We start from the raw sequence: 57,671 nt of genomic DNA, 5'->3' as shown, positions 1-57,671 counted from the left end.
ATTAAATGCACATGCTCTGGCGCAATGCCGACAGCACCTTCCGGTTCCGGATGGCCTTTCTTGCCGATATAAATAACCTCATAACCGTCATCGACTTTCTCCTGAATGAGATCATGCGTCTTTGTCACATCAGGACAGGTAGCATCGACCGTAGTCAATCCTTTATCCCTAGCCATCTTGCGTACCTCAGGTGAAACTCCGTGAGCAGTGAATATAACGGTTCCACTGTCTACTTTATCGAGAATATCCAGACGATTATGACCGTCCAAGGTAATAATGCCATCGTCCTCAAACGAATTCGTAACATGACTATTATGAACAATCATGCCCAGTATATAAATCGGCCGGGGAAGATCGAGATTTTGCGCAGCCTGCCGTGCCATTACCATAGCATCGACTACTCCGTAACAATATCCCCGGGGAGAAATTTTAATGACTTCCATGACTTCACCAACTTTCTGCTTTCGTTGACTTCTGTAATAGGACACACTTTAAATTATACCCTATTCCAGCGGCGGAGCAAAGAGAAGCGGCAACCAGATCACAAAAGTAGTTCCTTCGCCTTGGCGTGTAACAACTTCCACAGACCCACCATGCTCGTCAATAATCCATTTAGCAATGGATAAACCAAGCCCAATTCCTTCTGTAATTCCACGTGATTCATCTGCACGATAGAAACGGTCGAAAATATATGGAACCTCATCTTTATCCATACCTATCCCCGTATCGGTGATCCGAATACCAACCTGATTCTGATAGAAAATCGTATCTAAACTTACCTCGCCAGAAGGCGTGTATTTAAAAGCATTATCAATAAAAATAAATAACATTTGTTGTAAATAATCCTTATTACCCACAACATATTTTCCATTTAAGACGGACATATCCCCTGTAACCCACTCCGCTTGACGAGGCAGGAAGGATGCCCTACGCGCGATCTCAGTCATCATTGGTTCCAGTGCCACCGGCTCTATCTCGAAGGTTCGCCCTGTATCAGCACGAGCGAGCGAGAGCATATCTGCTACAAGTCGGCTCATTCGCTTAGACTCGTCCGCGATATCCTTCACCGATTCCATCGAGAGCTGGCGAATTTCAGCCTCGCTCATCTTCCCTTGGCCCGGCTCCAGCTCCCATACTTTTTGCAGCAGATCGATATTCCCACGAATGGTTGTGAGTGGTGTCCGCAGCTCATGTGAAGCATCCGATACGAAACGACGCTGAGCCGCATACGAATCCTCAAGCTCTGTGTAGAATCCTTCCATACGCCCAAGCATGTTATTGACAGTCTCAATTAGACGACCTATTTCGTCCGGAGGTCCATCATATTCAATTCGGGAGCTTAGATCTGTCCCAGTCTGGATACCGTTTGCAGCTTCAATCACCTTTCCAATAGGACTCATCGCTTTACGGGCCAGGAATAAACCAAAGGTAAATGCCGCGATCAAGGTAGCAAAAGAACCGACAAGCAATATATTTTTCAAACGCTCCAAGAGCTTATTCTGCTCATTCACATAGGCAGCGACTTGTAATACAGCCACTGGATTATTATTATAATGTTCTAGTTCGATAGGCATCTCGTAGATCAAAAACTGATTGCCGTCCACAACAACATTACGAAATCCTTTTGCAATTTTATCTTTAGCAGGATAATCAAACCGTAGGCCAAAGTTAATCATATTGGTCGATTGTGACAAGCTTTTGCTGCCATAAGTATAAATTTGCGTATATAAATTGGAGTTTTCAGGACCGACTCCGCCAAGTTTCAGCTCACCATTATAGCGATCAACGCTAAATAAAAGTTTCGTTTGCTCAGATTGCACTTTCAGACGATCCTTCAAGTCCCCATACGTATTAAAATAGACAAAACCGTAAATTGCGGCTGATAAGGCCAGCAGCATAACGGCCAAAATCCCTGAATACCAAGCAGTCAGCCGCAATCTTATAGACATGTTAGTTGTCACCTCTTAGAATGTAACCGGCACCCCGGATCGTTTGAATGAGGCGTTTACCGCCATGCTCCTCCGTCTTTTGGCGTAGCATAGCTATGTATACCTCAAGTACATTAGATTCACCGCTGTAATCATAACCCCATATTTTATCCATGATCAGATCCCGCGAAAGCACCCGTTTCGGATTCTGCATAAAGAGATGTAGCAGCTCAAATTCCTTCGCTGTCAGCTCCAGTCTCTTGCCGGCGCGTGTCACTTCACGTGAATCCACATCCAAGGTAATATCCTCGTAAGTAACCGCTTGCTCACTGCCGCCATTTTGCTCACTCTTACGCCGTAGTAACGCTCGTACACGTGCAAGTAATTCTTCCAGCGCAAATGGTTTAACTAGATAATCGTCCGCACCCAGATCAAGCCCTTTCACACGATGCTCAATTTCATCCTTGGCCGTAAGCATTAGAACAGGCACATTACTGCCTCCTTCACGCAAACGACGACAGACTTCAAATCCGTCTACCTGTGGCATCATAACATCCAAAATCACCACATCCGGATCGCTGCTTAGGATTGCTCGTAAACCATCCGCTCCATTCACCGCTGTCTTTACATCGTAACCTTCAAAAGCTAACCCCCGGCGCAGCATGGAGATAATTTTTTCATCATCATCAATAATAAGAATATTCGGTCGCATCAAGCAGCCCCCATTGTTCATTTCTATTTATTTATATTGTAGCAGTCACACCATGTTTAGACAAAAAACGGAAGGGTTGCCCCTTCCGCGTTATTCACCGTCCGGTGTTATTGCTGCTGACTTTGCCCAGTAGTCGTATCAAAATCATTTTTGTTGCCGATTGTTACGGAAAGATCCATGTTTTTACCATCGCGCACCACATTCAGCGTTACTTTGTCACCGACTTTTAACGTTTGAATGAAAGCGATCAGATCTTGGTTTGTTGCATATTTTGTTCCATTTGCACCTGTAATGATATCGTAAGGGCGCAAGTCAGCGGCATACGCTGGCGATTTAAAGATAATGTCTGCAACTACAGAACCTTCTTTAATATCCGTGCCCATTTGCTTAGCTACTTCATCTGTAATCGTCATAAGCGTTGCACCAATGAATGGTACGGGTTCTTTTGGAATCGCTTGGTTCGCTTCGAGTTTATCTACGACTTCTTTAATCGTATTCACAGCGATAGCAAAACCTATACCTTGGGAATCTGTGCTAACAGCTACGTTCATACCAATTACCTGTCCATTCATATTGAGCAACGGACCACCGGAGTTACCAGGGTTGATAGAAGCATCCGTTTGCAGCAGGTTTTTGTAGTTGCGTGTTCCACTACCGTCTTCTTCGTTGATATCGATGCTGCGTCCTTTTGCACTAAGAACACCAGAGGTTACTGTATGGTCGAAGCCTTGCGGGTTACCGATAGCAACCACTTCTGAGCCTACTTTCAAGCTATCCGAATCTCCCAGAGCAACTGTAGGAAAATCAGTATCTCCTTCAATCTTCAGTACTGCCAAATCCAGATCTTTGCTAGAACCTAGCAATTTCGCTTCGTATGGTTTGGTCACGCCATCCACTGTAACTTGGATAACATCGGCATTTTCAATGACGTGCTGATTGGTCAAAATATATCCGGATTTCTCATAAATGAAGCCTGTTCCAATTCCATAAGGGATGAGCTGCGATGAAGAATTTGAACCTGACTTCGAGTCCTGCTCATTTTGTGAAGAACCACTTCCACCGTATTGATCCCCGAAGAAAAATTGAGAGAACGGATCACTCAAATTCGGACTGGATGAACTTCCATTACGTGAACCGGATTTCACTAGCGTCTCAATCTTGACTACTGCTGGTCCAACCGCATCAACTACGCCAGTCACATCACGAGATCCTTTCACCAATGATGTAGTGGTAGTATTAGGTGTAGTACTAGCACTCTCATTCGTCGTCTTCGCCGTTCCATTCGATCCTGAGCTTGCAATGGTTGTTGCATCCCCTGTGAACCAGTTGCCTCGATCTGCCATGAACATAGAACCTGAGAGAACGACCATACCCGCTAAGAAGGAAACAAATATAGTTTTCACTGAGCTTTTTGGCTTTTTATTAAACTGCCAGCCACCGCCACCTTCAGAACCACCTCCGCCGTTTCCTCCACGTCCACCGCCATTACCATCGAAGCCTGTACTGCGATATGAACTGTTATATGGGAGTTGTTTTACAGGCTGTGGAGGTGTAATCTCGACCCGCTCCGGCTCCATCCGGTTGTAATGCTGAGCACTTCCGTCTACGTTACTTTCATCTTTGTTCAATGATTTAAATGGTCCATAAGAATAGTAGTATGATGATCCGGATTCGGATGACTGATTATTATTGCTATTATGGTTATTATTGTCCCAATCCCGATCTGGTGCTGGTCCATTGTCTCGATTAAAGTTGTTTTTGTTATCGTCCATGTTTATTTACCTCCTGCATCCTGTCGCCTGACAAGGATTAATTTGTTTTCTTGTTTCTTATTTTGTACTTTAAACCTTAAGGTCACATTAAAAACAATTTAAGCGGAGATAAAAGATATAGGCAAATAGACGGGATTTGGTTCAAAAGGCGCACGCTGTTGGTCAGGACTGGGTTTCAGGCTACACCGCTGTTGAAATCATGTTCCTATGAATTGACCCTGCAAGTGGAACATGATTTCAAGGACGGACGTAAACTTTTCGCTCTGATACCCAATCCCTAGGCAGGTATGTAAAAAAGAAGCTCGGGCGCAGAAAACAACGCGGCCCGAACTTCCAACATACAACCTAGAACAAAACCCTAGAACGACGTCCATGAACGAAGTCCAAGAACAAGGAACAAACAACGATTATAATTAACCAAAAACCACAAGAAATCAAGATTTAAAGGGAAGTTTTCCCTATAACTTACTTTTAAGCCCCCATAAACTACTCCAAATCATCTTGAACAACAAACCTAACCCTGAGCCCAACCCTTCCGATGAGCATAAATAGCCAACTGGGTTCGATCATCTAGCTCGCATTTCATCAGTAGGTTACTGACATGCGTCTTCACTGTCTTGATGCTGATATGTAGTTCCTCGCCGATATCCTTATTGGTCTTGCCCTCAGCAATGAGCAGTAAGACCTCCTTCTCACGCTCCGTCAAGCCGGAGGAATCACCTTGCACTGTACGCTGGCGAATGCCACGTGTCAACGCTTGCGATACATCACCAGTCATAACTGGCATACCGCGAAATGCGCCTTGCAGTGCGTAGATCAGTTCCTCTGCCGATACGGTTTTGAGCACATAGCTGACTGCTCCAGCTTCTATAGCGTCCACGACGAGGTCATCCTCTAAGAAGCTGGTCAAGATAACGATTTTGAGACCAGAAAATTCCGATAGCACTGCACGAGTAGTCTCCACACCATTCATCACAGGCATCATCAGATCCATTAGCACGAGATCGGGTAAGCCTTCATGTCCGCCAGCACGCAGCATCTCCAGCGCTTCCTGTCCATTTGCTGCTTCTCCTATAACCTCAAACGTCGGCTCCAGCATCAGATATGTTTTAAGACCCATCCGCACCATATCATGATCATCCACGAGCAACACTCTTATGACGCTCATGCTCTATTCCTCCTCGTCCTCTGTATCTGTTCCTAATGCTCTTTTTTCCTCTAACTCAGAGTTCCCTTGCACAAACTTAGGGATATGTACGCGTATGGTCGTTCCCGCACCCTTTCGGCTGATAATCTCCACTTGTCCACCCAGTTTCTCCGCACGTTCGCGCATGGTGGTAAGACCGTATGATCCCTGTTTTTGCTGTATATGTTCAAAACCTTGACCGTCGTCGCTAATACTCAGCACAACCTGTCTTGACCCTTCACGCAGTGATAAACTGACCAGTCTAGCTTCAGCATGCTTGACAATATTCGCCATAGCCTCCTGGATAATCAAGAATAACTGATGTTCAATAGCCTCAGATAATTCTCCTTGCAGCTCAAGCTCCTTCATTCCTTTTAAGCCGTTCTGGCGGCAATAATCTGGGAACCATTTTTCCAGTGCTTCGAAGAGATTCCTGCCTTCCAGCTCCACCGGTCGCAACTGTGCAATAAGTGCTCTCATCTGCTTTTGTGCCATCTGTGACATTGCAATCAACTGATCCATTACCAATTGACCTTGAGCTTCATTAACCTTCAGCACTTTAGGCAGCGAAGAAGCCGACATATGGATGGCAAAAAGCTGTTGGCTCACCGTATCATGCAAATCCCGGGCCATACGTCTTCTTTCCTCCAACACCGCACTCTCCGCTGCCTGTTCCTTCTCAATAACTTCTTGTTCACCTAAACGCTGCAGAAGCTTCATCTTGTTCTCAACCGTATCCATCATGACATTAAATTCATGGTACACTCTCGCAAAAGACTGGTCATCACTCTCTGGCATACGTACGGACAGATTCCCTTTTGCCACCTGCAGCATATTTAGATCCAGATGATCAATCCGGCGCTGAATGCGCTGACCTGCCATATAGCCGATTACAACAGTGAACAACACGATCCCCAGACATAAGTACAGCCACATGCGATAATCCATTACTTCGATATACCCAAGGCAAGTGCCTGCATACATCAACCCCGCGCTTACGGCTCCAGTGAGCAAAAAGTAAAACAACAACAACCATTTGGTATTACTAAAGATTGTTCCCATCTAACCCACCGTTTTAACTTTAATGTCACCTATAAAAGCACTTACGTTAATGCGGACTTTTTTGCCCGCTTCTTTATAATAAGGCGTCTTGCATTGAACACTGCTCATAAATCCACTCCGAGACTGATCCAGAACTTCCATATCGCCGATAAATGAACTACTGTTCACTGAGATTCCAAGATCCATATCATTCGGAATGTACACCTTGATGTCGCCTATAAAAGCGGAGATATTAATCCTCGTCTCTCCATAAGCAATTTGCGCGTTCGTCAGATCCAGTACAGTATCACCTATAAACTGCGAGACATTTGTGTTCTTCAGTTGAAAGTGCTCGCGACCCATGTGAACATCCCCGATAAAAGCAGAGCGATTGGTTGACTCCTTGTTGTTACTCTCTGTCTTATGGAACTCCTCATGCCATTCCCCATGTCTTCTAGCGTGACGCTCGTGACGTTCCTGACGTCTGCGCTCATGACGCTCCTGTTTCTCCTGCCAACGTGATTCAGCGGTGGACTTAAAAGCTCCAGTTCCGTCCTCATCCTCTTCTTCATCTTTTTGCAGATTAATATTCCATTCTCGCCCACCAGAAGGTTTGCCGAATTTCTGCTCGAATTGTTCATCTAGCGTGGAATCCAGCGGTTTTGGCGGCTCCACATCTAGCGAGCTTTTTCCTGGAGGAAAGTAATCAGGTGGTGACGGTGGCGCAGGTGGCACTGGTGGTACTGAACCTCGTGGTTTAAAAATCACATAAAGACCGCCACCAATAAGCATGATTGGAATGAACATTTTGAAAAAATCCCCGGCTGAAATATCGAACCAGTCCAAATTTCGTCCAAGGAAGAATACTCCGATCGCCAGAAAGAAAAAACCGCCGATAGGTGAAGATCCACCTTTTTGATGTTCGTCTCCCGTACCCAGGAGTCGCTTCATCCCCATGAGGATCAAGATAACAGGCCAATAATTTGAGATTAAATACCCTAAGCTGAAATCGGTGTAACCCAACTGTCTAAGTAGAAACATGGCTCCAATCCCTATCAGGATCAAGCCGCCAAAAATCTGACTTGTGAACCTTCTTTTCATATTCCATTTCCCCTTTAAATTAGTGGAACGCTCTCTTCTTCAATCTTATAGCCTTAGTCTACAGGAAGTAAGCGCTCATAAACAGCGGCGAGAGAAGGAACTTCCACTCAGTCTCTAGACCGAGACGAATGGGTTAATATTCTATTTACTTCATTATATATGAAATATAAAAAAAAGACTGTCCCTCAGTTATAAACTGATTTGGGACAGTCTCTTTATTCAGCAGTCTTCTGCTTCAGTAGCGCATTATTGTTGCGGTTTCTGAGCTGGTTTAGAAGTATTTCCACTTTGCTTAGTTGTGCCGTCATTCTCAACAGCAAACTCAGCATTGTATTTTTCATTCGGTGTTTTGTAGTTTTCTTGAACTTTAGACTTTTTATTATTAGCCACGGAATTCACCTCCCTTATCCCTTATGCAGCATAGATAATGCTTACTAAGAGAACATCTCGGATGAGGCTATTGCTCTGCCCCAGTCCGTATTATGGCAAGGTGATGTCACTATTATGCATGACCAAGTGAAATTAAGTTCAATCCACCAAATTCATTGAAATATAACCGCTATATCTTAAATGGATTCTTCCAGCAGGGATTGTGGTACAGCATTGTAAGTCTCAATCGCCTGAGTAAGCTTCTTCAGCATCACTTCTGTACATGTACCGTTTCCTCGCTTAATGAGCTGAACTACAACTGATTTTTTGCCCCATTCCTTATACACCTGTTTCGTAGTAGCAAAATACAAATCAATCTTTCGCCCTTTAATGGCAGATCCTGTATCAGCGACGATGCCGTATCCATAACCAGGTATATAAAGTATACTCCCTAACGGGATTACCTTAGGGTCAGCAGCAATAGTCGAGACTGTGTTCTTATCTCTACGTACTTTAACACCTGAATAGGTAATTCCGTATTCGGGATGTTTAGATGTTTTACCTGTAGATTCATAACCCGCAGTATAACCCGTCGCCATCACTTTCATTGAAGTAATAATTTGGTCAGGAGCTGGCGCAGCTACGGGAATAGAATTCGGCGATTTTGAAGAGCCTGTACCCCCACTCCCTTTGGTAGTTGGAGCTTTAGTGCTCTGTGGTGACTTTGTAGCTACTGGTTTATTTTTTGTTGTCGCAGGAACGATCGGTACGCTGGAATATGGCTCGTTTGATAACAAGGTAGCACGGCCAGTGGTGAGAATAGCTTGTTGATCTTTGGTTCTCATTGAACCTGAGTTAGCCTGAGTATGTTGCAATTCGTTCGAAAGCGTTTTGCTAATATCTGTGTGCTGTAATGTGTCTTCTGTCCCATTGGCCACAACTGCTTGATGCTTGGATTCAGGAATGATACCTGCAGCAGTCAACAGTAGGACTATTGTGACGAAAAGACACCAAAACCTCTGAAATATGCCCATTTTGTTCATGTGATAAACCTCCCCCTTATTAGCGAAGGTTTCCCGATTCACAAAATTTTATACATAAGGATCAATTTTCGATCCTTACGGGCATATGACAGAGGTCGTTATTAGACGTAATTTTGGTGTTGATTATTACAAGTAATTAGGAGATTACACGGTCAGCAATTTCCTGAGCCAGCAGCTCAATAACTTCTTGAAGCGGCTTAGCTCCCATATCGCCTTCTCCACGCTTACGGATGGAAACTGTCTCGGCATTCATCTCATTCTCGCCAACTACGAACATGTATGGTAGCTTCTCCAGCTGAGCTTCACGGATCTTATAGCCAAGCTTCTCATTACGCAAATCTGCCTCAGCAGAGATACCACGGCGACGCAGCTTGTCTGTAACTTCCTTAGCATAATCGTCGAAGGCAGTCGAAACAGGAATAACTTTAACCTGCTGTGGAGACAGCCAAAGCGGCAGTGATCCTGCAAAGTTCTCTAACAAGAAAGCAACAAAGCGCTCCATAGTACCTAAAATACCGCGGTGTAGAACAACTGGACGGTGTTTCTGACCATCGTCACCGATATATTCCAATTCAAAGCGTTCAGGCAGCAAGAAGTCGATCTGTACAGTGGAGAGAGTTTCTTCTTTGCCTAGTACAGTCTTGATCTGCACATCCAGCTTAGGACCGTAGAAAGCAGCTTCGCCTTCTGCTTCGTAGAATGGCAGACCAGCTTCTTCTACAACTTCACGCAACATACGCTGTGCAGTTTCCCACATTTCGTCATTAGCGTAATATTTCTCAGTATCCTTAGGATCACGATAAGACAACCGGAAACGGTAGTCATTAATACCAAAGTCACTGTATACCTGTTTAATCAACTCGATTACACGAATGAACTCGCCTTTAATTTGATCCAGACGGCAGAAAATATGGGAGTCATTAAGAGTCATCGAACGCACACGGTGCAAGCCAGTCAATGCTCCTGACATTTCATAACGGTGCTGGATACCCAGTTCAGCAATACGGATCGGCAGATCACGATAGCTGTGCATGGAGCTCTTATAAATCATCATGTGATGCGGGCAGTTCATTGGGCGGAGAACAAATTCTTCATTATCAATAGTCATTTTAGGGAACATGTCCTCTTGATAGTGCTCCCAGTGTCCAGAAGTCTTATATAGTTCAACATTACCAAGAACCGGAGTATATACATGCTGGTATCCTAGACTTGCTTCCAGATCCACAATGTAACGCTCCAGAATACTGCGCAGTTTAGCACCCTTAGGTAGCCAGATCGGCAAGCCTTGGCCTACTAATTGATTAAATGTGAAGATTTCAAGCTCTTTACCCAGCTTACGGTGATCGCGTTTCTTGGCTTCTTCAAGCAGACGAAGATGCTCATCGAGCTGCGCTTTTTTAATCCAAGCTGTACCGTATACGCGTTGAAGCATTTTATTCTTGCTATCGCCGCGCCAGTAAGCACCAGCTACATTCATCAATTTAAAGACTTTGATCTTAGAAGTCGACGGTAAGTGTGGTCCACGGCACAAGTCGAAGAATTCGCCTTGTTCATAGATCGAAATCACACTATCTTCAGGCAATGCTTCAATTAGTTCAAGTTTGTAAGGATCGCCTAGCTCACCGAATATTTGGAGCGCTTCCTTACGGCTAACTTCCTTACGTACGATTGGAAGGTTCTCAGAGATAATGCGATCCATTTCCTTTTCAATCTTTAGCAGATCCTCAGGATTAAGCGGATGTTCCAAATCCATATCGTAGTAGAAGCCATCTTCGATAACAGGACCTACACCAAGCTTAACTTCCTTTGTTCCATATAAACGTCTTACAGCTTGCGCCATCAAGTGGGCAGTACTGTGACGCATAACTTCCAAGCCTTCAGGTGAATCCAAAGTTACGATTTCTATCAATGCGCCTTCCTCTAGCGGAGTGGACAGATCCACGACAATGCCATTCAATTTCCCTGCCACCGCATTCTTGCGAAGTCCACTACTAATAGAAGCCGCTACATCATCAATATTACTACCTTCTGCGTATTCCCGAACGGAGCCGTCCGGAAGTTTAATACTTACCATTTTAATTTCCTCCTTCATTTCCTTAAGCCAAACAACAATTTTAAATTTTTCGAAACGGAAATATCCACGCATACAAAAAACGCCCGTCCCGCAAAGGGACGAGCGATTGCACCCGTGGTTCCACCCAAATTCGATTCTCTCAATCTGCTCTTAAAGCAGAGTCGAGTCAGAATCCTTCGTAAGCATGGAATAACGACCATGAACCGGCGGTTCTTACTATCCCATTTCAGAGAATTCATAACCGCAGCTACAAAGGGGTAAATCGATAGTAGGATACCGGAGGAAATTACAGCCTATGTTCCCTCTCTCTGATACGGTCCAGAACAATCCATTCATATCTTTGTCAAAGCTGTTAACGTGAATTATGGAGTAATTATAAATCTGTCCTCTCTGACAGTCAAGTCTGTAGAGGGGGCAAAATTTTGTAAACCGCGGAAACAGTCACCTACACGGACAGTTCTGCAGCCAGGAAATAGCGCTAGAACTGTCCTTAACAGGTTACTCTTCTCGGCGTTTCCCAGGTAAGCGGCCTGCACGTTTCAAAGACTCACGCAGCAAGTATTCGATATGTCCGTTTACACTGCGAAATTCCTCTCCCGCCCAACGTTCCAACGCCTCATGCAGATCCGGATCGATCCGCAATGGAAAGCTTTTCTTGGCCGCCATGATGCACCGCCTTAATACAACGAGCCGGCGTTAATGACCGGACTCGCTCCGCGCTCCGACACGATCGCCACCATCAGATTATTAATCATGGCCGCTTTACGTTCTTCATCAAGCTCCACTACACCGCTCTCTTTAAGCTGTTTAATCGCCATATCGACCATGCCAACTGCACCTTCAACAATGATTTGACGAGCAGACAGAATGGCAGAAGCTTGCTGCCGCTGCAACATGGTGCTGGCGATTTCTGTTGAATAAGCTAAATGTGTAAGCCGGGCTTCAATGACTTCTACACCAGATAAGGACAAACGCTCTTGAAGCTCAGTCGCTAATTCTTTAGCAATTTCATCTGCATTGGCACGTAAGGACATCCCAGATTCATTGAAGTTATCATAAGGGTATTTGCTGGCTACATGACGCAGCGCCGTTTCACTCTGAATCTCTACGAAAGCCATGTATTTATCTACATCAAAGAGGGCTTTAGCGGAGTTAATCACCTTAAAGACGATAACTGCAGCAATTTCAATCGGATTACCTTCAACATCATTGACCTTGAGCTTCACACTGTTAAAGTTACGAACGCGTAGGGAAACCGTCTTACGTACGCTGAACGGAATAACTGCGAACAGTCCACTCGTTGCAATAGTCCCTACATATTTGCCGAAAAAGGTGACTACAACCGACTTATTAGGTTGTACAACCGTAATACTCGTACATAGTATTGCTGATACAACGAACAGAATGACCGGTACTGCAATATACTCCTGAACAGCACCATAGATTCCACCAGCCAAACAAACTGCAATTAATGCGATAACCCAAAATCCGCTGACAGGACGAAGCGTCTTCTCCTTCATAAAAAGCACCCCCATAAGATATTCTTTTGATATGATTATGATATCACTTTTGGATAATAATGTGTATACAAAAATGTAATAAAATAATGAATTTATGTTCACAGGTAAAATAAACCTTCGAAATCTTAACCATACAAAAAAACGCTTGCTGCTCAATCATCCACAAAACGGATTAACGAGCAACAAGCGCTGATTTAATTTATATATTAGTTCTGCATGATGAAATCATTATCAATCTTCGCATTAGCATCATCGAACACGCGCAGAATATCGTAGCGTGTATTCCGCTGTGCCGGGATTTTGCCTGCTTCGCGGATCAGCTGAGTAATCGATTCGATATTGACCTTGTAGGTCGCGCCCGCAGAAGATACTACATTTTCTTCAATCATTGTACTGCCGAAATCGTTGCAGCCATATTGAAGGGAAAGCTTGCCGACCTCTGGTCCCATTGTTACCCAAGAGGACTGGAAGTTCTTAATGTTGTCTAGAACAAGGCGACTAATGGCTACCGTCTTCAGATATTCTTCAGGCGTTTGTCTATCCAGCTTCAGGTTAGTATTGTCCGGTTGGAATGTCCAAGAGATAAAGGCCAAGAAACCCTCTGAATCATACTTGTTGGCAATACACTCGTCCTGAGCCTCACGCACACGAAGTAAGTGTAATGCCCGTTCTTCCATACTCTCACCAAGTCCAATGACCATCGTAGCTGTCGTATTCATACCGATCTTATGCGCTGTCTGCATTACGTCCATCCACTCGCGCCATGAGCCTTTAAGTCGGCTGATCTTGCGGCGTGTGCGATCATCGAGAATTTCCGCTCCCCCACCTGGTAGTGAATCCAAGCCAGCAGCATGGATTTCACGCACAACTTCCTCGAGCGATAATCCAGATACTTCTTTCATCTTCATAATCTCAGCAGGAGAGAAGGAATGCATTGTAATCTCAGGAAAACGTTGCTTAATTCCGCGAAGTATATCGGTATAATAGCTGAAAGGAAGATTTGGGTTCGTACCGCCTTGCATCAGTATTTCTGTACCATTTACAGCGATAGTCTCAGCGATTTTTTGGTAAATCGTCTCATCCGGCAATACATAACCCTCATCAGAGCCCGGTCTGCGATAAAATGCGCAGAAACGGCAGTAGACATCACATACATTCGTATAGTTAATATTACGACCAATTACAAACGTGGCCATCGGGTCTGGATGCCAGCGTTCCATTATGGTGTTTGCAGCTGCACCCATTTTCTCAATTTCGTTGCTCTCGAACAGCCGGATGGTATCTTCCAATTGGAGACGTTCACCCCGTAGGGCTTTGTCCAAAATAAGATCTATCGCACTCATCGTTCGCATCCTCCTTCTAAACCCTTAGGGGTATGGTAGAATCACAAAATTACAGGAAGAAAAAATGTTGTCTCTTTTTTCAAGGTGACAACCCTTTCTCATACAATTGAACAGTTCATTTCCTCATCGTATCACAATCTGAACAGCTTGAAAAATGCTTTTACATTCTTCGCAAATTCCTATCCAGAAGAAAAGCAGCATCGCACTAAGCGATACTGCTAGTTATACTCTATTTCTCCACTAACACTCGATTGAACATTTCTTCCTGTTACTTGGACTCAATTTCTGCCCTAGCGGCCTCTAGTGCTTGGCCAAGATCAGCAATCAAATCCTCTGCATGTTCAATACCGACGGAGAAGCGCAGCAAACGATCATCTACACCCACAGCATTTCGAATCTCCACAGGAATATCAGCATGTGTTTGTACAGCCGGATAAGTCATAAGTGACTCTACGCCGCCCAAGCTTTCTGCGAATGCAATAAGACGAATATGACGAAGAAGCGGCTCTACGTATCTGGCATCTTTTAATTTGAAAGAAAAAATACCGGTATTGCCTGAAGATTGACGATTCTGGATTTCATGTCCTGGATGATCAGGCAATCCTGGATGGAACACTTCCGCAATCGCTGGATGCTCTAATAAGTAGTGAGCGATCGCTAGTGCATTGCTTTCGTGACGCTCCATACGCAGCGCCAATGTCTTCAAGCCTCTCATCAACTGATAACTGTCTGTTGGTCCGAGCACGGCGCCAATAGAGTTATGTAGAATAGCTAATTCAGCTGATAATTCTACACCCTTGGATACAATCAGGCCTGCCAGTACATCATTATGACCACCCAAATACTTAGTAGCGCTATGAACTACAATATCCGCACCTAATTCTATAGGCCGTTGGAAGAATGGAGTCAGCAGCGTATTATCTACAATGCTAAGTAACCCATGGTGACGTGCCCAAGTGCATACGGCTTCAATATCCGTGATCATCATAAGTGGGTTCGTTGGCGTTTCAATAAATACAGCTTTCGTATTTGGACGACGCGAAGCTTCCAGTGCATCCAAATCATTCGTGTCTACATAAGAAGCAGTGATTCCAAACTTGGACATAATCCGTTCCAACAAACGATAGGTACCGCCGTAAAGATCCAGCGAAACGATCAGATGGTCGCCTTGAGCGAACAAGGTAAGCACCGTTTGTATCGCTGCCATCCCAGAGCTACAAGCAAATCCTGCATCTCCAGATTCCAGTTCCGCAGCTGCATTCTCAAGCACTGAACGGGTCGGACTTTTGGTGCGGCTATAATCAAACCCTGTGCTTTGACCGAGTTTTGGATGACGAAATGCCGTTGCATTATAAATTGGAAAATTAATTGCTCCTGTGGCAGGATCTTCTTGAGAACCTATTTGAGCCAGTCTACTTTCAATCCTAAGTTTGTCATCCATGATTAATGCCTCCTAATTTATATTGTAGCGCTATTATCAATAAACAATCGGGTCGATATCATAAGGCGTTTCTTGATATACATAGTAATTGAGCCAGTTAGAGAATAATAAATTGGCATGCGCACGCCACACTGCTGGAGGTGTACGTTCTGGATCATCTTTAGGGAAGTAATGTTTCGGCAAAGCCATCTCCATCCCTCTAGACACATCACGGTCATATTCCCATTTCAAGGATAGAGGATCATATTCGGAATGTCCGGTCACAAATATTTGTTTACCGTCGTTTGTAGCCACTAGATACATACCAGCTTCTTCGGATTCAGCCAGAATCTGCAGATCTGGGTTATTCTCAATATCTTCACGGGAGACATCGGTATGACGAGAGTGTGGTACATGGAATACCTCGTCAAAGCCGCGCAACAGTTTAATGTTATTTTGATTAATCGTATGAGAGAAGACGCCAAAACATTTCTCAGGCAATGCCACTTTACGAACACCAAAATGATGATATAAGCCTGCCTGTGCCGCCCAACAAATATGCATGGTTGAAGTCACATTGTCCTTGCTCCATTCAAAAATCTCTTTCAGTTCTTCCCAATACGATACTTCCTCGAACTCCATTTGTTCTACAGGAGCACCTGTAACGATTAAACCATCCAAACGGCGGTGGCTGATCTCGTCAAAGGTTTTGTAAAAGCTCTTCAAATGTTCAGCAGAAGTATTCTTGGAAATATGGGAACGCGGATGCAATAAAGTAACATCAACTTGTAGTGGCGAATTTCCAATTAAACGCAGCAATTGAGTCTCTGTCGTCTCTTTAGTCGGCATGAGGTTCAGAATAGCAATCCGTAGTGGACGGATATCCTGATGGAAAGCCTGACTTTCGTCCATCACAAAAATATTTTCTCCGGATAGTACTTCTTTCGCCGGTAAACTGTCGGGAATTTTAATTGGCATTGTCTTTCCACTCCTTAGCTGAATTTAGTTATTTTGCCGCACTGCGGCTTGCTGAACATAAAAAGACCTTCCTCGGAAATCGAGAAAGGTCATATCTACAGTCATATGTGCCTCTCTCATCTGCCAGAATGTTCCTGAAGACGATTAGACGTCTGCAGAAATTCCGCAAGAATTAGCACCGTGCGTTTACACGCCGGTTGCCGGGTTTCATAGGGCTAGTCCCTCCACCTGCTCTTGATAAGATTTAGCTGTATTCAATTAAATTACTTTAAAATTCACTTTAAATCATGAACCTCCTTTTCGTCAAGTCCATACAATGCTGAAGAAGCCTCAAAATCACAATAAATTTGCTTGAAAGAGGCATACTCCGTTGTTATACTAGACAAGTATTTCATACCTGAACGAAAAGAAGAGGTGAGAAGAAGGATGGAAGGCGACCCGAGCTCGCAAATATGTGTACAGAATGAGCAACCACACAGGATAATCATCAGCTTGCCGGCGGCGGGAGCAGTTCTTCTTCATGCCCTCGAAACGTCATTTGGCCCTATGTATTGATTGTACCGCCGGCCAAGCTGATTTTTTTCTCTGTGCTTAATTTAGCAGTCCCTAGTGAAGACCTGGGGATAGGAGGAGTGAAATCAGATGAAAATCCGGCTGGTAAATGCAGGGGTTTTTACACCTATTGATGAAATTGATGAAACACTAACACCCCCAACGGAAGGGTTCTATTGGATTGACGCCGATGTTGAGGATTTGGAGCTGCTTCAGCCCTTGTTCAACCTACATGATCTTGCTGTTGAGGATTGCCTTAGCGAAGAGGATCAGCGTCCAAAGATCGAAATATACGAAAGTCACTACTTTATAGTTGTAAATAGCATCCGCTTTGACGATGAAGAAATTTTTCTACGGGCGCTCAATGTATTCCTTGGAAGACATTACATCATCACTGTCACGAAACAAAAGATCAATGAACTACGAATCCTGAAGCCTATGCTCTGGGAGCAAGAAGTAAGTGAACCGGATATGTTCCTTTACTTGCTAATTGACCTTGTCGTTGATAACTATTTCTCCGTCGGCGACCGAATTGAAGCTCGGATTGAGAAGCTGGAAGAAGATATCCTCATGCATACCAAGAAGTCACATCTCAGTGAAATTATCGGTCTGCGAAGTGAAATTCTATGGTTGAAGAAAATGCTGGGGCCACAAAAAGAAGTGATCAATACCCTAAATAAAAAAGACCTCCGTCTGATCGATGATCAGCTGCAGAAATATTTTAGCGACATTTATGAAAATGCGGTTAAAATATCTGAAACCTTTGAGACGTATCGCGATCTCATGGGCAACTTACGAGAGGCATACCAATCCAGTATCGCCAACCGCGCGAATGAAATTATGAGAGTATTTACTGCGATTACAACAATATTCATGCCCCTGACCGTAATTACCGGAATCTACGGTATGAACTTTGATCATATGCCCGAGCTTCATACGAAATATGGCTATTATGGCGTTATAGGCGTTATGTTGACTTTAGGCTGTGGGATGCTCTATGTTTTCCGCAAGAAGGAATGGCTATGAAACGAACCGGACGAATAAGCAAGACGAAGGCCCTGTAACCGTAAGGTATAAGGAAGCCTTCGTCTTTTTGGTATGCGCAAATTTAAAAGCTGGTCGCCATGCCCACTTTATGCGTCTGCTCTCGACGGAAACGGATGCGTATCAATCGCAGACGCTCATAATAAATATCCAATCCTTCAGCAGCGGAAAAATCGTCACCATACACCTTATGTAACACCGGTTTTAGGAAAAGATCCCCGAGCTCCACATAGGCATTCCATATCGCATCCTGCTCATTCTGCGGCATATTGCCAAGCTCTACATGGATCAGCTTCTCGACGGAATAACCTTCTCTTTCTAGCTCCTCTACCGCTTCAATCAGTTCACGCCGGTTCACTCCACTATTCACCTTAAGCTGTTCCAAGCCCAACCCATTCTCGATCCCCTGTAGCAAAATCCTCCGCAAGCGCAGTCGTTCTAGCTGCTTCTTATATTTGACTTCTTTCTGTTTATAAAGCCAAGAGACGAAAGACTCCTCTTCAATTACTTCATGCACCCAATTTAGAGGGAAGGAATGCTCCCTTGCCACCGCAGTAGTTATAGCCAGCCAATCAGCCCCAAACTGCGCTATCTTGCCTTCTCCAACACCCGGAATTTGCATCAGTTCCTCTGGCGTATGCGGTAGAAATGTACTTAACAAGCGCAACAGACGATTACTGGCGAGAATATAGGGCGCCTTCCGTTCACTCGAAGCCTTACCACGGCGCCAAGCACATAACTCTTCATAAATGGCTTCATTCCCATAATGTTCGCTGTAATATTGAAGCTTCAGCTGCTCCTGATTACGCCCAGTAAGACTATCCTCCTCGTGGAATATCCCATCGATTAAGGGTCGATAGCCATCTCCCATCTTCACTGCTAGCTCATGCCTGTATACACAGAGCATCTCATTCCATGAACCACCTTCATACCACAAATTCTCAATGTAATTCTCCCCACCTGAAAAATCACGCCAGCCCAAACTCCAGATCCCCTCTTCCTCTCCAATCCACAGCTGGGCGTACACCTCTTGATCCACTCCAGATATTCTGGATAAACGGTTCATAAACACAATTTGCATATTCATCCCTACCTTTCTCAACATTACAGCAAGCACAATAACCTTCCGGGAAGAGCCTCCTTCGGAGCGAACAAATCCTTTCTCAATCCGACCCCGAACGCAAAAAAGCACCTCTCTCACGATAAACGCGAAAGAGGTGCTCCCTCATTAAATGCTATACTGTTAGATCCTAGAATACCATATATTACCGAACAGTCAATGTCTTTTTATACTAGCTTCTAGCTAGAGCTAATGTAGCCAATCCAATCGCTCCAGCAAGCCCTGCATTGTCTCCAAGACCTGGTGAGACAACATAATTATCGATGTCAATATTAAGCGATGGATGCTGAACATATCCGCTCAATAACTCTTGCAGCTTAGTTCGAATTAACGGGAACAGGTGGCTTTGCTTCATAACACCACCGCCCATTACGATTTTTTGAGGAGACAGAATCAGCACATAGTTCATGAGTGCATGTGCAAGATAGTGGGCTTCCATTTCCCAAGCCGGATGGTCCACTGATAGCTCTCCTGCCGGTTGTCCCCAGCGTTTGCCGATCCCCGGACCTGCGGCTAATCCTTCAAGACAATCGCCATGATAAGGACAGTAACCCTCAAACGTATCCTCTGGATGTCTACGAACTAGAATATGTCCCATCTCAGGATGTGACAATCCATGGACCATCTGGCCGCCAACAACCGCTCCTGCTCCAATGCCTGTCCCAACCGTAATATAAAGACAGCTGTCCAGACCTTTAGCCGCTCCCCATTTACTTTCCGCAAGCGCTGCACCATTCACATCCGTGTCAAAGCCGATCGGAACGTTAAATTGCTCAGCCATTGTGCCTACCAGATTATATTGTCCCCAGTGAGGTTTTGGTGTCGTTGTTATGTAACCATAAGTAGGGCTGTCCAGTACGGGATCAATCGGTCCAAAAGATCCGATTCCGAATGCTTCTACATTCTTCTCTTTAAAATAGTCTATTACTAGTCCCATCGTTTCTTCCGGTGTTGTTGTCGGAAAGCTAACTCGGTCAACAATGGTACCATCCTCATAACCAATCCCACATACAAACTTTGTTCCGCCTGCTTCAATCGCTCCCAATAGCTTCACAGCAATTCTCTCCCTTTCTCTAGTTAGAAGTTGAAACGCTACCCATACACAAATGAATAATATCATAAAAAAAGCAATCACCAGCCCTAATTATACGTCGAATGAAGCGCTATCACAACAAGTATAAACGCCTTTTGCGTCCTTATAAGGACGCAAAAGGCGTTTAAGAGAGAAAGATAAGGATAATGTATAGTGTGAAACTTATACGTTCTTATAGTTTAACAAAACACCCTCCATGCATCTTTGCATGAAGGGTGTCTGATCTTAACCCAAATCGCCTAACTCAATCTGTACAATTCCTCGTTCGTCCTGCACCTCAGCAATCAAATGCATCAAGCTGCCGAACTCTAGCTCCTGAAATTTGCGCGCAGCTGTTTCCCGCTGTAGTTGCCACAAGGCTTCCGTCAGCTCGCAGACCACTGGTACATCGCAACGGATTTCCGCTAGCTCTCGCGATAAATGCAGCATATCCAGATCTGCTTCGATTTTGGTACGAACACCTTTAGGGAGCAGATGCAGATTCTCAATTACACCTTCAACTGTTCCGTATTCGGTCAGCAGTTTCAGCGCAGTTTTCTCACCAATCCCTTTTACGCCGGGATAATTATCACTGGTATCGCCCATAAAGCCTTTCAGGTCAATCACCTGTCTAGGCGTTAGACCCTTTTCCTCCAGCAATTCTGCAAGGTCATACACTTTATAGTTAGAGCGTCCCTTTTTCATAATGACGACCTTAACATTCTCATCAATGAGCTGAAGCATATCATGGTCACCCGTCAAAATATATACCTCAGAGTTTTCACTGTAACAAGAAGCCAGCGTACCAATGCAATCATCCGCTTCATAGCCTGCAAGTCCTATATTCGGCACCCCAAGCTCAGCTACTACATCTTTTACTAGATCGAACTGTGGAATCAGCTCTAACGGGGCTTCAATCCGATTCGATTTGTATCCATCGTATTTCTCGGTGCGGAACGTTCCTTTGCCCATATCCCAGCAGCATACGACGTGAGAAGGCTCAAATGTGCTTACCGCATCGAAAAAATACTGCAAAAAACCATACACCGCATTCGTCGGCAATCCAGCTTTTGTCTTGCGAATATATCCTCCATAAGAGGTCGCATAAAAGGCCCGGAACAGCAGAGCCATTCCATCTACAAGCATTACACGGCCCGTTGTTTCTGCTCTCATGTATAAACCTCTCCCTTAATCGTTCATTGTATTATTATTAAGCGCTTGTCCATGTTATTGCACAAAGAGTATTCTATCAGAAAATACATGATCTGATAAGGGATCATATAGTTACACATATGGGAGCTTATTCTTATCCTTTGAAATTAACATAAAAGACCACGCTCTCAAAATGAGAAGCATGGCCTTTTGTTATTTAGCTAGATACGATTATTGCACAGCGGACACATGGTGTGTCTCACCTTCAGCTACTTCAAGTGTAATAAAGCTAATTAGTCCTCTACCATCAGTTAATTCCTGCTTTGCTGTGATGGCAGTGCCGTTATGGTATAACTTACTAACATTTCCAGGGAAGGCCGCTCTCCAGACAAAAGGCTCTCCAGATTGTAACGTAACTACACTTTCTGTGTTGCCATTATGTTTAACCGTGAGAGTACGGTCGAGAATTGGGATCTCCCCCATCTCCGCCCATTTCAGAGAATTTGCAAGGGCAGGCAGTGTGCTGATTAAAGATGCTCCATTCGCCGCAATTCCCATCAATCCGGTAGCTATGGAACCAATCACGCAATAAGACACTTCTGGGTAATCCCGGCGATCCAGAGTAGGGTCAACCAGCTCCTTCAACTCGTTGAAGGCCTCCTCTTTCTCTCCATACCGATAGAAAATATCCGGCAGATAGGTTTTCCCCTCAACATTGGCTACACGATTGACTTTGACATCCTCCAGCGCCATACGCAGTTTTTCCTGATTACTGATCGAACCGTAATAGAGTGGAAGAAAGTTGCCCTCAGCATGATAGTCCGTTACGAAGGACCGGTCTTGCAGCATCGCACCGTAGAAACGATCTTTTGCTTCATTCCACCAGTCTTTCTCGTAAAGCTGTTCCAGTTCTTTCGCCTTGTCGGCATACTGCTTCGCTTCTCCAGCTTGGCCTCTAAGACTAGCGAGATGAGCAAACGCTCGGTATCCAGAAATCTGTGCACCGATCATATCACCGCCGAGTAGCGGATGAAGTCCAGCTTCATTGAAAGTCGCTAAACCTCTGCGGCCATACTCCGGATAATACTCCAATAGACCATCGCCATCTTTATCCCAAGTCTTCGTATATTCATTTAATGTTAATTCGAAGAACACCAGCAGCTTGCTATCGTTTAAATAATAGTTATCGCCCGTCCATTGGTATTGTCGCCAGCTTGTGTCGATAATATCGAAGTTTGCAGGGAGATTGTACCAGAAGTCCTGGTCATTATCATAATCAACTGGGGCAGGCACATTGTCCTTAGTGATCTCCCAGTATGTACACCAGTCCCGCGATTCCGAAATGTTCTCAGCAAAACGCATGATCATATTCTTAGTATGAAGTCGAAGCCCCAGTACAGCAGCTCCATTGCTATGATGCATAACATCACGAATGCAAAACGCTTCACGTTCAGGCAATGCTGCCTCATACCATAGCCCAACGGCATCTTCACCAAAATGGGCATATGCTAGTGCCTGCTGTTTGGCCCAGACAAAACCTTCGTTCAACTCTTTGTCAGAGGATTGGAAAGTTACTGCACCTGCTTTAGACTTTATTTCATTCAGATGAGTCATCTCAAAGTCACTCCTGTTATTCTGTTTAGCTTTCCTTAGAACCCGAGAAGGTCAGACCCTCCATAAATGCCTTTTGCGATGTAAAGAACAATAGTATACATGGCAGAGTTATTACGACTGCTGCAGCCATCAACAAATTGGTATCTGTGGCATAGGTGCCTTGAAATCCAGCGAGTCCAAGCGTGAGCGTCTTCCATTTATCACTGTTAATATAAATCAGCGGCCCCATGAAGTTGTTCCAGGATCCCATGAAGACCATGACGCCAACAGCCATCAAAGCCGGTTTGGACAGCGGGAGGAAGATCGTCCGCCAAATTTTAAAGTAACCGCATCCGTCGATGATTGCCGCTTCCTCAAGCCCAACAGGCAACCGAGAATAAAACTGGCGCAATAAGAAAATATAGAATGCTGAGCCAAAGAAAGCCGGAACGATCAATGGATAAAGTGTATCGAGCATGCCCAGCTTTTTGAACAAAATGAACTGTGGGATCATCGTTACTTCGCCGGGTAGCAGCATGGTTGAGAGGACGAGTACGAATAGGAATCCGCTTCCTCTAACCTTTAACCGAGCAAACGCGTAGCCGACAAGCGAACAGGACAGCACCGTACCTATAATGGGCAGAACGGTTGTAATCAAGGTATTAAGCAAATATTGCGGGAATGGAAAGGCGGTGAGTGCCTTGGCATAGTTGGCCCAACGCCAGTGCTCCGGCCAAATACTCATCCCCGAAACTGCAAGCTCCTCTAGACTTCGCAATGAGGCAGAGACCATCCAAACAAATGGATACAGGAACGCAACGCTCCCGATTAGCAGCAGAAGATAGGCCAGCCAGTGCCACTTTTTCTTAGCAGAATTACGCTCTTTTTTGACGGACACGACGCTTCCTCCCTCCGGTTTGCTCTGTTTCGTAGTACACCCATAAAGCACTGCTGCGGAATACAATCGCGGTGAACACTAGGATAATTACAAAGAGTACCCAGGCCAGCGCAGAACCGTAGCCCATTTTGAACCACATAAAGGCATTTTGATATAGGTAATAAGCATAGAAAAGCAATGAATTATCTGGCCCTCCGTTGATCATGAAACCTTGGGTAAACGTCTGGAAGGCGCCTATCATACTTGTGACTGTATTGAAGAAAAGGATAGGCGAGATCTGAGGCAGAGTAACATGCCATATTTTTCTCGCGGCAGTGGCACCATCGATTTCGGCCGCTTCATATAAACTTTGCGGAATGTCTGACAAGCCGGCCAGATAAATGATCATATTACCGCCAACGGTCCAAAGGCTCATAATAATTACCGCAGGCATCGACCAATCCGGACTGGAGAACCAACCAGGACCTTCAATGCCAACCAAACGCAGCAGCGAGTTCACGAGACCGACATTCGGATTAAAGATCCAGATGAACAGTACCATTTGTGCAACACCCTGCACCAGGGTAGGGAGATAATAGATCGTACGGAAAATATAAATACCGCGAAGCTTCAGATTCATCAGGATTGCAATAGCAAACGACAAAATGACCTGCAGCGGAACACTTACCAATGTGTAATAAAAAGTAACGGACAACGATTTATAGAAAAGTGTGTCTTTGAACAGCATCCGGTAATTGTCCAGCCCCGTCCACTGCGGATCACTGACCACTTCCCATTTATTGAAGCTGATATAGAACGAGAAGATCATCGGGCCTACCGTAAACAATAGAAAACCGATAATCCAGACCGAAACGAACATATAAAAGCTAGCCGTTTTGGTATGCATAATCTTCTTCTTCACCAGCATTCTCATCAATACAAAAATAACAATGAAGACCAGCGCAATCACGGTCAGAAAAGGGAGAAGCGGCAGTAATTCTGCCGGCATCCCCATTCCTTCATAGAAATTGTAAATCCCTTCTATTATTCCATTCATAGTATTCTCCCGTTAGTTTTGTTGTAGGATCTTATTAATCTTCTCTGCTACCTGCGGGAATACTTCCTTAACATCCTTTTGACCAATTCCGATCGGGGTCGTATCGTCGATAGCTTTCATCTCGTTACCGATCTCATTCGTACGCTTCTGAGCTTCCTGTGCATGCTGCTTCTCCGCAGCAAGAACGAAGGCATTCAGATTCTTATCCGGATAAATGGCTTCAAATGCACTAGTAGCACTGCTCAGAACAGGAATTCCATAGGCATTTTTGTTGCCGCCAATAATTTTTTGAGTTTCTTCATTCTGTGTCAGGTGATTAATGAAAATCTTAGCCGCTTCCGCGTTCTTGCTGTCTTTGCTAAGTGCCAGACCGTTGACTTCCTTAGAACCGCCACCTCCAGGGAACGGTACTAGATCCCATTTAAAGCTTTCTACTTCAGCCATCTGCGGTAGGTACCAAGGACCAAAGTCGGTGAACATACCGATTCTGCCGCCAAGATACCAGTTCATCATGTTCTGACCTTGTTTTTCTGTATCATTCGGTACAATACCCTCTTGCTTGGAAGCAACCATATACTCAGCGGCTTTAATGGCTTCAGGCTCACCCAATGCTGATTGGGTCAGATCATCACTATAGAATTGCCCACCGAACGAATAGATCCAGTTGCCCAGGTATAGCGGTTCAGAACCAAAAACCTTGGTAGCTCCCTCACCAGATGTTAGCTTCTTGGCGATATCATTGAACTCATCAGTCGTCATTGGCTCCGTTTTGCTCGGAAGCGGAATGTCATTCTTCTCAAAAAGGTCCACATTAATTGCCATAACCTTAGGCTTAATAATGAAAGGCGCCGCGTAGGCTTTGCCATCTACACTCATGGAATCAAGCAGTGTAGGTGAGCTGAAGACGGATCCATCCACTTCTAATTCTTGGAAAGCGTTTGCAAAACCAGGTAAATCCCCTCCGGAGATCAGCATCACATCCGGTGCAGTCCCCCCGGCAATCATCGTCTGTAATTTCGTCAGATAATCCTTTTGAATCCATTGACTTTCTACTTGAATATCTGGATAAGTCTTCTTAAAGTTATCTATCGCTTGCTTAATGGCGTCAGCCTCTGACTGGGCCCCCCAATAAGCAAACGTAATTTTCCCTTTAGGAGTCCCACTGTTACCGCCAGAGTTTGAGGAGCTTTGGGCTGTGTTTCCTCCGTTACCGGAGCAAGCGGATAACGCAATTACAACAAGCAGAGATAAAACAATCAAAGACCATTTTTTCATCATGTTGTCCCCCTTTTGAATGTTTAACTACCTTCAGATGAATGGGTTTCTGCACCGCAGCTGCTTCTGATGATCAGTTTAGATGGAAGTACAATCTTTAACGGCACTTCTCTACCACCGATACGTTCCAGCAGCATCTTTACCGCGCTCTGACCCATCTGTTCTGTATAGATTTTCACCGTCGTTAACGGCGGATTGGCATAGGCGGCCATTTCAATATCATCGATACCGACGAGGGCTACATCTTTGGGAACCTTTAAGCCCGCTTCCTTCAGCGCCCTTCCGGCTGCGATAGCCATCGGGTCCGAACCGATCAAAAAGGCCTCCGGCAAGTTTTGCTTCTCAATCGCATCCTTCATGAGCTGATATCCAGTGGACATAGAAAAGTTATTGCCGATGTGGACATGTTCAGGCATGTACAAATTCTTTTGCTTCATATAAGCTTCAAAGCTACTTTGCCGCTGATCCAATGAATCTGTACCGGAATTGGAGCCAAAACGATTAATGAAATCACGCGAGCTGATTAGACCGATCCTCGTATATCCAAGTCCAAGAAGATGATCTAATGCTGTTCGAGTTACTTTATCGAAGTCGTTAACAACGGAATCAAAGCGATTCTCATCCGGTGAGTAGTCCACAAAGACGACATTCTGTATCCGACTAAAAAATAAATTATAAGGATCAAACTCGAATTTCCCAATCACAATAAGTCCATCTAAACCTGACAGGCTTTCATAGGATTCATGGTTTACCCAGCGGATAGTACGAGTAATATGCAGACCAAGCTGATTGAACTCTTTTTCGATTTGCAGTCTGATGGACAAATAATAGGGGTCCTCTGATTCAAATTGCTCCGAACAAAAGGTTACTAACCCAATTTTATAATCTTTCAGATGTGCCGCATGAGTTACTGGACGTCGCTGACTCCCTTTATATTGCAGTTGTTCCGCAGCGGACAGAATCTTTCTCCTTGTTTCCTCCAATACCGATAATGAAGGATCTCCGTTCAACACCCGGGAAACAGTAGATGCAGATACCCCTGCCAGACTTGCGATATCACGAATAGTTGCCAAAACTAATCACCTTTTCACTTCATATTTGGGAAACACCCCTCACAATCATTTTATAGTTTAGCCAATCATTTGCCAATCTAAATTATGTTTGTTTACTAAACATCAGCGAACTTATGCGTGGTTCTAATATAACAGGGATTATTTTGTTTGACAATACTTATATTTAATCGCTTTCATCATTTATTTTCGCTATTAATGAAGCTTTTATCAGATAATAATTTATATTATATATTCTTGTTTACTATATGTTTCGTAAATATTATACTCATAACGAATGGTAAACAGTAAATATCTATTTTTTGAACTAGGAGGCATTATGAAAACTTTAATCAACAACGACTGTCCCCATGTAACTCTTATTAGCGACAACCCTTTCTTTGAGAGCACTACCACTGTTGAGACCATCGAGGAGAATCTTTTTCTGATTCATATCCGGTTAACAGCCTTGCAAAAAGATTATCCACCCGTGTGCCGTATAGAGTGGTCTATCCCCGCAGTTGACATCCATTCCCTGTGGCATCCGGGAACGGACCGAAATAAAGCTTTTCAGGTAGATTGGGGCGATGGCTTCCAATCCAAAAGTACTTCCCTCGCGCCAGTGGCTTCCCTGTTCAACTTAAGCGGACAGAACCGCATGACCTTTGCTTTTAGTGATGCCTTGAACAATGTGTCCATTAAAGCCGGTATCCATGAAGAGGACTCCAGTTTCCTATGCTCTGTAACCCTGTTCGAAGAAGCCCTACCGAAGATGGACCATTATGAAGCTACACTTCGGATCGACCATAGAAATATTCCATACCATAAGGCGTTGGAGGATGTAACATTATGGTGGGAGACCTTACCCGGCTATAAACCGGCCGCAGTCCCTGATGCAGCCTTACGTCCTATGTACTCTACCTGGTATTCCTTCCACCAAGCGTTGAGCGCCGCCGAATTAGAGGAGCAATGTAGACTTGCTAAGGAACTCGGCTGTGACAGCATTATCGTCGATGACGGCTGGCAAACAGACGACAACAATCGGGGTTACGCTTTTACTGGCGACTGGGAGGTTTATGATGGTAAGATTCCAGACATGAAATCGCATGTCGAAGCTGTTCATCGACTTGACATGAAATACATGCTTTGGTATTCCGTTCCGTTTGTAGGCAAATGCAGCAAGGTATGGGGTCAATTTGAGAATAAGCTGCTTCGCGTAGATGAAAAACTAAACGCCGGCGTGCTTGATCCTCGTTACCCAGATGTACGGGAGTATTTGATCCACACCTACGAACAGGCCGTTACAGGCTGGGATATCGACGGACTAAAGTTGGATTTCGTGGACAGCTTCAGACTCAGTCCAGATCAGAAGGAAGGAACTGCAGAGGGTAGGGATTACGAATCGGTGCCGGAAGCAGTTGACCGCTTGCTCTCCGATGTTATGGATCGATTAAAAGCCATCAAACCTGATATTCTGATTGAATTCCGCCAGACCTATATAGGCCCTCTGATGCGAAAATACGGCAACATGTTCCGAGCGAACGACTGCCCTAATGATTCTATTCAGAACAGAGTCCGTACACTTGACCTGCGTCTTCTGTCAGGAAATACAGCTGTTCATTCCGATATGATCATGTTTAACCCGAATGAACCTTTAGAGAGTGCGGCCATGCAATTGATCAACGTGATCTTCTCTGTTCCGCAAATCTCCCTGCGTCTTAATGACATCGGGGAGGATTATTTAGCTATGCTGCGTTTCTGGCTAGCTTTCAGCAGGGAGCATAGCGATGTTCTGCTCAGAGGAGCGTTATACCCACAGCAACCGGAGTTACTATATCCTTTAGTGACTGCACGAAAAGACGACATACAAATTATCGCTATCTATGCCGATGCTGTTGTTCCTATAGATCAGGATGCTTCCCATTTATTCATTGTGAACGGAACCTATAGCGAAAAGCTAGTCATCCGAAGCTCTCTTTCCCCAGCGTACTACAAGATACAGGTTAAAGATTGTTGCGGACAACTCATCAGCTTACAAACCCAGCAAATCAACAAAGGATTACTTGAAGTGTCAGTTCCTAAGGCGGGGATAATTAGCTTTACCCGAGTACCTAGCTCCCTGTAATTCCATCTAGAATTCTTGTTTTTTCAAATAGAGTATAACAAAAAGGGATGCCGCAACAGCCATAAAATGACTGTTGGGACATCCCCTTTACGGATTTATACTTTGGAAGCATTGCTCCAAGCTTCAGCATATTGATCTTCTTTAAAACCTACCGTAACTTTAACACCATCAGTGACAATCGGACGTTTATTTAGCATGCCATGGCTTGCGAGCAGCTCAAGCTTTTCCTGCTCACTAAGCTGTGCCATTTTGTCCTTAAGACCCAATGCTTTATAGACTTCACCACTTGTATTAAAAAACTTTTTCAGTTCAAGTCCGCTATTGGCCAGCAATTCACGCAGCTCCTCAACGGTAGGCGGCTGTTCTGCGATGTTTTGAAGCTCAAGCTCATGACCTTGAGCTTGTAGCCATTTTACTGTACTGCGGCAGGTGCTGCATTTTGGATATTGATATACTTTTAGTTTGCTCATGTTGTTCTCCTTTAATGGTAGTGATGAGTGCGCTACGCTGGCAAATTATTCTTCCGATCGCTGTTATCCTCAGATTTCTTGATTTAGTCCGCTTGTTGCGGATGAAATCCGAGGATAAAGGCGAAACTCCGTTTCTCCAGAACCAATTCACCCTCTCCGCTTAACATCACTAAGATAATTTTTACCTCAAATTCGCTTTCGGGTCTTGCTCCAATACATTCTCCAAGGCCGCCATATCAGGCGGCAAAGGAGCTTCAAAGATCATTTCCTGCAGCAGCACCGGATGCTTGAACGTCAGACGCACCGCGTGCAGTGCTTGACGCGGTATGGAGGCATCTAGTGCTGTAACGGACTCTAACTGTTCACTTTGAGTTAAAGTCAATTCCGGTAGATTATACAGCTCATGACGATACATGCTATCACCAATCAAAGGACAGCCGATAGAGGTCATATGGACCCGAATCTGATGAGTACGACCACTCTCCAGCTTCAGTTCAACTTTTGAACCTTGTGCGTATACGGTTTTAACCTCATACCGAGTCAGAGAAGGATAACCATCCGGTGTCACGATACGCCGATGCGGCTCCTCAGGATCACGGTCAATAGGTCCGTCGATATCGCCGAAAGGCTCCACAGGAGCCCCATGAACAAATGCAGCATAACGTTTGTCCACTGTACCCGCAATCATCTGCTCAGAAATATGCTGATGGCTATACGGATTCTTGGCGATGACTAACACACCGGAGGTTTCCTGGTCCAGACGATGGACGGGTCGAAAGCGGAAACGTTCATTTTTTTGCGCCCAATAATGAACTACTCCGTTAGCCAGCGTATCAGTGTAATGTCCGTGTGTGGGATGCACGATGATCCCAGCTGCCTTGTTTACTACGAGCAAATGCTCATCTTCAAATAGAATTTCAAAGGGAATCGGCTGCGGTAAAATATCATCCGAAGTCTCTGTTTCCATGCGAATCTGTACAATATCGCCTGCCTTAACATGTACGCTGATATAAACACGTTCTCCATTTAATGTAATCCCTTGTTCTGTTTGCTTAAGGCGTGACAACAATTTACGTGAGACATCCATCCGTTTATGCAGGATCGTCTTCAGCAACCAGTCATCCTCTTCTGGCGGTATAATGTAAGTAATTGGTGAATAATAGCTAGTCATATTAGTCTCGGAACACCTTTTTACTGCGAATGTATTCTACATCAGTAATCCCTGCCCGTGTATTAGCCGTCCTAGCCAGCGCAAAGAAATAATCGGATAACCGGTTCAAATAAATAACCGCTTCCGGATTAATGTCTGCATTTCGTCCAAGTGTAACTGCCCGGCGTTCCGCCCGGCGGCAAACCGTACGGCACACATGTAGAACCGAAGCCAATGGACTGCCCCCAGGGAGGATGAATTTTTCTAGTGGTGGATTCTCTGCTTGAAGTTCATCAATCCAGCCCTCCAACCGTTTAGCCATCTCACTTGTTACCATATATTGACCACCATCACCTAGCTTAATAAAAGCCAGATCGGTTCCGCAATCGAATAGCTCATGCTGAATCTCCAGCAGCTGCTCGCGTACATCATCAAACTGATCGTCCTCCATCAGGCTCCTTGCCTGACCTACAAAGCAATTCAGTTCATCGATCGTTCCGTAGGCTTCAACTCGGACATCGTCCTTACCAACCCGGCCGCCAATCACTGAAGTTTGACCCGCATCACCCGTGCGTGTATAGATCACCATGGCTTACTCCTCCTATCCATTCTTCAAATCACATAATGCTAGTTTAAGCTTTCTTATATAAAAATGGCAAATGAAGAGTATAGTTAGCAACTGACATTTAGGCTTAAAGGAACAACAAAAAGAGGACCCTAGGGTCCTCTTCAACAGCATGTAGCGACGTTATTTTCCAACTGGACGCCCCTTCATGTATTCATTTATCTTGAGATCCAGTAAACTGCTAATTTCAATCACATTATCTGAAGTGAATGATTTTTCCTGCAAAAAAAGCTGCTCCATTTTGCTACGGAGTATTCTAATTTCATCTTCCAGAGAGAGTATGCGAGCAGAAGCATCACCCTTGGGGGACAGTTTCCCACTTCCAGAAAAACACTGCCCTCCATAGGAAGGTAAGTAATAATCGGCACTAAGCACAATCATCCCTCCTAAAAGTATTATTGAGCGCGTGCCACAAAATGTCATTAAAGTAATAAAAGAAACTTCAAAGCAACGCTTAATTCCAGAGTAAAATACGTCCTTGTTAGTTCTATTATAGGGGTTAATTACTCTCAAAGTAAAATAATACCATAGGATTATAGGATAGGCTATAGTCCAATTTTCTCTATTCCATTCTCTCTCGTTCCAGTTGTGTGACAAAAGCACCAATGCGTTCTATAGCTTCATTCAGTTGAGCTACTGAAGTAGCATAGGAACAGCGTAAGTAACCTTCACCACCTAAACCAAAGACACTCCCAGGTACAGCTGCCACTTTATATTCAAGTAATAATCGTTGTGCAAACTGATCAGATGTCAGTCCTGTCTTGCGCACGCTTGGAAAAGCATAAAATGCACCTTGTGGTTCATGGCACTCCAGTCCCGCATCACGCAAACCCTTAACAATCAGCCTCCGCCGTTGGTTATAAGAATCGACCATTCGATCCTTCTCTTCCATCCCATTGGTCAGTGCCTCAAGTGCAGCCACCTGGCCCATAGAAGGAGCGCACATCACAGTGTACTGGTGAATCTTAAGCATAGCGGAGATCAAATCAGGGTGACCACAAGCATAACCCATTCTCCATCCAGTCATGGCAAAAGCCTTGGAGAAACCGCTGACCAAAATCGTACGGTCCATCATACCTGGCAATGAGGCAAAGCTGACATGATTAATTCCATACGTTAATTCCGCATAGATCTCATCCGAAATTACAATAAGATCGTGCTTCTCTACAACCTTGGCGATCGGCTCCCAATCCTCTCGGGTCATAACACTTCCCGTTGGGTTGCTCGGGTAGCACAGAATTAGTACTTTGGAGCGTGGAGTAATCTTCGCTTCCAAACTCTCTGCAGTAAGTTTAAAGTCATTCTCTCCGATGGTTTCGATACCTACAGGAATACCTCCACCAATAGCCGTTATCGGCGAATAAGAAATATAGCAAGGTTCTGGTATGAGGATCTCATCGCCCGGCGTGATCAAAGCGCGCAGAGCCAGATCGATTGCCTCACTTCCGCCGACCGTTGCTATAATTTGATTGGCAGGATCATACTCCACTGCAAAACGGGTGTGCAAATAGTTCGCAATACCCTCCCTTAGTTCAGGCATTCCTGCGTTGGATGTATAGCCTGTAAATCCTCTTTCCAGCGAATAGACACAAGCTTCTCTGACATGCCACGGGGTCTTAAAATCAGGTTCCCCGACTCCGAGTGATATGATATCCTTGCTCCCTGCAGCCAGATCAAAAAACTTACGAATACCCGAAGGCTGAATTTGCTGTACCAGCGGGGCCAAATAAGAATTCATTGATTTGCTGTCTTCTCCAGTTAGCTGCGTTTTATTCGTGATCATATGATTACTTCCTTTATGGAGAGATCATCAGACGGTTGTCTTCCTCATGCTCCTCAAAGATGATCCCATCCTGTTTGTATTTTTTAAGGGTGAAATTCGTTTTAGTTGAGAGTACTGAATCAATTGGAGACAGCTTCTCGGATACAAAATTGGCCACTTCACGTAAGTTTCGGCCTTCCACTTCTACCAGAAGATCGTAAGCACCTGACATCAGATAAACGGATTTCACTTGTGGATACAGGTAGATTCTCTCGGCAATGCCTTCAAATCCGCGACCCCGTTCGGGTGTAATCTGTACCTCAATCAGCGCTGTCACTTTCTCGTCATCGACTTTATCCCAGTTTACAACGGCTGCATACTTAACAATTACATGGTCCTTCTCTAATTGCCCAATCGCTGTCTTTACGTCTTCTTCTTCCTCGCCAAGCAGCGTAGCTAAGAGTGCAGTAGATCTTCTCGCGTCCTCTTTAAGCAGTTCCAGCACTTTCCTCTTTAGTTCGTTCATTTCCTTCATGCCTTCCCTCCGGATAGTTCGCAAATGACGTTGCGCTATTCATGCGTCGCCCCGCGAAAAGAGTTTAATACTAATATGACATGAATTGAGCATCTCTGCAAACAAAATAACCCCATATGATATCCGCATAGAAGACTAGGTTTACTCAGCTAAATGGATTTTTATACAAAAAACGCCCGTTTATACCGGAGCTCTCGGTATAAACGGGCGTCAGCCTTAAGGTTATGTGGCAGGATGCTTCATCCGCTAACCATCTTGGTTACATTAAATGAGACGGTTGATGTTGTCCATTCGAATGAAGATGAGCGTTCGCATTGTGAGCAAAGGATCCAGCTTGTCCGGTTTTTTGCTGAACAAATTGTCCGGCTTTTTGCTGCAATTGCTGTGCAGTTTGGAGCTGTTTGTCTACATCTTGGCGCAATGCTTTTGCAGGTGCAGGATACATATTCAGTTGGGACATCTGCGTATAAAGCTCGCCCTGAAGTCGAAGCGTGTTCATGGTCATGTCGTTAAACACCCGACGAACCGCTGGACATGCCGATTCCGTAGCAGCTGTCGCATACTCACGAACCGTCCGCTTCAAATCACACAAAATGGTGTTCATTAAATCCTCATCTGGCATAAATGCTGCTGGATTCTGTGCGTTCATTTTATAACCTCCTTAAGATTAATAATGCAATTATTGTGGGCTTGTTGGTGCGTACTGTTGATGCTGCTGGAGTAACTGAGTAAGTGTATCCATGTGCTGCGTGTGATTTTGGATATGCTGCAAACAAACTTGTCGAACCTGCTCGTTCTGCGTTGTCGCGGCGGTAGCCGCACATTGCTTAAGAAGCAAGTCCTCATTAGAGATGGAGTCTGCGATATATTCCAATTCTTTTCCACTTAGTGCCTGCATTTGCATTGATTGCATGAGTTGTAGTCCCTCCTTGTAGTTGATCCAAACAGGCTTTAGTATACCGCCAACGCACACCATTTATTTGCCCAACAGCACTAGAGAGTTATGACAAAAATAAGAACATGCTGCGAATGAGACGGTAAAATGCCGCCCATACTAAATTATGGAACAAATGAAGGAGCGATCATTTTCATGAGACTAAATAGCGGCACCCCACCTTGGAGAAGCACTTTACAAGACCCACCAACTTATCCTGTGCTAGAGGATACCATTCACTGTGATTGCTTGGTCGTAGGGGCTGGAATGGGTGGAGCAATGGCATCCTATCGCTTGTCTTTAAGCGGAGCTGAGGCTGTTCTGATCGAAAAAAGACGCGTCGGAAGCGGAAGCTCACATGCCAATACTGGTTTACTTCAGATATCTAACGACAAATCGTTAACCTCATGTATGAACACTTTTGGAGAAAGGAACGGCTTGCTCTTTTATCAGTTATGCCAAGCAGGGGTTAGAAATATTTTGGATCTGCCAGCCAAGCTCGATATCGATCCCCAGATCATTCCTCGCAGCAGCCTTCTATATGCCAGTACACCAGAGGATGTACCTGCTCTGCGAGAAGAATATAAGAACCTCGTTGCTCACGGATTCGATTCTGATTTCTGGGAAGAGGATAAAATTGCTTCGGTGTATTCTTTTTCTAAACCTGCTGCACTTTATTCACGCAGTGATGCAGAAGCGAACCCTTTCCGGACAGTTCACAGCCTGATCGCCAAGGCAGCAATGAATGGTGTACACGTTTATGAGCAGACCGAGGCTAAACACTATGAGTTTACTGAAGATGGAGTAATTTGCCACACAGAGAACGGACGTATTATTGCGAAGAAGGTTATTTTTGCAATGGGTTATGAAACGCAGGAGTTTAAAAAAGACCGAGGCGCTGAGCTGATCAATACGTATGCAGTGATGACCAAACCTCTGAAGGAATTCCCCAAGTGGCATGAGCGGAGCCTCCTCTGGGAAACCGCCCGACCGTATTTGTATTTTCGGACAACACCGGAGGGACGTATTATTGCAGGAGGTAAAGATGAACCGTTGACGGATCCAGAGCGCCGTGATATCAGAGTGATTTCACAAAGTCAAAGGTTATTGGAAGAGCTGGAAGCTTTATTTCCTGAAATCAAAGGCATTGAGATAGAATACTCCTGGGGTGCTGTATTCGGCTCTACGCGTGATGGGCTTCCTTATATCGGCCCTCATCCCAAGTACCCTCATTGCTACTTCATCGAGGGTTATGGGGGCAATGGGACGGTGTACAGCATGATTGCTGCGGAGTTATTAACAGATACGATTGCGGGTAAACATCGGCCGGAGCTTGATCTATTCTCATTGACACGATCAGCCAAACCTTCTCCTTCTTAGAAAACGGACGTGAATAAGCAATATTGAGGTTTTTATAAAAAAAGCTTAGTCCCCTTATGGTCAATAAGAGGACTAAGCTTTTTATGAGGATGCTTATGCTTTATCGGTACTCAGATTACGTACGAGCTGAATACGGTCTTCCTGCGCTAGACTGTGCTGTACATGGAAACAAGACGGGCACACATACACATTAAGGGAGAATGGAGATGTTAATACAGGTCCACCTAGTGTAGCCGGTGCAGATGGCTCGAAGCTGCTAACAAGCTGTTTACCAGCAAGGATAGTTAACTCATGGCATTGTGTACATTCCGGAGCTTCTTCCTGAATCGCTAAGATGCCCGATACACGCTCTTCATACTTATTCAAATCATAATCGTCACCGAATTGGTTGAGCGTGTTGTAAATAGGAACTACACTGTCTTTGTCGACGTCTCCCCAAAGATCATCATCATTAATAACCTCTTGTTTAGGTTCTTCTACAACTTCTTCTTCGTCTTCTTCAATGCCGTCTATCCCTACAGTAACTGTACGATATCCGTTAAGTTCATTGTTGCAGTGAGGACAATTTTCCTCGGGTCCGAATTCCTCGTCCCATACGATTTCGGTATGACACCAAGGGCACACAGTTGTTTCCATCTTAATAATCTCCTTCATACTTCACGTTTAAATTTAGTTCATCATTAAATAAATAATACCGGCTGCTATAAAAGCAATAGCTGACACAAACAGAACTCGGGTAAGAATCTTCATGATATCCTCCTAATACTCCACAAAGTGGAGCTGCTCATTTCAAAGCTTGTCCAGCTTCATCTGGAATCCTTTGTAGGGAGGTGCAGAACTTTCTATTTTTTTAAAATATAGCTGCACCGATCACATAAGACAACGAAACCGAGATCAGCATCGCTATTAGCCCAACAGCACGGTTATCTGCAGCGATCTCCTCATCAATAGAGAACACTGGGGTTAGGAATTCAAATAAAAAATAGGCAAGCAGCAGCAGCAAAAAACCGACGACCGACCACTTCATCGTCTCATAAATCGAAACACCTGATTCAATGCTGAAACGCAGTACGTTGCAAATTCCGAAGATTTTGCCACCAGTAGCCATGGCTACTGCCAAGTTCCCCTTGCGAATTTCTTCCCAGCAATTATATTTCGTTACCATTTCAAAAATAGACAGAAATACAACAAGCCCAAGAATTGCTACTGCAAAGTAGCCAAGCAAGGCACCTAGCGGATGACCCAGCAAAAGATCAATATCTCCTTGCACACTTTTCCCTTCTTTCTGCCGGGCAATCCCGCTATTGCAGCTCAGCCACGGTTACGCCTGCGCCGCCTTCATTATAATTTCCAAGCCTATAGCTCTTAACATGTCTGTGCTTACGCAAATATTCTTGAATTCCTGTGCGGAGCACACCTGTGCCTTTACCATGAATAATAGAAATTTGGCCCAGATTTCCTAAGAAGGCTTCATCAATAAAACGATCCGTCTCCATAATCGCTTCTTCCAAATTCGTACCTCGCAAATCCAGTTCTCTACGAATGTTCTCATCACGGGAGCGTTTAACGGTTGTCGCCTGCCGAAGGGGCGTTGGTACAGAGGCTGCTTTCGAAGAGAGCAGTTCCAAATCATCCAGGCTTACCTTCATCTTCATGATCCCAAACTGTACTAAAGCCTCTTTAGAGCCGCTTAATTCCACTACAAAACCTTTTTGGTTTAAGCTATCTACTTTCACTTCGTCACCAGGACCAATCGTCCGCGGAGTCTTAGCAGGCTTACGAGTAGCGGCTTTCTTACGCGGTGAAGGTTCGGCTTCATCTAGACGTCTCCGTGCTTCAATCAGCTTATGCTCTTTGACTGAAGCGCCTTCTTCCATAGCTAAGCGTCGTAAATCACTGATAATTTCCTCAGCTTCTTTACGCGCTTTCTCCAAGATTGCGCTGGCATCTTTCTCCGCTTTCTCCAGTCGTTTATCTCGCTGACTTTCCAGCTTCTCCAGCTCTTGCTGCTGTCTGCCGCGTAATTCCTCTACTTCGCGGCGGATACTCTCTGCTCGCTCATGTTCCTGTTCCGCTCCAAGTCGATTCTCTTCGAGAGAGGCAATCATATGCTCTACACGTAGATCCTCTTCCTTCACTTCGCCGCGTGCATGCTCCAGAATCGCACCTGGCAGACCTAATCGCTCTGCAATTGCAAAGGCGTTGCTTCGTCCAGGAACACCAATCAGCAAACGATAGGTAGGACTGAGACTTTGAACATCGAATTCCATGCTGGCATTGATGACCCCTTTACGCTCATAAGCGTAAGCTTTCAATTCGCTATAATGCGTGGTAGCGACCATACGGCATTCAGTCCGGTGAATATGTTCCAGAATGGCAATCGCCAGTGCGGACCCTTCTGCAGGATCCGTTCCTGCACCTACTTCATCAAGCAGAATAAGACTCTTGGGAGTCATTCTACGCAGAATGGAAATAATATTCGTCATATGACTGGAGAATGTACTCAGACTCTGCTCAATGCTTTGTTCATCCCCGATATCTGCATAAATGGCATCAAACACACACATTTGACTGCCTTCTTCTGCAGGGATGAATAACCCAGACATCGACATGAGACTCAACAGTCCAATGGTCTTGAGTGTAACGGTTTTACCACCCGTATTCGGTCCGGTTACAATAATGGAGCTATATTGGTTGCCGAGCTCCACATCCAGAGGAACCACATGCTCCGCGGGAATAAGTGGATGGCGTCCTTTGCGCAGCTTCAAATACCCGCGATCGTTCATACGAGGCTGTGTAGCCTTCATATCTCGGGCAAGACGCGCCTTGGAGAAGATAAAGTCAAGCTCACCAAGAATATCGATATCATAAGTCATTTCTTCGGCTATATCAGCTACAAGCGCTGTCAACCTATGCAATATGATCTCGATCTCCCGTTCTTCACGCAGCCGTGTTTCACGCAGCTTATTATTCATCGCCACAATGGACTCAGGCTCGATAAATAAAGTGGCTCCTGATCCGGACTGATCATGTACAATCCCACCGAAATGCGCACGATACTCCGCTTTTACAGGAATAACAAACCGATCTCCACGAATGGTTACCAGCTGATCCTGCAGCATTTTAGCAACGGAAGAAGAACGAATCATGGAATCCAGCTTCTCACGAATTCGGGTCTCTCCTCCGCGCAATTCACGGCGAATCGTAGCTAATTCAGAGCTAGCTGTGTCAAGTACATCTGCGTTCTCGTCTATACATAAACGGATGGCATCTTCTACATGTTTTTGCTCCGATAAAACATCGCTGAGTGAAAATAGGAATTCAATCTTTTCCTCCTCATGCATAGCTGCCAGGAATCGTTTAACTCTTCGTGCGCCGCCAATGGTAGTTCCCACTGCCAACAGTTCAGTTGTTCCCAACATTCCACCTATAGAGGCACGTTTTAGTGCTGCTCGAATATCGCTTATCCCGCCGAATGAAGGAATACCCTTCAGACGATCTACATTAGCCGCTTCGTCCGTGGCTTGAAGTAGCTTCTTCACACCTTCAAAATCACCGGATGGTCTTAGTTGCTCCGCAGTCATTCGCCCCATTGAGGTTTGCGTATATTGCATTAATTTATTTAAAATCTTGCGATATTCAAGCGTATGCAAAATTTTGTCGTCCAATTACAGTCACAGCTCCCTTCATAGATGTTTCCATTATACAGAATTCAAGCCAATTTCGCTATTTGGTATCGGTTAAAGCATAAAAACAAGTATTAAGGTCACAATAAGAACTGCACATATCCTTAGCTTGGGCCAAAGGAGGTTAGTACAGTGAATTTCTTGAGTCATGTGGGTCGTTTTATTGTAGCAGCGCTTGTTCTGATGGTCGTTAGTTGGATTGTTCCACAGTTCTCGGTTGGTGGCTTCTGGAGCGCTCTAATCCTTGCACTGGTGATTGCGTTACTCGGCTGGGTTGTCGAAGGAATCTTCGGCAAAAAAGCAACGCCCTTCGGGCGCGGTATCGTCGGTTTCATCGTTAGTGCATTAGTCATCTGGGTCGCTCAATTCGTAGTGAGTGGAGTCAGCGTTTCCATTCTAGGAGCTATCCTGGCGGCGTTGGTCATCGGTATTGTTGATTTGTTTTTGCCGGTATCCACGCCGTTTGAGGCAGCAAAGTAACGAAAGCTATTCACAACACAGAACCCCTATTTCCGGTTCTTTTCCGGTAATAAGGGTTCTGTGTTGTTTTTATCCTTATGACACAATCTCCGCTTCATGACTTTCAGCACAATTGACCACTCTGTTCTTACCTTGCTTTTTAGCTGTATAGAGCGCTTTGTCCGTTTTACGAAAAAGAAGCTCTTTCCCATCCCCAAGCTGATAATCACAAATTCCAATGCTGACAGTAATCGGCTTATTTCCAGCCTGCAAATGCTCGATTTGAGCAATATTGATCCGTAATTTTTCTACAGCCTCATAAGACTCTGAAAAACTTTTGTCTGTAAAAATCACAGCGAATTCTTCACCGCCATACCTAGCCGCAAAATCATTTAACTCAATCATACCGCCCACCTTGTCCGCAATTACCTTAAGAACAAGGTCCCCAACCCTATGTCCGTAGGTATCATTAACTTGCTTGAAATTATCTATATCGAAGAGAGCCAGCTGTAGTTGAAGGTTGTTGCTTTCACATTGCTCTAATAATGAATCCAAATATTCATGAAAGGTTTTATGATTATATAGTCCAGTGAGTGCATCTATCTTCAGCAGCTTATCCGAAATAGCCCTCTCCACCATTAGATCTTGGCCTTCCTTCGTTAATCTCTCCAGATTTACACGCGCTTCCCGCGCACGAATAATTACAGCAAGAGCCATCCCTACAAATATTATAAACACACACTCTACTATTAAGAATTCAAGCAGCGGTTTATGTAGGAATGGCCTTTCCAACCCGAAATATACTACCGCATAAAACACAATACTAAATAGTCCCATTAGATACAGGAGCTTACGATCAAAATAAATTAGAGCGACCATAATCGGCATCATGAGCGTCATCTGAGCACCATCGACAAAAGGCTCTAATACAAAATACATAAGGTAGGACACTAAAAATCCACAACTAACCACCCCATATTTAGGGGATTGTTTACTATAACGAAGCCACAGCTCCGCAGTAATCATAAGGACCACAATTAGTAAATTACAAGCAAAGAATAGGTGCCATAGATTCGTGTCCATGGTTGTTTTTATTTGAAGTCGGTCAATATTCGACAAAAACAGCAACTGTGAGATTAATAAAAGAATAACTACCATCCAATAACCTTTTAAGATTCTACGGTGCCAAACCTCCGTATTTAGCGTATCGTTAGTGCTTGAAATATGTATCCCCTACTTTTGTACGTTAATGTAATAGCTTTCATTATAATAAATTTTAGTTATATTTTCATCATTTATTTGCAATTTACGACAAAGTTTGAACAGTCTCCCTTGTTCACGGATTTTTCACATTTAATCAAAGCGCTTACTTAAATTTTAAGTTATGATGTCTACATAATTGTCACATTTCCACTATGCTTGGACTTCTTGGGAGGAGGTTTGGATCATTAAAAAATTCGCAATTCTACTTTCAATTGTGTTCGTTATAGCACTTACAGCCTGTGGAAACAGCAATGATAGTGCTGCTGGCAATGCTAACACATCGGAGCCGGAGATCGAGGCAGAAACAGAACTTACAATTACAGCTACGAATTACAGCTTTGATCAGGAAGAATATCATCTAAAAAAAGGTGTACCCGTCAAAATTATTTTTAAAAACGATAGCGGCAATCACGGCATCCTTATCCCTGAATTCGAACTCCAGCTTAATAGCAAAAAGTCCTCGAAAGTAATTGTTCCAGAGGAAGCCGGCACATTCGAAATGACCTGTTCGATTATGTGTGGATCCGGACATAGCGGCATGAACGCAAAAATCATTGTGGAATAGATGAATCATTAAAAAGCCGATCGTTAGGGAATTGCCCTGACGATTGGCTTTTTATTTAAGTGAGAAATATAAGACATGGTGTGAAACTTATTAAACAAAGAGGGCTGACCTGAAATAGATCTCTCTACACATCAGGTACAGCCCACTTTCTTGCATCCGACATTCAACTGTCCTGTTCGATCAGTTGAATCCATTCATTATATTCATTCTGAAGCTTGGCATATTCCTCTTGAAGATTACGATGCTCATCCGTCATCTTCTGTAGCTCATTCTGATGCATCTCAAACTGGACCTGTAGCAGACGAAGTTGTCCTTGGGCCAATTCATAATTCTCGCCGACTTCACCAAGCTGCTGAAGCACCTCACTGCGTTCACGTTCAATAGATTTCTGCTTAGCCTCAGCTTCACCAGCCTCCTGCTGCCAAATATCTATCTCTTCACGCAGCTTCGCTTCCAAATCACTCCACTGCTGCTGTCGCTCGAATAATTCCTCGTACTTTTGCTTCCATGAAGCGCCGTACGCCTCTGCCTCCCTCAGAACATCCTGCTGCTCTGCAACCGTAGCAGCGGCCTCAAGGCTAGCTTCAGACAATTCCTCTAAGCGTCGAGCTGTCTCTTCGCCTTCTTCTTGCAGCAGTTGATATCTTTCCTGTAGACGTTCTCCATCTTGCAGCACTTCATCATATTGAGAGATCAGTTCCTCATAGCGTTCACGAAGTGCAGACAGTTCCTTCTGAACCTGTCCACCTTGTTCACGGAGTGCTGCAGTTTCGTGTTCTGCATCTGTACGAAGCTGAGCTTCCCGATCTAACTGTTGTACTAATCCATCCGCTTGACCACGAAGGATCTCAATCTCCTTTTGAAGCGCCAAAGATTTCTCTTCGGTCTCCAGTAGGTTCATTTCAAGCTCACTAATATCTTCCATCCGTTTATCCGAGAGCTCCTGCCAATTTGCTGCCTCCGCCATAGATCCAGCGAGTTCTTCCTGAACACGGTGCAGATTGTCATTCGTTTCCTGGAGTGACTTCCGCAGCTGTGATGCTTCATTCTGAGACTGCTGATAACGCTGGCGCAATTCTTCCAGCTCTTCATTCAACAGCGTGCCTAGCTCAGTAGCAGTACGCAGCTCTTCACTGAGCTGTTCTTCACGTTTAACCACCGCTTCATATTGTCCGAGCAGCGTCTGACGAGCATCTCGTTCACTCTTAAGACTGGCTTCAGCCGAACGGAGTCTAGACTGAAGTTGTCCTGTTCCACCACGAAGCTCAGCCAGCTGTTTCTCGAGCTCTTGAATGTTTTGCTTATGTCTATGTTCCTGAGTACCTTGTGACTGACGAAGTTCCTTATTCTTAGCAAGCTCCCGTTGTAAAGCTTCCCGTTCTTCAGCCAATTCCTTGCTTAGCTTCGTTGTCGTGCTCTCAAGCTCCTTACCCAGTGTCAACTTCGTCTTCTCGAGTTCCTTACCTAATGTTGATTTGGTTTCCTCAAGCTGTTTCTCTAAGGTTGATCTGGTCTCGGTTAACTCAAGCTCCAGAGCAGACAAGGAGTCTGACTTCTCCTTAGTCAGCGTCTCACGGATGTTCTCCAGCTCTTGCAAATGCGCTGCCTTCTGCTCTTCCAACTGCTGTAGACGGATGGCTTCTGCATTCGCTAGTTCCTCTCGATGATTCTCACGCATAGCAGACTGTTCAGCCTCATAACTTGCCCGCAGTTCCTGCAACTCCAGCTCACGCGCAAGCAGCTCCTCTTCCAGCTTCTCTCGTGCGGCTTCAGCCGCTTGGGTTGCCTCTTGCAGCTGGTTAGCATGTACTTTACGCTCATTCTCCTGAATTTCCAGATGACGCTTGCGCTCTTCTTCAACCGCAGCAATCAGTCGTGTAGCTTCTTCTTTAGCCGCCGCTTCAAGGCGTTCATATTCTTCTTGTCGCTCCCGCTGAACCTCCAGCAGGCGAGATACTTCCAATCGCAGTTCACTGCGTTCACCTGTCATCATGTTGAGTTCATTTTTAAAATCCTGAACCTGAATAGCCTGCTCCGCCATATGTACTGCTGCAAGCACCGCTATGCGCGGCGTATCCAGTCTGTTGTGTGATTTAGAAATCGTGCGCATATGTTCGTCAACATAACGGGCCACTTGTTTCATATATTCAGTGCTGCTTCCGACGAGTTTATAGGAAGTTCCGTATATCTCCACGGCGACACGTGTCCGGTCCATAGCCACAGTTGTGCCCTCCTTTGTATGTGTGCGGATTCTAAGTTAGTCTTACTGTTTCTATTGTAGCTTTTTTCTTAAGCATTTGGCAAAATCCCTTGTAATCAATAGACTCTCGCTGATATCCTCCGCATTTCACTCTACCCAGAAAAAGCCGCAGCGAATCTCAGTTTCTAAATGGATTCGCTGCGGCTTTACACAATTCCTGCTATTTTCTTAATTCTGCACCAAAAGTTTGTTGAAGGACTGATAATAGCTTATCATGCACCTCTCCAACCTCTTCATCTGTCAATGTATGTTCACCGTGACGATACAGCAGTGAGATCGCAATACTCTTCTTTCCACTCTCTAACTTGCCACCAGTGTACACGTCGAATACCTGCACGGATTGCAGCAAAGTTCCTCCGTTTGCACGGATGGAAGCTAGCAGATCGCCTGCTGGTACAGTTGAATCTACAACTACTGCAATATCCCGTTCCATACCTGGGAAACGTGGAAGCTCATTATATTGCAGACGGCTTTGCGTGTTATCATACAGCGGCTGCAATAGAATCTCAGCTACATAAGTATCCACTAGATCAAGCTCTCTTTGCAGTTCCGGATGAAGCTGGCCCATAGTTCCAATCTTCACACGACCCTCGTCTCCGACTAAATAAACCGACGCGGAACGTCCAGGATGATACCCTTCTGGACTATCTCCCTCGTAGATAATTCTGTCTGTAAGACCCAAATAAGCAAATACTGATTCCAGCGCACCCTTCAAATCAAAGAAATCTACAGGCTGTGCAGAAACGTTCCATTGCTTCACGGTTAGGCTACCGCTAAGCAATAACCCCAGCACCGGCAGTTCACGCGGCTGACGAGTCAACTGTTCCTCATCTGTGAAGAAGACATTGCCGATTTCAAACAACGCTAGATCGCTTTGACGACGATTGGTATTATAGCTAGCAATATCCAATAGTTGTGGCAGAAGGCTAGTACGCAGTACACTGCGTTCTTCACTCATTGGCATAGCCAATTTAACCGCTTGTGAGCCTTCTGATAACTCAGGGAACATTTTGCTTTGTTTCGGCTGGATGAAGGAGTAACCCATTACTTCCTGATAACCGCCATGTGACAACAGGCGACGCAGTTCACGGCGGAGTGATTGCTTATGCGTCAATGCGCCTGGCGTTGTAACACCTTCAATCAGAGTCGTTGGAATATTGTCATACCCGTACAAACGAGCAATTTCTTCGATAAGGTCAACATCATAGCTGATATCGCCACGTCTAGTTGGCACCTGAACTTCGATCAATCCTTGTGCAGTATCCCCGCATTTGAAATGTAGACGACCAAACAATGTCTTCACTTCTAGCAAGGACAGATCTGTTCCGAGATAACGGTTCAGCTTCTCCAAGGACAAAGTAAGTACCTTCTCTTCTCCTGCGACTGTTCCTGCTTGCACAATTCCTTCATGCACAGATCCGCCAGCATAACGTGCAATAAGTACTGCAGCGCGATTCAATGCAGGGATCACTGCATTTGGATCCACTTCTTTCTCGAAACGAAGCGATGCTTCCGAGCGAAGTCCCAGTTGACGCGAGGTTTTACGAACGGTTCCTCCGTCAAACTTAGCAGATTCCAGAACGAGATTTACCGTCTCAGCAGTAACTTCCGTATCCTGACCTCCCATTACTCCAGCCAGAGCTACAGCCTTAGCTCCATCAGCGATAACGAGCATATGTGGCTCAAGCTTCCGTTCTTGGCCATCAAGTGTAGTCAGGACTTCACCTTCGTGAGCAAGACGAACGCCGAGTTCTCCGCCTTCTATTTTATCTGCATCAAAAGCATGAAGCGGCTGTCCGTATTCGAGCATCACATAGTTAGTGATGTCAACGATGTTGTTAATTGGACGAATCCCTGCCGCCATCAGACGATTCTGAATCCACAGCGGGGATGCTGCAGGTTTAACACCTGAGATATAACGAACTGCGTAATGACTGCAATGTTCTTCATTCTCAATCTTAACGGAAATAGATTGAGCAGCTGCTCCGCTGATCTCAATCATTTCACTCGCAGGATCTGGTAATTTGATGTCGCGTCCAAGAATCGCGCTCACTTCATAAGCAGCACCAATCATGCTTAGGCAGTCTGAACGGTTCGGAGTCAGATCGAATTCCAGAATTTCATCATCTAGACCCAGCAACTTTGAAATATCTTGACCGATCTCTGTACCTTCAGGAAGTACAAGAATTCCTTCTTGCTGCTCTTTAGGAAGCAATTTATCATTGAGTCCCAATTCTTTAGCCGAGCAGATCATCCCTTGTGATAATACCCCGCGCAGCTTCGCTTTTTTGATATCCAGCCCTGGCAGCTTAGCGCCAACAAGAGCTACAGGAACGGTTTGTCCCGCAGCTACATTCTTTGCGCCACAGACGATTTGCAGATCTTCACCTTGACCTGCATCCACGATACATACGTTCAGTTTATCCGCATCAGGATGCTTTTCTTTTGATTTCACATAGCCGGTTACGATGCCGGAAATCCCTTTATTGCGGCGCTCTACTCCGTCAATTTCAATGCCGGCAGCGGTAATCTTCTCCGCTAGCTTTTCGGCGGTTACTCCTTCAATCGATGTATAATCAGCCAACCATCCGGTTGATACTTTCATGTCCGCTCACTTCCTTTATGTTTCAGATGTATTTATCTACTTGCCGTTCGATCTGCTTCCTGTGGGGGTAGTACAATTTAGGATTACTCGATCAAAGCTTCATACCCGTCCTATTTAGAGCAGTCACTACGAAAAATATTGGACTTCCGATCGCTGTTATCCTCAGATTTCCTGATTAGAACCGCTTCTCGCGGTAGAAATCCGAGGATAAAGGCGAACGCTGGCGCTTCTACAGTTCCAAAATTTCTCTCCGTTCCTTCTATTAATAGTCTTTTATTAAGCAAGATCAGTAATCCAATTGCTAATTACTCCTAACCCGTCAGCCAGCTCGCCCACCAAAAATCTAAACGCCCTTGAACTGCTTTACAAAACTCATATCATTGTTATAGAAATGACGGATGTCATCGATGCCGTATTTAAGCATAGCAATCCGCTCAACACCCATACCAAATGCGAAGCCGCTATACTTAGCAGGATCATAGCCACCCATTTTCAGAACATTTGGATGCACCATGCCGGCGCCAAGAATTTCTAACCATCCGCTTTGCTTGCACAGTCTGCAGCCATCGCCGCCACATTTGAAGCAGCTTACATCCACTTCAACGCTTGGCTCGGTGAATGGGAAGAAGCTCGGACGAAGACGAATGTCTGTATTCGGGCCGAACATTTCTTGTACGAATTGCTGCAAGGTGCCTTTCAGATCACTCATCCGAATGTTGCTTCCGATAACCAAACCTTCAATTTGATGGAACTGGAAGGAATGCGTTGCATCGTCATCATCGCGGCGGAATACTTTACCCGGGCAAATGATTTTAACTGGAACTTCACCGTTCATAGCCTGCATAGTACGAATCTGTACCGGAGACGTTTGAGTACGCATAAGCAGGTCATCCGTTAAATAAAAGGAATCCTGCATATCGCGAGCCGGGTGATTTTTAGGCAGATTTAGGGCTTCAAAGTTATAATAATCGGTCTCCACTTCCGGACCTTCAGCCACACGGTAGCCCATACCAATGAAAATATCCTCAATTTCCTGAACCACTCTGCTAAGCGGGTGAACGCCCCCTTGCTGCATGCGGCGACCTGGCAGGGTTACGTCTACTTTTTCAGCCTGCAGACGTTGCTGAGTCTCTTGCTGTTGAAAAGCCTCTTGCTTCGCTCCAATAATCTCCTCAATGGCACTACGCACCTGATTCGCTACTTGCCCGATAACCGGACGCTCCTCAGCACTAAGTCCTCCCATACCACGTAGAACTTCTGTAAGCTCGCCTTTTTTACCGAGATATTTCACTCTTAGGTCATTCAAAACCTGTGGATCCATAACCTCCTGCAACTTAGCCAGCGCCTCAACCTTCAATGCTTCCAACTTCTCTTTCATGGCCGTGTACAGCCCCCTTCAATCATTGTCTAGTTCAAGCTAAAACGCCTTCGGCGTCCTTTAAGGACGGTATGCGTTTATGCGAGAATTATAAGGAAAAAGTATAGCGTGAAGCTTATACTTTCTTATAATTCAACAAAAAAAGGCCTTTCCTCCCGGTAAGGGACGAAAAGACCGTGGTACCACCCTTGTTAGACAAGCTGATCTGTTCCCCTTAAGAGCTTCATTCCCTCTTTTGGCTGGACAGATACCTATCTCACTTTATACAGAAATAACGGTCTGTGACCGGTTTCCCCTACGCTTCCTTACAAGGCAATCTTAAGGAATTCAAGGAACTGCTCCGGAGTGAACTTCGACAGCTCTGTATCCTAGAAACGCTCTCAATCACCGGCGTCTCCTCCCTGTAAGTCAGGCACTGTGTACTCTTCTCCATCACTGCATTTCACAATTCAATCTAATTGTCAGGTATCTCTTTTATGCAAGAGATATGTCTGTTTATTATATGCAAAATCTGTCGTTTTGACAAGTTCAAGCATAATTAGGGCAATTTTTATCTGGCTTTAAGCTGGCTTTAAGGTTCAGAGCCATTTTGGGGACTTTTTTTCAGCTAACGTTCAGCGGAGCTTGATAATTTCCATTATTAAGAAGGCATGGTTGTACTCAATCATAAATCACCTTCAAAATACAAGGACTTTCATACCGGGAGGGAATTACATGCATGCACGAAGAACAAAAGTAGCTGTGATCATACTTAGCGCAGCAGTTCTGAGTCAAGCTTCAGCGTATGGAGCATACGCGGCATCAACGACTACTTCATCCACCAAAACAGCAACTGCCACCACTGCATCCACTCTGGATAAACTCGGCTCGATAGCTTTAAAGAGTAACTTTAGTGTGAAGCTGACCGATGTTGGGTTTTTGACTCAGGATGGCGGCAATATTCTTACATACACCCTCAGCTATAACAATGGGAGCGGAAGCAGCATCAATCTTGTGGACTATTTCTCTAAAGTAACTACTGCCGGAGGAACCGTTATCCAAGGAAGCTCAGTAACCAGCAGTGCAACCATCAAATCTATCCCCTCCAAAAGCAGTCAATCCGTAACCTATTACGTAAACGTAGGTAAATCCACATCTTTAAATGGAGTGAAGATTTCAGTATTCGGTTGGGATTTCAGCAGTACTGATTATCAAAAAAAGCTGGGGACCTTCACCTTGCCTGTGGCTTTTTCACAAGCGGTCGCTAGAGGCCAAAGTAAAAAGATAACCTTGAATAATCAGCCCGTAACAACCAAAACGGAAAGTCTGCAAATTTACAAATATAACGGTAAGGTATACGCCAAAGTAGGTGTGAGCTTAACCAATCAAGGAACCAAAGTGCTAAGTGATCCTGGACTTAAGGGATACCTCGCATCTGCAGGAGGATCTGTATTTGAATTAACGCTTGATGATGCGAGCAGTAACTACAAAGTACAGCCACAGGAAAAAAAGACGATCTACTACATGACGGAAATTCCCTCTTATATGAAGACAGACAATATGACTCTGCAGTTTGCTGGAGAAGATACCTCATTAAAAATAGCTTTGCCCATCGTCACCTATAACCTTCCCGCTGCTACCACACCAGATCTTGTCGTAGCCAGCAATGTCATCAAGAAGCTTACGATCAACAATAATACTGTCGAGACGCAGTTAAAAAGCGCCAATGTCTATGCCGACAACGGCACCGCGAAGTGGACGCTGCAATTCCGAGTAAAAAATAGCGGCAACAAGGCGATTACTTTGCCTGCTTATGAGTTTACCGTTAAAGCCGCTGAAGGATACAGCTTTCCGGTGGACACGAAGGCTTTCGCTAACCTTACACTCAAACCCCTTGAAGAAAAAATAATTGAGCTCAGTGCAGAAGTTCCGCTAACGATAGCTCAAGGAACGCTACAGCTGCAAATGACTGAACCCGCTGTAGAGAGTAAGATCATTTTTCCTGCGGCCTATTATCAGATTCCTTACACACTCCAAACTAACAATTGGCAGGATACAGAATACGCGGTGGAGAACAGTCACGGCACATTTGCTGTCAAGCTTGAGAACATCCAGCGGCTACCTTGGGCAGACAAAGATCAGCTTGTAGCTAAAATCAATATTCGCAACACGAAATCGACCTCTGTGCAGCTTCCTGCATTTACAAGTGTCATTAAAGCTGGTGAGAGTGATATTAGCAGCACTTCCCAAGTTGTCACAGAAAGCACGCAAACCATACTCGGGCCAAATGAATCCGCAGACGTTTATGTCGTGGCCAATGTTCCTTACACCTACCAATTCAATCAATTAAAAATAACGCTGCAAGAAACCTCCGGCGAAAGCAAAAATAATTTTCTTTCTTTAAATACAAATCAGTTGGACAGCCGTGTTCAGGAAGTTGCAGCACTAAGTTCCTTCCAAATTGACCTTGAAAGTAAAAAAGCAGAAGTGTTAGAGCGCCGGACAACGGTTTATCAGGGTGCGAGCTCCAATATCATGTACACAGAACTGGAAATGAACAGTGAGGAAACACGTAAATCGGAGCAGGCTCAACTCGTAGCTTATTACAAAACGCCTGACAATCAATATTACGAAGCCGAGGTCAACCAGTCTACCACTTCCACGAGCCCTAACGGAAAAAATCTGGTTACCGTCTGGACTAAGCTTCCACTTGGAGTAGATCCTTCTCAGCTTGTTCTTTATGTCGGTGAAGGGGTATCCGAAGGAAAACTTACGGCTCCTGGCGGGAAATCAACGGGTTATATCAATACGGTGTCACTGGGTCTAAATAATGTTGCGGTGGAGTCAAAAAGTAATCTTTTGGATGTAGAATTGTTCCCTTATACCCTATCCGTTACAAATGCAGTCGCCTCCGTCACTGGTGGAAAAGATACGCTAAGCACTGTCCTAACCTACAACCTGTCGAGCAGCACGCTTTACGAATCGGGTACCTATGAGCACAAGCTTGTACTAGAGCTGATCGACCCCTTCGGACAAACGATGGAGAAGACATTAACACTGGGCACAGACCTACCATTAGGGAACTTCAAGTCATACACCACAACATTCACAAGCAATCTTTACAAAACTCTAGGTGGCGGCGCGATCCGATTGAATGTATACGACGAATTCCAAGGTCATCGAAATTTGCTGGGAACTGGGACCTATGTTGTCACTTATCAGGCAGCGTCAACGACTTCAAACAACAATTCCACTTCAAACACCGATTCTAGTGCTAACAATCCATCCGACACTTAGTAAGTGTGCGAGGTGTGGCCTAAGTTAAAAGAAATTTGATGATCTATGGAGGAAAGAAATGAAGAAGAAAAAAGTGTTGCTCTGGACCATCGGAGTAGTAGCTGTAGTAACAGCCGGATTGTTGGTGTATACATTTTTACCTGATAAGAGCAGTCAGGCTGCTGAAGTGCCCGTTAATACAGCCACGGTTACGAAGGGCGATATCGTAGTAAATGTATCTGGAGCAGGCTCCGTCACGGCCACTGAAACAGGAAAAGTGAAAACGAAGGACGCTGGAACCGTAGCTGAGGTGCTTGTCAAAGAAGGCGACAATGTGAAAAAAGGTCAGACATTAATTACCTTCGAAGGCGATGATTTGAGCGACAATCTCAAGCAGGAACAAACCTCTCTTACCTCGCTTGAAGAGGATCTTCAGGACAAGCAGGAGCAGTATAAGAAGCTTGCCGTGGCAGGTGCCTCCGAGGATGAATTAGCCAGTGCCAAACGTTCGATTGAAAAAGCGAAAACGGATATCGCTTCTCAAATCGAAAAAATTGCATCTGTACAAGAGGATATGATCCCTCCAGATCCCCTAACCGCTCCTATTGACGGAACTGTTACAGCAGTTAACATAGCCAGCGGTGAAAAAGCGATGGATGGCTCTGAACTCATCGATATCACCGATTATGCTAATTTAAGCGTCATAGTGCAGGTGGATGAGCTTGATATTCCTACAGTGAAAATAGGGATGCCTGCTACCATTTCATTGGATGCCCTGCCCGACACTGAATTCAAGGGGAGTGTTACTAAGATTGCCAAGGAAGGCACCGTCTCGAACGGAGTCTCCCTCTTCGATGTTACCGTTGGCTTAACCACCTCCGAAGGCGCCCTTGTAGGGATGTCGGCAGAAGTTTCAGTTACAACAGCTGAGAAAAAAGATGTATTAACCGTACCTATTGAAGCTGTTCAAGAAAGAAATGGCAAGTACACAGTTTCTCTCCCTTTAACAGCGGTTTCAGCGGTTTCAGCGGGTTCAACCGATTCCTCAAAAGCCTCTAGCGAGGGCCAAGCACCGAGGCCTAGCGGGGCTCCTGATGCTCGCGATGGTGCTATGCCTAGTGGAGCTCCTGATGCTCGCGGCGGTACTATGCCTAACGGAGCTGCTGGCACAAGAAACCGTGGAAATAGTAATCAGCGAACAGTTTCCGTCGAAGTGGGCATCCATGATGAGAGCAGTATTGAAATTGTCAGTGGGCTTAATGAAGGAGACAAAGTGATCATCCCTACTGTCATCTCTACCAAAACAGGTACAACTAGTACTGAGATGCAAATGCAAGGTGGCATGGGCGGTATGGGTGGCGCCGGTTTCGGCGGCGGCGGCTTTAGTGGCGGTGGTGGCTTCAGTGGAGGTGGTACTGGTGGCACGGGCGGAGCACCTGGTGGTGGCGGAGGTGGCAGTAGATGAGTGCTTTAACGCCACTGATCCAAGTCCAGAATATGACCCATGGCTATACTATGGCCGGAGAAACTATGACAGTTCTAAAAAATCTTTCCTTTACAATCGACTTCGGAGAGTTCGTAGCGATTATAGGTCCTTCCGGTTCTGGTAAATCAACACTAATGAACATGCTCGGATGCCTGGATGTATCGGATGAAGGAAGCTATCTCCTAGACGGACAAGAGGTTCGTAAGTTATCCGACAACAAGCTGGCAGTTATCCGGAATGAGAAGATCGGCTTTATCTTTCAAAACTTCAATCTCCTCCCCAAGTTGTCTGCTGTCGAGAATGTGGAGCTTCCGCTAATATACCGCGGCCTCTCACATCGAGAACGCAGAGAAACAGCGCAGCAAGCACTCCTTAAAGTTGGTTTGGAGGAGAGAATGCATCACCGACCTTCTGAGCTTTCAGGAGGACAGCAGCAGCGTGTAGCGATTGCGCGAGCCATGGCTGGATCTCCCCCGATTCTACTTGCAGATGAACCTACCGGGGCGCTTGATACGCGAACTGGACAAGAGGTCATGCAGATGATACGAGAATTAAATGAGCAGGGTCATACAATCATCCTAATCACACATGACCTCGAAATTGCAAAGCAAGCAAAGCGGATCATTCGTATTCAGGATGGCAACCTCGTAGAAGATCGGAGGAATGCGAGGTGAAATTATTTCAAAGTATGCGGATGGCTCTAAAAAGTATTTACAGCAGTAAAGTAAGAGCTTTTTTAACGATGCTGGGTATTATTATTGGTGTATCATCCGTTATCATCCTCGTTTCTGTGGGGCAGGGAACTACTTCTCAGATTACGGAGCAGCTTAATGGACTCGGAACAAATCAACTGACGGTAAACATCACTGGCCGTGGGGCTACCACCTCCCTCACCTATGAAGAAGCCTTGGCACTAGGAGATATAGAGGGGATAGAAAATGTAGCTCCTGTGATCAGTGGCAACGTTACAGCCAAGCATAATACTGAGAATGTTAGCGTTACAGTTGAGGGCATTACACCTTCTTATGAGGACGTTAAGGATTTTCATGTACAGTCAGGACGTTTCCTGCTTGATATTGATACGGAGTACCGGCAGAAGGTAGCGCTAATCGGCACAGGTACGGCTGAGGATTTATTCGGTACAGATGATCCTGTCGGCCAAAAGGTACAGCTAAACGGGATCAGCTATAAAATCGTCGGTCTTTTGGAAGCAAAAGGCTCTAGTCTAAGTGGCTCCAACGATGATATCTTATTGATTCCTATAGCTACTGCAGAACGTCAGTTAAAAAGCAAAGGCGTACGTTCCATCACAATTGCGACGACTTCAGCAGACACTGTAGCTACCGTAAAAGATAAACTAGAGAGTACACTGGATGCTAAATTTAATTATGCGGATAATGCTTTTAGTGTCTTTGACTCTCAAGAGATGCTGGAAACTGTAAATTCTACGACAGCTACGCTTTCAATGGCACTTGCGGGAATTGCCGGCATTTCTCTGTTTGTCGGGGGGATCGGCATTATGAATATTATGATCGTATCCGTTAATGAAAGAACAAGAGAAATTGGTATCCGCAAAGCAATCGGCGCCAAAAAGTTCGATATTCTCGCTCAATTCATGATCGAATCCATTGTGCTTAGCGGATTGGGTGGGGTGATCGGTGTTGGCATTGGAGTCGCAGGTAGTTGGTTACTAGGAAAGTACACTTCACTTACAGTATCCATTGCTTGGGATATGGTACTGATATCTTTTGTTTTCTCCTTGCTTATCGGCGTGATTTTCGGAATGATGCCTGCGAACAAAGCCGCACGGCTTCGCCCCATTCATGCACTACGTAACGAATAGTAACTTCAAGTCAGCTGCCACAGTCATTATTATGACTAGGCAGCTTTTTTTAACATAACAGAACTCATATTTTTGGGGCTGAGCTGGGTATCATTTACGAAGGCGTTGGGTAATAGGATTTATGGATTTGAATATAGATAAGGCAATAGGCCCATACCATAATCATTTAAATTTTTTATTATTGATATTTATTTGAGGAAGCGATTGCTCTATAAGTAGGACGTCCTATATACTTGTTGTACTACAAACTGCGATCCACACACAATTTATCTTTCCCATGCCTCAATTCCCACTATATTACAACACCTCTTTTTTTTACATAATTACTCTCAACATCTTTGCCTGAAAATAAAACACGCCTGCCACAAATGGAAGTTCCGCAGGTTATAGTTAGCAGCAATAAGATTTGTTAAACATCTTATGCGGGGAGAAGATGACCGTGGCTGGATTTTTCGATATCAAAGTAACACGCAAACTAATCTTTATTTTCGCTGCGATCTCCATTCTACTGGTTGGAATTAGTGTAGCTTCTTTACTCTATCTAAATCACACCATTAACAGAATGTCAGATTCTTTATATGAAGATGTATTTGAGAACTCTGAGCTCATACTGAGCGCTGATCGTGATCTGCATCAAGCCGCAATCGCTCTCCACTCCTCCATGAGCTCGAACCTCACTGACGCTGAACGTGATCAGTTCATTCAGGAATTTAAGGACAATAATCAACAAGCACAAGAACGGGTAGGCCTAGCAAGTTCAGACATCAAATCTATCAACAAACCCTACAGTGATTTGAAACAGGCAAATATACTTACTGAATTAGAGAACGAGCTCCATGCCTTCGAAACATCCCTAGTCCTATGGAAGAGTACAGGAAGTAAATTGATAGCTGAACGGATGCAAATCGGATGGGACCCTGCTTCATATCATGCTGTAAGTCTGAACATGCAGTTAAATGAAGTCAGAACTCATCTAGATCAATCAGAAGACCTGATAGACACCTACGCTTTACAAGTAACAGATGGGTTCCAAGATAAAAAGAGTGCACTCTTTGCGCTATACTCATTGGTCTTCTTTATACTGCTTCTAGTTATTATTTATCTGGGTCGCAAAATCATTTGGCTCAAAAATGAAATGTTGGAGGAACAAACACTCTATCAGCTAATCGGCGAAACCATGTCTGACTTTATTATTTTGACTGATCCTAACGGGTTGATACTGTATAGCTCACCTTCACATTCAAGTATTCTCGGCTATGTTCCTAAAAAGGGTGACCCACTCTCCAACTACATTCGTGAACCGGAAATTGCTTGGGCTAAACTAAAGAGTGTCGTTCAAGGAACCCCTCGTATCTCAGAGCTACGAATGCGTGGAGCTGAAGGGCAATGGGTATGGCTGGAAACGAAGGTATCGCCTGTTCGGGGAAGCAATAATTTCCCAGCACAATTTATGTTAGTGTCCCGTGAAATTACACAACGGAAGCAATACGAAGAACGATTACATAAGCTAGCCTTCTATGATCATTTAACCGCGATTCCCAACCGTGCTCATTTCAAAATGTACATGGAGAATCTCATCAACCAACCCGAGGAACGGAGAAAGAATATTGCACTCGCATTGCTGGATTGTGACAGATTCAAGCAGTTAAACGATACCTTAGGACATCTGGCTGGAGACGAATTTCTCCAACTGCTCTCTCGAGAGCTTTTGCAAACGGTTAAAGGTGTAGGCCAGGCGTTCCGGATTGGCGGTGATGAATTCGCGGTGGTACTGCACCGATTTACCTCTCCAGAAATGTTAGATGAAATGCTACAACGGTTGCTTAAGTTATTCAACAAATCTTGGTCTATTGACAATGGTTCTAGCTTCCACACCTCCGCAAGTATTGGTGTAGCCCTATTTCCTGAGCATGGAGGCAGTATTAATGAACTTCTGCGTGCCGCTGATCTAGCTATGTACCTTTCCAAAGACCATGGAGGGAATGAAGCTAATCTCTACTACGAGCTTTTAGATGTAGGTTTATCCAACCAGATCATCGGAAAACCATAAGATCAACAAAAAGAGCTGTTCCAGGGTACAACTAACCCTGAAGCAGCTCTTTTTTATTTTTTAACTGGTTAACTGCAAATGATCATCTGAGATCTCATCATTCTCCTGATCACGATCTATAACCATGACCTTGATCAGCTCGTCATCCTTGGAACAATCAATGAAGCGATCGCCATCCCCATCTTTCTCTTCCCAGTCATTAAGTCGTAATATATACCCGATAGAATCGGTATCTGGCAAGACCTCAATTCGTGCAACTGCACGCCCATCCTCCATATACCGAAAGTCGCATTGTCCGTCCTGAATTCCTGTATCCCAAACCCAAAGATTCCAGCCTTGATATTTCCCATCTGGCCGCTCATAGTGTACTTCGATAATTTTGGACCGCGGTGCTGGCTCACCACATTCATCATAGAGCACCATCATCGACAAGCCTTCAATTTCCACCTCGCTACCTGCGACCTTCCGGAATGCTTCTGTCCCCGCTCGGGTATGATCCACTACCACGTTCCAACCGTTATTAGCTTCAGGAAGAGATAGCTTTACTCGATCATTATTGGCA

At 44.8% G+C, this 57,671-nt stretch carries 49 protein-coding genes, 1 riboswitch and 1 other annotated feature (2 of these 51 only partly in view); of the genes, 10 read left to right on the top strand and 39 right to left on the bottom strand.

The features are described 5' to 3' along the window. The 15 genes from MKY99_RS08240 to metA all read right to left on the bottom strand — a co-directional run. Positions 1-443: the start of a 4-hydroxy-3-methylbut-2-enyl diphosphate reductase gene (locus MKY99_RS08240; RefSeq protein WP_149645838.1), read on the bottom strand. The gene continues 514 nt to the left of window position 1, outside the view; only the first 443 of its 957 coding nucleotides appear in the window; it begins with the start codon at positions 441-443; its stop codon lies beyond the left edge, outside the window. A 60-nt stretch (positions 444-503) separates the two neighbouring features. After that, the gene (locus tag MKY99_RS08235; protein WP_339269825.1) at positions 504-1,949 is read right to left on the bottom strand and encodes a HAMP domain-containing sensor histidine kinase; all 1,446 of its coding nucleotides are present in this window, start codon (positions 1,947-1,949) and stop codon (positions 504-506) included. Position 1,950: 1 nt separating this feature from the next. Next, complete coding sequence (locus MKY99_RS08230) at positions 1,951-2,640, bottom strand: response regulator transcription factor (protein ID WP_094870519.1); 690 nt, start codon at positions 2,638-2,640, stop codon at positions 1,951-1,953. A 107-nt stretch (positions 2,641-2,747) separates the two neighbouring features. Continuing rightward, entirely contained in the window at positions 2,748-4,412 is a 1,665-nt protein-coding gene (locus MKY99_RS08225; RefSeq protein ID WP_149645836.1) for a trypsin-like peptidase domain-containing protein, read from the bottom strand. A 514-nt stretch (positions 4,413-4,926) separates the two neighbouring features. Further along, on the bottom strand, positions 4,927-5,580 hold the full coding sequence (locus tag MKY99_RS08220; RefSeq protein WP_339269821.1) for a response regulator transcription factor: 654 nt from the start codon (positions 5,578-5,580) through the stop codon (positions 4,927-4,929). Between the two features lie 3 nt (positions 5,581-5,583). Next, positions 5,584-6,660: a sensor histidine kinase gene (locus tag MKY99_RS08215; protein ID WP_339269819.1), complete on the bottom strand. Its 1,077-nt coding sequence runs from the start codon at positions 6,658-6,660 to the stop codon at positions 5,584-5,586. Further along, complete coding sequence (liaF, locus tag MKY99_RS08210; protein ID WP_339269817.1) at positions 6,661-7,740, bottom strand: cell wall-active antibiotics response protein LiaF; 1,080 nt, start codon at positions 7,738-7,740, stop codon at positions 6,661-6,663. A 246-nt stretch (positions 7,741-7,986) separates the two neighbouring features. After that, on the bottom strand, positions 7,987-8,130 hold the full coding sequence (locus MKY99_RS08205) for a hypothetical protein (protein ID WP_156114753.1): 144 nt from the start codon (positions 8,128-8,130) through the stop codon (positions 7,987-7,989). Between the two features lie 176 nt (positions 8,131-8,306). Then, entirely contained in the window at positions 8,307-9,152 is an 846-nt protein-coding gene (locus MKY99_RS08200; protein ID WP_256716342.1) for a 3D domain-containing protein, read from the bottom strand. 136 nt (positions 9,153-9,288) lie between these two features. Beyond that, entirely contained in the window at positions 9,289-11,226 is a 1,938-nt protein-coding gene (gene thrS / locus MKY99_RS08195) for a threonine--tRNA ligase (protein ID WP_076300071.1), read from the bottom strand. Between the two features lie 498 nt (positions 11,227-11,724). After that, positions 11,725-11,892, bottom strand: a complete 168-nt coding sequence (locus MKY99_RS08190; RefSeq protein WP_042186214.1) for a toxin-antitoxin system HicB family antitoxin — start codon at positions 11,890-11,892, stop codon at positions 11,725-11,727. A gap of 11 nt (positions 11,893-11,903) precedes the next feature. Beyond that, positions 11,904-12,746 (bottom strand): SPFH domain-containing protein, encoded by an 843-nt coding sequence (locus tag MKY99_RS08185; protein WP_042186213.1) that lies wholly within the window; start codon positions 12,744-12,746, stop codon positions 11,904-11,906. Positions 12,747-12,952: 206 nt separating this feature from the next. Continuing rightward, positions 12,953-14,089 (bottom strand): cyclic dehypoxanthinyl futalosine synthase, encoded by a 1,137-nt coding sequence (mqnC, locus tag MKY99_RS08180; protein ID WP_042125644.1) that lies wholly within the window; start codon positions 14,087-14,089, stop codon positions 12,953-12,955. A gap of 268 nt (positions 14,090-14,357) precedes the next feature. Continuing rightward, the gene (locus tag MKY99_RS08175; protein ID WP_076284218.1) at positions 14,358-15,530 is read right to left on the bottom strand and encodes an aminotransferase class I/II-fold pyridoxal phosphate-dependent enzyme; all 1,173 of its coding nucleotides are present in this window, start codon (positions 15,528-15,530) and stop codon (positions 14,358-14,360) included. A gap of 36 nt (positions 15,531-15,566) precedes the next feature. After that, the gene (gene metA, locus MKY99_RS08170) at positions 15,567-16,487 is read right to left on the bottom strand and encodes a homoserine O-succinyltransferase (protein ID WP_339269813.1); all 921 of its coding nucleotides are present in this window, start codon (positions 16,485-16,487) and stop codon (positions 15,567-15,569) included. Between the two features lie 113 nt (positions 16,488-16,600). After that, positions 16,601-16,731, bottom strand: a riboswitch (SAM riboswitch). Between the two features lie 398 nt (positions 16,732-17,129). Between metA and corA the strand changes: the two genes are divergently transcribed. Further along, positions 17,130-18,065 (top strand): magnesium/cobalt transporter CorA, encoded by a 936-nt coding sequence (corA, locus tag MKY99_RS08165; RefSeq protein ID WP_042125638.1) that lies wholly within the window; start codon positions 17,130-17,132, stop codon positions 18,063-18,065. Between the two features lie 82 nt (positions 18,066-18,147). Here corA and MKY99_RS08160 read toward each other — a convergent pair whose 3' ends face one another. From MKY99_RS08160 to MKY99_RS08125, 8 genes are all read right to left on the bottom strand, one after another. Continuing rightward, positions 18,148-19,164, bottom strand: coding sequence for an HRDC domain-containing protein (locus MKY99_RS08160; protein ID WP_339271550.1), 1,017 nt, complete (start codon positions 19,162-19,164; stop codon positions 18,148-18,150). Between the two features lie 211 nt (positions 19,165-19,375). After that, entirely contained in the window at positions 19,376-20,257 is an 882-nt protein-coding gene (locus MKY99_RS08155; protein ID WP_339269811.1) for an ROK family protein, read from the bottom strand. 264 nt (positions 20,258-20,521) lie between these two features. Further along, the gene (locus MKY99_RS08150) at positions 20,522-21,448 is read right to left on the bottom strand and encodes a 5'-3' exonuclease H3TH domain-containing protein (protein ID WP_042186207.1); all 927 of its coding nucleotides are present in this window, start codon (positions 21,446-21,448) and stop codon (positions 20,522-20,524) included. A gap of 210 nt (positions 21,449-21,658) precedes the next feature. Further along, positions 21,659-23,041: a hypothetical protein gene (locus MKY99_RS08145; protein WP_339269809.1), complete on the bottom strand. Its 1,383-nt coding sequence runs from the start codon at positions 23,039-23,041 to the stop codon at positions 21,659-21,661. A gap of 25 nt (positions 23,042-23,066) precedes the next feature. Beyond that, positions 23,067-23,918, bottom strand: coding sequence for a carbohydrate ABC transporter permease (locus tag MKY99_RS08140; RefSeq protein WP_339269807.1), 852 nt, complete (start codon positions 23,916-23,918; stop codon positions 23,067-23,069). Continuing rightward, positions 23,896-24,954, bottom strand: coding sequence for a sugar ABC transporter permease (locus MKY99_RS08135; protein ID WP_339269805.1), 1,059 nt, complete (start codon positions 24,952-24,954; stop codon positions 23,896-23,898). The genes MKY99_RS08140 and MKY99_RS08135 overlap by 23 nt, the downstream gene beginning before the upstream one ends. 12 nt (positions 24,955-24,966) lie before the next feature. Continuing rightward, positions 24,967-26,232 carry a sugar ABC transporter substrate-binding protein gene (locus MKY99_RS08130; RefSeq protein ID WP_081951063.1) on the bottom strand — a complete coding sequence of 422 codons (1,266 nt, stop codon included), beginning with the start codon at positions 26,230-26,232 and terminating at the stop codon, positions 24,967-24,969. A gap of 20 nt (positions 26,233-26,252) precedes the next feature. Continuing rightward, positions 26,253-27,302 carry a LacI family DNA-binding transcriptional regulator gene (locus MKY99_RS08125; protein ID WP_339269803.1) on the bottom strand — a complete coding sequence of 350 codons (1,050 nt, stop codon included), beginning with the start codon at positions 27,300-27,302 and terminating at the stop codon, positions 26,253-26,255. A gap of 316 nt (positions 27,303-27,618) precedes the next feature. Between MKY99_RS08125 and MKY99_RS08120 the strand changes: the two genes are divergently transcribed. Next, positions 27,619-29,403, top strand: coding sequence for a glycoside hydrolase family 36 protein (locus MKY99_RS08120; protein ID WP_339269801.1), 1,785 nt, complete (start codon positions 27,619-27,621; stop codon positions 29,401-29,403). A 95-nt stretch (positions 29,404-29,498) separates the two neighbouring features. On the opposite strand, the gene MKY99_RS08115 is transcribed toward MKY99_RS08120, so the two are convergent. From MKY99_RS08115 to MKY99_RS08080, 8 genes are all read right to left on the bottom strand, one after another. After that, positions 29,499-29,873 carry an arsenate reductase family protein gene (locus MKY99_RS08115; protein ID WP_339269799.1) on the bottom strand — a complete coding sequence of 125 codons (375 nt, stop codon included), beginning with the start codon at positions 29,871-29,873 and terminating at the stop codon, positions 29,499-29,501. A 181-nt stretch (positions 29,874-30,054) separates the two neighbouring features. Next, on the bottom strand, positions 30,055-31,044 hold the full coding sequence (locus MKY99_RS08110; RefSeq protein WP_339269797.1) for an RluA family pseudouridine synthase: 990 nt from the start codon (positions 31,042-31,044) through the stop codon (positions 30,055-30,057). 1 nt (position 31,045) lies between these two features. After that, entirely contained in the window at positions 31,046-31,612 is a 567-nt protein-coding gene (locus MKY99_RS08105) for a cob(I)yrinic acid a,c-diamide adenosyltransferase (protein WP_042186191.1), read from the bottom strand. Positions 31,613-31,771: 159 nt separating this feature from the next. Then, the gene (locus tag MKY99_RS08100) at positions 31,772-31,960 is read right to left on the bottom strand and encodes an aspartyl-phosphate phosphatase Spo0E family protein (RefSeq protein WP_052404481.1); all 189 of its coding nucleotides are present in this window, start codon (positions 31,958-31,960) and stop codon (positions 31,772-31,774) included. 250 nt (positions 31,961-32,210) lie between these two features. Next, the gene (locus tag MKY99_RS08095; protein WP_042186187.1) at positions 32,211-33,431 is read right to left on the bottom strand and encodes an aminotransferase class I/II-fold pyridoxal phosphate-dependent enzyme; all 1,221 of its coding nucleotides are present in this window, start codon (positions 33,429-33,431) and stop codon (positions 32,211-32,213) included. Between the two features lie 13 nt (positions 33,432-33,444). Then, positions 33,445-33,945: an Lrp/AsnC family transcriptional regulator gene (locus tag MKY99_RS08090; RefSeq protein ID WP_042125589.1), complete on the bottom strand. Its 501-nt coding sequence runs from the start codon at positions 33,943-33,945 to the stop codon at positions 33,445-33,447. 259 nt (positions 33,946-34,204) lie between these two features. Then, positions 34,205-34,594, bottom strand: coding sequence for a spore coat protein (locus MKY99_RS08085; protein WP_042186183.1), 390 nt, complete (start codon positions 34,592-34,594; stop codon positions 34,205-34,207). 30 nt (positions 34,595-34,624) lie between these two features. Next, the gene (locus MKY99_RS08080) at positions 34,625-34,858 is read right to left on the bottom strand and encodes a spore coat protein (RefSeq protein ID WP_042186181.1); all 234 of its coding nucleotides are present in this window, start codon (positions 34,856-34,858) and stop codon (positions 34,625-34,627) included. 177 nt (positions 34,859-35,035) lie between these two features. Between MKY99_RS08080 and MKY99_RS08075 the strand changes: the two genes are divergently transcribed. Beyond that, a complete protein-coding gene (locus MKY99_RS08075) occupies positions 35,036-36,259 on the top strand; it encodes an FAD-dependent oxidoreductase (protein ID WP_339269794.1) in 1,224 nt (407 codons plus the stop codon). A gap of 93 nt (positions 36,260-36,352) precedes the next feature. Here the strand turns inward: MKY99_RS08075 and MKY99_RS08070 are convergent, their stop codons facing one another. The 3 genes from MKY99_RS08070 to MKY99_RS08060 all read right to left on the bottom strand — a co-directional run bounded on the left by MKY99_RS08070 (position 36,353) and on the right by MKY99_RS08060 (position 39,927). After that, the gene (locus MKY99_RS08070) at positions 36,353-36,895 is read right to left on the bottom strand and encodes a hypothetical protein (RefSeq protein WP_339269792.1); all 543 of its coding nucleotides are present in this window, start codon (positions 36,893-36,895) and stop codon (positions 36,353-36,355) included. Between the two features lie 214 nt (positions 36,896-37,109). Then, positions 37,110-37,529 (bottom strand): DUF350 domain-containing protein, encoded by a 420-nt coding sequence (locus MKY99_RS08065; RefSeq protein WP_042125581.1) that lies wholly within the window; start codon positions 37,527-37,529, stop codon positions 37,110-37,112. A 31-nt stretch (positions 37,530-37,560) separates the two neighbouring features. Beyond that, entirely contained in the window at positions 37,561-39,927 is a 2,367-nt protein-coding gene (locus MKY99_RS08060; RefSeq protein ID WP_339246238.1) for an endonuclease MutS2, read from the bottom strand. A 150-nt stretch (positions 39,928-40,077) separates the two neighbouring features. Here MKY99_RS08060 and MKY99_RS08055 point away from each other — a divergent pair, with 150 nt between their 5' ends. Beyond that, entirely contained in the window at positions 40,078-40,425 is a 348-nt protein-coding gene (locus MKY99_RS08055; RefSeq protein WP_042186173.1) for a phage holin family protein, read from the top strand. Between the two features lie 75 nt (positions 40,426-40,500). On the opposite strand, the gene MKY99_RS08050 is transcribed toward MKY99_RS08055, so the two are convergent. Next, positions 40,501-41,562 (bottom strand): GGDEF domain-containing protein, encoded by a 1,062-nt coding sequence (locus MKY99_RS08050; RefSeq protein ID WP_339269789.1) that lies wholly within the window; start codon positions 41,560-41,562, stop codon positions 40,501-40,503. A 319-nt stretch (positions 41,563-41,881) separates the two neighbouring features. On the opposite strand from MKY99_RS08050, the gene MKY99_RS08045 reads away from it, so the two are divergent. After that, positions 41,882-42,232 carry a cupredoxin domain-containing protein gene (locus MKY99_RS08045; RefSeq protein ID WP_339269787.1) on the top strand — a complete coding sequence of 117 codons (351 nt, stop codon included), beginning with the start codon at positions 41,882-41,884 and terminating at the stop codon, positions 42,230-42,232. Between the two features lie 163 nt (positions 42,233-42,395). Here the strand turns inward: MKY99_RS08045 and MKY99_RS08040 are convergent, their stop codons facing one another. From MKY99_RS08040 to pheS, 3 genes are all read right to left on the bottom strand, one after another. After that, the gene (locus MKY99_RS08040) at positions 42,396-44,447 is read right to left on the bottom strand and encodes a hypothetical protein (RefSeq protein WP_339271548.1); all 2,052 of its coding nucleotides are present in this window, start codon (positions 44,445-44,447) and stop codon (positions 42,396-42,398) included. Positions 44,448-44,652: 205 nt separating this feature from the next. Beyond that, positions 44,653-47,097 (bottom strand): phenylalanine--tRNA ligase subunit beta, encoded by a 2,445-nt coding sequence (gene pheT, locus MKY99_RS08035; protein ID WP_339269785.1) that lies wholly within the window; start codon positions 47,095-47,097, stop codon positions 44,653-44,655. 343 nt (positions 47,098-47,440) lie between these two features. Next, entirely contained in the window at positions 47,441-48,475 is a 1,035-nt protein-coding gene (pheS, locus tag MKY99_RS08030; RefSeq protein ID WP_042186167.1) for a phenylalanine--tRNA ligase subunit alpha, read from the bottom strand. A gap of 158 nt (positions 48,476-48,633) precedes the next feature. After that, positions 48,634-48,920, bottom strand: a binding site (T-box leader). A 269-nt stretch (positions 48,921-49,189) separates the two neighbouring features. Here pheS and MKY99_RS08025 point away from each other — a divergent pair. The 5 genes from MKY99_RS08025 (at position 49,190) to MKY99_RS08005 (ending at position 57,109) form a co-directional block, all read left to right on the top strand. Beyond that, entirely contained in the window at positions 49,190-51,751 is a 2,562-nt protein-coding gene (locus MKY99_RS08025) for a hypothetical protein (RefSeq protein WP_339269783.1), read from the top strand. A 58-nt stretch (positions 51,752-51,809) separates the two neighbouring features. Continuing rightward, on the top strand, positions 51,810-53,195 hold the full coding sequence (locus MKY99_RS08020; protein WP_339269781.1) for an efflux RND transporter periplasmic adaptor subunit: 1,386 nt from the start codon (positions 51,810-51,812) through the stop codon (positions 53,193-53,195). Further along, positions 53,192-53,890 carry an ABC transporter ATP-binding protein gene (locus MKY99_RS08015; protein ID WP_042186162.1) on the top strand — a complete coding sequence of 233 codons (699 nt, stop codon included), beginning with the start codon at positions 53,192-53,194 and terminating at the stop codon, positions 53,888-53,890. Before MKY99_RS08020 ends, MKY99_RS08015 begins: the two co-directional genes overlap by 4 nt. Then, positions 53,887-55,059 (top strand): ABC transporter permease, encoded by a 1,173-nt coding sequence (locus MKY99_RS08010; RefSeq protein WP_156113076.1) that lies wholly within the window; start codon positions 53,887-53,889, stop codon positions 55,057-55,059. The genes MKY99_RS08015 and MKY99_RS08010 overlap by 4 nt, the downstream gene beginning before the upstream one ends. 439 nt (positions 55,060-55,498) lie before the next feature. Further along, the gene (locus MKY99_RS08005) at positions 55,499-57,109 is read left to right on the top strand and encodes a diguanylate cyclase (RefSeq protein WP_076284233.1); all 1,611 of its coding nucleotides are present in this window, start codon (positions 55,499-55,501) and stop codon (positions 57,107-57,109) included. 60 nt (positions 57,110-57,169) lie between these two features. On the opposite strand, the gene pulA is transcribed toward MKY99_RS08005, so the two are convergent. Then, positions 57,170-57,671 carry the 3' portion of a type I pullulanase gene (gene pulA / locus MKY99_RS08000; RefSeq protein ID WP_339269776.1) on the bottom strand. It continues 1,838 nt past the right edge of the window, so the window shows 502 of its 2,340 coding nt (coding positions 1,839-2,340); the start codon falls outside the window, past its right edge; its stop codon occupies positions 57,170-57,172.

It is taken from the genome of Paenibacillus sp. FSL R5-0470 (assembly GCF_037975205.1).
Classification (GTDB): Bacteria; Bacillota; Bacilli; order Paenibacillales; family Paenibacillaceae; genus Paenibacillus_AQ.
This window is presented reverse-complemented; position numbering and strand designations above follow the sequence as displayed.

What these genes read in the sequence shown, in the direction of transcription:
- MKY99_RS08080 (WP_042186181.1), bottom strand. Translation starts at nt 34,858, where the DNA reads ATGCAATCAATGCAAATGCAGGCACTAAGTGGAAAAGAATTGGAATAT.
- MKY99_RS08130 (WP_081951063.1), bottom strand. Translation starts at nt 26,232, where the DNA reads ATGATGAAAAAATGGTCTTTGATTGTTTTATCTCTGCTTGTTGTAATT.
- MKY99_RS08160 (WP_339271550.1), bottom strand. Translation starts at nt 19,164, where the DNA reads ATGCAAATTGTGTTTATGAACCGTTTATCCAGAATATCTGGAGTGGAT.
- mqnC (WP_042125644.1), bottom strand. Translation starts at nt 14,089, where the DNA reads ATGAGTGCGATAGATCTTATTTTGGACAAAGCCCTACGGGGTGAACGT.
- MKY99_RS08190 (WP_042186214.1), bottom strand. Translation starts at nt 11,892, where the DNA reads ATGGCGGCCAAGAAAAGCTTTCCATTGCGGATCGATCCGGATCTGCAT.
- MKY99_RS08200 (WP_256716342.1), bottom strand. Translation starts at nt 9,152, where the DNA reads ATGAACAAAATGGGCATATTTCAGAGGTTTTGGTGTCTTTTCGTCACA.
- MKY99_RS08150 (WP_042186207.1), bottom strand. Translation starts at nt 21,448, where the DNA reads ATGAGAGCAGAAACAACGGGCCGTGTAATGCTTGTAGATGGAATGGCT.
- MKY99_RS08120 (WP_339269801.1), top strand. Translation starts at nt 27,619, where the DNA reads ATGAAAACTTTAATCAACAACGACTGTCCCCATGTAACTCTTATTAGC.
- MKY99_RS08220 (WP_339269821.1), bottom strand. Translation starts at nt 5,580, where the DNA reads ATGAGCGTCATAAGAGTGTTGCTCGTGGATGATCATGATATGGTGCGG.
- MKY99_RS08215 (WP_339269819.1), bottom strand. Translation starts at nt 6,660, where the DNA reads ATGGGAACAATCTTTAGTAATACCAAATGGTTGTTGTTGTTTTACTTT.
- MKY99_RS08020 (WP_339269781.1), top strand. Translation starts at nt 51,810, where the DNA reads ATGAAGAAGAAAAAAGTGTTGCTCTGGACCATCGGAGTAGTAGCTGTA.
- MKY99_RS08070 (WP_339269792.1), bottom strand. Translation starts at nt 36,895, where the DNA reads ATGGAAACAACTGTGTGCCCTTGGTGTCATACCGAAATCGTATGGGAC.
- MKY99_RS08025 (WP_339269783.1), top strand. Translation starts at nt 49,190, where the DNA reads ATGCATGCACGAAGAACAAAAGTAGCTGTGATCATACTTAGCGCAGCA.
- MKY99_RS08135 (WP_339269805.1), bottom strand. Translation starts at nt 24,954, where the DNA reads ATGAATGGAATAATAGAAGGGATTTACAATTTCTATGAAGGAATGGGG.
- MKY99_RS08225 (WP_149645836.1), bottom strand. Translation starts at nt 4,412, where the DNA reads ATGGACGATAACAAAAACAACTTTAATCGAGACAATGGACCAGCACCA.
- MKY99_RS08110 (WP_339269797.1), bottom strand. Translation starts at nt 31,044, where the DNA reads ATGACTAGCTATTATTCACCAATTACTTACATTATACCGCCAGAAGAG.
- metA (WP_339269813.1), bottom strand. Translation starts at nt 16,487, where the DNA reads ATGCCAATTAAAATTCCCGACAGTTTACCGGCGAAAGAAGTACTATCC.
- MKY99_RS08145 (WP_339269809.1), bottom strand. Translation starts at nt 23,041, where the DNA reads ATGACTCATCTGAATGAAATAAAGTCTAAAGCAGGTGCAGTAACTTTC.
- pheS (WP_042186167.1), bottom strand. Translation starts at nt 48,475, where the DNA reads ATGAAAGAGAAGTTGGAAGCATTGAAGGTTGAGGCGCTGGCTAAGTTG.
- MKY99_RS08235 (WP_339269825.1), bottom strand. Translation starts at nt 1,949, where the DNA reads ATGTCTATAAGATTGCGGCTGACTGCTTGGTATTCAGGGATTTTGGCC.
- MKY99_RS08115 (WP_339269799.1), bottom strand. Translation starts at nt 29,873, where the DNA reads ATGAGCAAACTAAAAGTATATCAATATCCAAAATGCAGCACCTGCCGC.
- corA (WP_042125638.1), top strand. Translation starts at nt 17,130, where the DNA reads ATGAAAATCCGGCTGGTAAATGCAGGGGTTTTTACACCTATTGATGAA.
- MKY99_RS08105 (WP_042186191.1), bottom strand. Translation starts at nt 31,612, where the DNA reads ATGGTGATCTATACACGCACGGGTGATGCGGGTCAAACTTCAGTGATT.
- MKY99_RS08050 (WP_339269789.1), bottom strand. Translation starts at nt 41,562, where the DNA reads ATGGTAGTTATTCTTTTATTAATCTCACAGTTGCTGTTTTTGTCGAAT.
- MKY99_RS08015 (WP_042186162.1), top strand. Translation starts at nt 53,192, where the DNA reads ATGAGTGCTTTAACGCCACTGATCCAAGTCCAGAATATGACCCATGGC.
- MKY99_RS08185 (WP_042186213.1), bottom strand. Translation starts at nt 12,746, where the DNA reads ATGAAGGAGAAGACGCTTCGTCCTGTCAGCGGATTTTGGGTTATCGCA.
- pheT (WP_339269785.1), bottom strand. Translation starts at nt 47,097, where the DNA reads ATGAAAGTATCAACCGGATGGTTGGCTGATTATACATCGATTGAAGGA.
- MKY99_RS08095 (WP_042186187.1), bottom strand. Translation starts at nt 33,431, where the DNA reads ATGATCACGAATAAAACGCAGCTAACTGGAGAAGACAGCAAATCAATG.
- MKY99_RS08090 (WP_042125589.1), bottom strand. Translation starts at nt 33,945, where the DNA reads ATGAAGGAAATGAACGAACTAAAGAGGAAAGTGCTGGAACTGCTTAAA.
- thrS (WP_076300071.1), bottom strand. Translation starts at nt 11,226, where the DNA reads ATGGTAAGTATTAAACTTCCGGACGGCTCCGTTCGGGAATACGCAGAA.
- MKY99_RS08230 (WP_094870519.1), bottom strand. Translation starts at nt 2,640, where the DNA reads ATGCGACCGAATATTCTTATTATTGATGATGATGAAAAAATTATCTCC.
- MKY99_RS08075 (WP_339269794.1), top strand. Translation starts at nt 35,036, where the DNA reads ATGAGACTAAATAGCGGCACCCCACCTTGGAGAAGCACTTTACAAGAC.
- MKY99_RS08175 (WP_076284218.1), bottom strand. Translation starts at nt 15,530, where the DNA reads ATGGATGACAAACTTAGGATTGAAAGTAGACTGGCTCAAATAGGTTCT.
- MKY99_RS08085 (WP_042186183.1), bottom strand. Translation starts at nt 34,594, where the DNA reads ATGAACGCACAGAATCCAGCAGCATTTATGCCAGATGAGGATTTAATG.
- liaF (WP_339269817.1), bottom strand. Translation starts at nt 7,740, where the DNA reads ATGAAAAGAAGGTTCACAAGTCAGATTTTTGGCGGCTTGATCCTGATA.
- MKY99_RS08040 (WP_339271548.1), bottom strand. Translation starts at nt 44,447, where the DNA reads ATGGACCGGACACGTGTCGCCGTGGAGATATACGGAACTTCCTATAAA.